The organism is Flavobacterium sp. 38, assembly GCF_057799715.1.
On record NZ_JBYNWZ010000015.1, the window covers coordinates 1 to 57151 of the forward strand.

At 41.1% G+C, this 57151-nt stretch carries 62 protein-coding genes and 2 pseudogenes (1 of these 64 cut by a window edge); 32 read left to right on the top strand and 32 right to left on the bottom strand.

All coding sequences use genetic code 11. The annotated features are described in order from the left end of the window. The coding region (locus AC3E9W_RS21740) for a hypothetical protein (RefSeq protein WP_488770009.1) at window positions 1–200 on the top strand (200 nt) is incomplete at its 5' end. 140 nt (window positions 201–340) lie between these two features. Further along, window positions 341–826, top strand: a pseudogene (locus AC3E9W_RS21745) (DUF389 domain-containing protein); the annotation flags it as partial. 142 nt (window positions 827–968) lie between these two features. On the opposite strand, the gene AC3E9W_RS21750 reads toward AC3E9W_RS21745, so the two are convergent. Next, window positions 969–2282 carry an amidohydrolase family protein gene (locus AC3E9W_RS21750; protein WP_488770010.1) on the bottom strand — a complete coding sequence of 438 codons (1314 nt, stop codon included), beginning with the start codon at window positions 2280–2282 and terminating at the stop codon, window positions 969–971. 110 nt (window positions 2283–2392) lie between these two features. On the opposite strand from AC3E9W_RS21750, the gene AC3E9W_RS21755 reads away from it, so the two are divergent. Further along, the gene (locus tag AC3E9W_RS21755) at window positions 2393–3352 is read left to right on the top strand and encodes a helix-turn-helix domain-containing protein (RefSeq protein WP_488770011.1); all 960 of its coding nucleotides are present in this window, start codon (window positions 2393–2395) and stop codon (window positions 3350–3352) included. A 3-nt stretch (window positions 3353–3355) separates the two neighbouring features. Here the strand turns inward: AC3E9W_RS21755 and AC3E9W_RS21760 are convergent, their stop codons facing one another. The 6 genes from AC3E9W_RS21760 to AC3E9W_RS21785 form a co-directional block, all read right to left on the bottom strand. Continuing rightward, window positions 3356–3793 (bottom strand): Rid family detoxifying hydrolase, encoded by a 438-nt coding sequence (locus AC3E9W_RS21760; RefSeq protein WP_488770012.1) that lies wholly within the window; start codon window positions 3791–3793, stop codon window positions 3356–3358. A 66-nt stretch (window positions 3794–3859) separates the two neighbouring features. Next, on the bottom strand, window positions 3860–4771 hold the full coding sequence (locus tag AC3E9W_RS21765; RefSeq protein ID WP_488770013.1) for an alpha/beta fold hydrolase: 912 nt from the start codon (window positions 4769–4771) through the stop codon (window positions 3860–3862). 135 nt (window positions 4772–4906) lie between these two features. Beyond that, window positions 4907–5728, bottom strand: coding sequence for an alpha/beta fold hydrolase (locus tag AC3E9W_RS21770; RefSeq protein ID WP_488770014.1), 822 nt, complete (start codon window positions 5726–5728; stop codon window positions 4907–4909). 214 nt (window positions 5729–5942) lie between these two features. Further along, window positions 5943–6332 (bottom strand): cupin domain-containing protein, encoded by a 390-nt coding sequence (locus AC3E9W_RS21775; protein WP_488770078.1) that lies wholly within the window; start codon window positions 6330–6332, stop codon window positions 5943–5945. A 40-nt stretch (window positions 6333–6372) separates the two neighbouring features. Beyond that, window positions 6373–6867 (bottom strand): Dps family protein, encoded by a 495-nt coding sequence (locus AC3E9W_RS21780; RefSeq protein WP_488770015.1) that lies wholly within the window; start codon window positions 6865–6867, stop codon window positions 6373–6375. A gap of 419 nt (window positions 6868–7286) precedes the next feature. Continuing rightward, window positions 7287–8111, bottom strand: a complete 825-nt coding sequence (locus tag AC3E9W_RS21785) for a helix-turn-helix domain-containing protein (RefSeq protein WP_488770016.1) — start codon at window positions 8109–8111, stop codon at window positions 7287–7289. Between the two features lie 330 nt (window positions 8112–8441). Between AC3E9W_RS21785 and AC3E9W_RS21790 the strand changes: the two genes are divergently transcribed. The 21 genes from AC3E9W_RS21790 (at window position 8442) to AC3E9W_RS21890 (ending at window position 25390) form a co-directional block, all read left to right on the top strand. After that, on the top strand, window positions 8442–8774 hold the full coding sequence (locus AC3E9W_RS21790) for an ArsR/SmtB family transcription factor (RefSeq protein WP_488770017.1): 333 nt from the start codon (window positions 8442–8444) through the stop codon (window positions 8772–8774). Between the two features lie 10 nt (window positions 8775–8784). Next, on the top strand, window positions 8785–9273 hold the full coding sequence (locus AC3E9W_RS21795) for a GNAT family N-acetyltransferase (RefSeq protein ID WP_488770018.1): 489 nt from the start codon (window positions 8785–8787) through the stop codon (window positions 9271–9273). 34 nt (window positions 9274–9307) lie between these two features. Beyond that, on the top strand, window positions 9308–9781 hold the full coding sequence (locus AC3E9W_RS21800; protein ID WP_488770020.1) for a DUF6428 family protein: 474 nt from the start codon (window positions 9308–9310) through the stop codon (window positions 9779–9781). Between the two features lie 41 nt (window positions 9782–9822). Next, window positions 9823–10437, top strand: a complete 615-nt coding sequence (locus AC3E9W_RS21805; RefSeq protein WP_488770021.1) for an arsenate-mycothiol transferase ArsC — start codon at window positions 9823–9825, stop codon at window positions 10435–10437. Between the two features lies 1 nt (window position 10438). Further along, complete coding sequence (arsB, locus tag AC3E9W_RS21810) at window positions 10439–11497, top strand: ACR3 family arsenite efflux transporter (protein ID WP_488770022.1); 1059 nt, start codon at window positions 10439–10441, stop codon at window positions 11495–11497. Between the two features lie 202 nt (window positions 11498–11699). Further along, window positions 11700–12005: a DoxX family protein gene (locus tag AC3E9W_RS21815; protein WP_488770023.1), complete on the top strand. Its 306-nt coding sequence runs from the start codon at window positions 11700–11702 to the stop codon at window positions 12003–12005. Between the two features lie 121 nt (window positions 12006–12126). Beyond that, window positions 12127–13257, top strand: coding sequence for a chromate efflux transporter (gene chrA / locus AC3E9W_RS21820; RefSeq protein ID WP_488770024.1), 1131 nt, complete (start codon window positions 12127–12129; stop codon window positions 13255–13257). A gap of 826 nt (window positions 13258–14083) precedes the next feature. Further along, entirely contained in the window at window positions 14084–14890 is an 807-nt protein-coding gene (locus AC3E9W_RS21825) for a DUF4382 domain-containing protein (protein WP_488770025.1), read from the top strand. A gap of 603 nt (window positions 14891–15493) precedes the next feature. Then, window positions 15494–16315 (top strand): AraC family transcriptional regulator, encoded by an 822-nt coding sequence (locus AC3E9W_RS21830; RefSeq protein WP_488770026.1) that lies wholly within the window; start codon window positions 15494–15496, stop codon window positions 16313–16315. An 80-nt stretch (window positions 16316–16395) separates the two neighbouring features. Then, the gene (locus AC3E9W_RS21835) at window positions 16396–16965 is read left to right on the top strand and encodes an NAD(P)H-dependent oxidoreductase (RefSeq protein ID WP_306157242.1); all 570 of its coding nucleotides are present in this window, start codon (window positions 16396–16398) and stop codon (window positions 16963–16965) included. Window positions 16966–17283: 318 nt separating this feature from the next. Then, on the top strand, window positions 17284–18309 hold the full coding sequence (locus tag AC3E9W_RS21840; RefSeq protein ID WP_488770027.1) for a Gfo/Idh/MocA family protein: 1026 nt from the start codon (window positions 17284–17286) through the stop codon (window positions 18307–18309). 140 nt (window positions 18310–18449) lie between these two features. Beyond that, window positions 18450–18755 (top strand): putative quinol monooxygenase, encoded by a 306-nt coding sequence (locus AC3E9W_RS21845; protein WP_306157246.1) that lies wholly within the window; start codon window positions 18450–18452, stop codon window positions 18753–18755. Between the two features lie 93 nt (window positions 18756–18848). After that, window positions 18849–19421, top strand: coding sequence for a Crp/Fnr family transcriptional regulator (locus AC3E9W_RS21850; protein ID WP_488770028.1), 573 nt, complete (start codon window positions 18849–18851; stop codon window positions 19419–19421). 98 nt (window positions 19422–19519) lie between these two features. Then, window positions 19520–20611, top strand: a complete 1092-nt coding sequence (locus AC3E9W_RS21855) for an L-dopachrome tautomerase-related protein (protein WP_488770029.1) — start codon at window positions 19520–19522, stop codon at window positions 20609–20611. Between the two features lie 451 nt (window positions 20612–21062). Continuing rightward, window positions 21063–21287, top strand: a complete 225-nt coding sequence (locus AC3E9W_RS21860; protein ID WP_306157252.1) for a hypothetical protein — start codon at window positions 21063–21065, stop codon at window positions 21285–21287. 39 nt (window positions 21288–21326) lie between these two features. After that, window positions 21327–21506, top strand: a complete 180-nt coding sequence (locus tag AC3E9W_RS21865) for a DUF3606 domain-containing protein (protein WP_488770031.1) — start codon at window positions 21327–21329, stop codon at window positions 21504–21506. 142 nt (window positions 21507–21648) lie between these two features. After that, window positions 21649–23691 (top strand): DNA ligase D, encoded by a 2043-nt coding sequence (gene ligD / locus AC3E9W_RS21870; RefSeq protein ID WP_488770032.1) that lies wholly within the window; start codon window positions 21649–21651, stop codon window positions 23689–23691. Between the two features lie 53 nt (window positions 23692–23744). After that, window positions 23745–24065: a hypothetical protein gene (locus tag AC3E9W_RS21875; protein WP_306157258.1), complete on the top strand. Its 321-nt coding sequence runs from the start codon at window positions 23745–23747 to the stop codon at window positions 24063–24065. Window positions 24066–24238: 173 nt separating this feature from the next. Further along, window positions 24239–24592, top strand: a complete 354-nt coding sequence (locus AC3E9W_RS21880; RefSeq protein ID WP_488770033.1) for a hypothetical protein — start codon at window positions 24239–24241, stop codon at window positions 24590–24592. Between the two features lie 31 nt (window positions 24593–24623). Then, on the top strand, window positions 24624–24809 hold the full coding sequence (locus tag AC3E9W_RS21885) for a DUF6965 family protein (protein WP_371878214.1): 186 nt from the start codon (window positions 24624–24626) through the stop codon (window positions 24807–24809). Window positions 24810–25003: 194 nt separating this feature from the next. Next, the gene (locus AC3E9W_RS21890; RefSeq protein ID WP_306157261.1) at window positions 25004–25390 is read left to right on the top strand and encodes a helix-turn-helix domain-containing protein; all 387 of its coding nucleotides are present in this window, start codon (window positions 25004–25006) and stop codon (window positions 25388–25390) included. 421 nt (window positions 25391–25811) lie between these two features. On the opposite strand, the gene AC3E9W_RS21895 is transcribed toward AC3E9W_RS21890, so the two are convergent. Next, window positions 25812–26015 carry a response regulator gene (locus tag AC3E9W_RS21895; RefSeq protein ID WP_306157263.1) on the bottom strand — a complete coding sequence of 68 codons (204 nt, stop codon included), beginning with the start codon at window positions 26013–26015 and terminating at the stop codon, window positions 25812–25814. Window positions 26016–26354: 339 nt separating this feature from the next. Continuing rightward, window positions 26355–26804 (bottom strand): response regulator, encoded by a 450-nt coding sequence (locus AC3E9W_RS21900; RefSeq protein ID WP_488770034.1) that lies wholly within the window; start codon window positions 26802–26804, stop codon window positions 26355–26357. Window positions 26805–27389: 585 nt separating this feature from the next. Between AC3E9W_RS21900 and AC3E9W_RS21905 the strand changes: the two genes are divergently transcribed. Both AC3E9W_RS21905 and AC3E9W_RS21910 read left to right on the top strand, forming a co-directional pair. Beyond that, the gene (locus AC3E9W_RS21905; RefSeq protein ID WP_306157267.1) at window positions 27390–27938 is read left to right on the top strand and encodes a DUF2071 domain-containing protein; all 549 of its coding nucleotides are present in this window, start codon (window positions 27390–27392) and stop codon (window positions 27936–27938) included. Then, complete coding sequence (locus AC3E9W_RS21910; RefSeq protein WP_371878215.1) at window positions 27916–28110, top strand: hypothetical protein; 195 nt, start codon at window positions 27916–27918, stop codon at window positions 28108–28110. Before AC3E9W_RS21905 ends, AC3E9W_RS21910 begins: the two co-directional genes overlap by 23 nt. A gap of 282 nt (window positions 28111–28392) precedes the next feature. Here AC3E9W_RS21910 and AC3E9W_RS21915 read toward each other — a convergent pair whose 3' ends face one another. The 19 genes from AC3E9W_RS21915 to AC3E9W_RS22005 form a co-directional block, all read right to left on the bottom strand. Beyond that, window positions 28393–28707, bottom strand: coding sequence for an alpha/beta fold hydrolase (locus AC3E9W_RS21915; RefSeq protein ID WP_488770082.1), 315 nt, complete (start codon window positions 28705–28707; stop codon window positions 28393–28395). Further along, window positions 28677–30314, bottom strand: coding sequence for a sensor histidine kinase (locus AC3E9W_RS21920; protein WP_488770035.1), 1638 nt, complete (start codon window positions 30312–30314; stop codon window positions 28677–28679). The genes AC3E9W_RS21915 and AC3E9W_RS21920 overlap by 31 nt, the downstream gene beginning before the upstream one ends. A 6-nt stretch (window positions 30315–30320) precedes the next feature. Further along, on the bottom strand, window positions 30321–31334 hold the full coding sequence (locus AC3E9W_RS21925; protein ID WP_488770036.1) for a SpoIIE family protein phosphatase: 1014 nt from the start codon (window positions 31332–31334) through the stop codon (window positions 30321–30323). Then, on the bottom strand, window positions 31327–31740 hold the full coding sequence (locus AC3E9W_RS21930; RefSeq protein WP_488770037.1) for an anti-sigma regulatory factor: 414 nt from the start codon (window positions 31738–31740) through the stop codon (window positions 31327–31329). Before AC3E9W_RS21930 ends, AC3E9W_RS21925 begins: the two co-directional genes overlap by 8 nt. Continuing rightward, the gene (locus tag AC3E9W_RS21935; RefSeq protein ID WP_488770038.1) at window positions 31721–32119 is read right to left on the bottom strand and encodes an STAS domain-containing protein; all 399 of its coding nucleotides are present in this window, start codon (window positions 32117–32119) and stop codon (window positions 31721–31723) included. The genes AC3E9W_RS21930 and AC3E9W_RS21935 overlap by 20 nt, the downstream gene beginning before the upstream one ends. A 10-nt stretch (window positions 32120–32129) precedes the next feature. Beyond that, entirely contained in the window at window positions 32130–32966 is an 837-nt protein-coding gene (locus tag AC3E9W_RS21940) for an STAS domain-containing protein (RefSeq protein ID WP_488770039.1), read from the bottom strand. A gap of 505 nt (window positions 32967–33471) precedes the next feature. Next, the gene (locus tag AC3E9W_RS21945; protein ID WP_488770040.1) at window positions 33472–33696 is read right to left on the bottom strand and encodes a hypothetical protein; all 225 of its coding nucleotides are present in this window, start codon (window positions 33694–33696) and stop codon (window positions 33472–33474) included. A 493-nt stretch (window positions 33697–34189) separates the two neighbouring features. Continuing rightward, window positions 34190–36259 (bottom strand): sensor histidine kinase, encoded by a 2070-nt coding sequence (locus tag AC3E9W_RS21950; protein WP_488770041.1) that lies wholly within the window; start codon window positions 36257–36259, stop codon window positions 34190–34192. A 119-nt stretch (window positions 36260–36378) separates the two neighbouring features. Next, window positions 36379–37515 (bottom strand): Gfo/Idh/MocA family protein, encoded by a 1137-nt coding sequence (locus AC3E9W_RS21955; protein ID WP_488770042.1) that lies wholly within the window; start codon window positions 37513–37515, stop codon window positions 36379–36381. Between the two features lie 24 nt (window positions 37516–37539). Beyond that, complete coding sequence (locus tag AC3E9W_RS21960) at window positions 37540–38649, bottom strand: catalase family protein (RefSeq protein WP_488770043.1); 1110 nt, start codon at window positions 38647–38649, stop codon at window positions 37540–37542. A gap of 26 nt (window positions 38650–38675) precedes the next feature. Beyond that, window positions 38676–39635, bottom strand: coding sequence for an SMP-30/gluconolactonase/LRE family protein (locus tag AC3E9W_RS21965; RefSeq protein ID WP_488770044.1), 960 nt, complete (start codon window positions 39633–39635; stop codon window positions 38676–38678). Window positions 39636–39638: 3 nt separating this feature from the next. After that, entirely contained in the window at window positions 39639–40802 is a 1164-nt protein-coding gene (locus AC3E9W_RS21970; RefSeq protein ID WP_488770045.1) for a PQQ-dependent sugar dehydrogenase, read from the bottom strand. Between the two features lie 341 nt (window positions 40803–41143). Next, window positions 41144–43387, bottom strand: a complete 2244-nt coding sequence (locus AC3E9W_RS21975; RefSeq protein WP_488770046.1) for a xanthine dehydrogenase family protein molybdopterin-binding subunit — start codon at window positions 43385–43387, stop codon at window positions 41144–41146. A 16-nt stretch (window positions 43388–43403) separates the two neighbouring features. Next, complete coding sequence (locus tag AC3E9W_RS21980; protein ID WP_306157293.1) at window positions 43404–44423, bottom strand: FAD binding domain-containing protein; 1020 nt, start codon at window positions 44421–44423, stop codon at window positions 43404–43406. Next, window positions 44416–44901, bottom strand: a complete 486-nt coding sequence (locus AC3E9W_RS21985) for a (2Fe-2S)-binding protein (RefSeq protein WP_306157296.1) — start codon at window positions 44899–44901, stop codon at window positions 44416–44418. Before AC3E9W_RS21985 ends, AC3E9W_RS21980 begins: the two co-directional genes overlap by 8 nt. A 193-nt stretch (window positions 44902–45094) precedes the next feature. Then, a complete protein-coding gene (locus tag AC3E9W_RS21990; protein ID WP_306157298.1) occupies window positions 45095–45460 on the bottom strand; it encodes an SPW repeat protein in 366 nt (121 codons plus the stop codon). Window positions 45461–45613: 153 nt separating this feature from the next. Next, window positions 45614–47803: a hypothetical protein gene (locus AC3E9W_RS21995; protein ID WP_488770047.1), complete on the bottom strand. Its 2190-nt coding sequence runs from the start codon at window positions 47801–47803 to the stop codon at window positions 45614–45616. Window positions 47804–47867: 64 nt separating this feature from the next. After that, window positions 47868–48524 carry a DUF6766 family protein gene (locus AC3E9W_RS22000; protein ID WP_488770048.1) on the bottom strand — a complete coding sequence of 219 codons (657 nt, stop codon included), beginning with the start codon at window positions 48522–48524 and terminating at the stop codon, window positions 47868–47870. 66 nt (window positions 48525–48590) lie between these two features. Next, window positions 48591–50099 carry a DEAD/DEAH box helicase gene (locus tag AC3E9W_RS22005; protein WP_488770049.1) on the bottom strand — a complete coding sequence of 503 codons (1509 nt, stop codon included), beginning with the start codon at window positions 50097–50099 and terminating at the stop codon, window positions 48591–48593. A gap of 564 nt (window positions 50100–50663) precedes the next feature. Between AC3E9W_RS22005 and AC3E9W_RS22010 the strand changes: the two genes are divergently transcribed. Beyond that, complete coding sequence (locus tag AC3E9W_RS22010) at window positions 50664–51461, top strand: SDR family NAD(P)-dependent oxidoreductase (RefSeq protein WP_488770050.1); 798 nt, start codon at window positions 50664–50666, stop codon at window positions 51459–51461. 144 nt (window positions 51462–51605) lie between these two features. On the opposite strand, the gene AC3E9W_RS22015 is transcribed toward AC3E9W_RS22010, so the two are convergent. The 4 genes from AC3E9W_RS22015 to AC3E9W_RS22030 form a co-directional block, all read right to left on the bottom strand. After that, window positions 51606–53018, bottom strand: coding sequence for an MFS transporter (locus AC3E9W_RS22015; protein WP_488770079.1), 1413 nt, complete (start codon window positions 53016–53018; stop codon window positions 51606–51608). Between the two features lie 215 nt (window positions 53019–53233). Further along, window positions 53234–53587: a hypothetical protein gene (locus AC3E9W_RS22020; RefSeq protein ID WP_488770051.1), complete on the bottom strand. Its 354-nt coding sequence runs from the start codon at window positions 53585–53587 to the stop codon at window positions 53234–53236. Window positions 53588–53664: 77 nt separating this feature from the next. Beyond that, on the bottom strand, window positions 53665–53931 hold the full coding sequence (locus AC3E9W_RS22025) for a hypothetical protein (RefSeq protein WP_306157308.1): 267 nt from the start codon (window positions 53929–53931) through the stop codon (window positions 53665–53667). 104 nt (window positions 53932–54035) lie between these two features. Further along, a complete protein-coding gene (locus AC3E9W_RS22030; RefSeq protein WP_488770052.1) occupies window positions 54036–54650 on the bottom strand; it encodes a YciE/YciF ferroxidase family protein in 615 nt (204 codons plus the stop codon). A gap of 205 nt (window positions 54651–54855) precedes the next feature. Here AC3E9W_RS22030 and AC3E9W_RS22035 point away from each other — a divergent pair, with 205 nt between their 5' ends. From AC3E9W_RS22035 to AC3E9W_RS22055, 5 genes and pseudogenes are all read left to right on the top strand, one after another. Then, complete coding sequence (locus AC3E9W_RS22035; RefSeq protein ID WP_488770053.1) at window positions 54856–55224, top strand: SpoIIAA family protein; 369 nt, start codon at window positions 54856–54858, stop codon at window positions 55222–55224. A gap of 24 nt (window positions 55225–55248) precedes the next feature. Beyond that, window positions 55249–55971, top strand: coding sequence for a YqjF family protein (locus AC3E9W_RS22040; protein ID WP_488770054.1), 723 nt, complete (start codon window positions 55249–55251; stop codon window positions 55969–55971). A gap of 218 nt (window positions 55972–56189) precedes the next feature. Next, complete coding sequence (locus AC3E9W_RS22045; RefSeq protein WP_488770055.1) at window positions 56190–56519, top strand: hypothetical protein; 330 nt, start codon at window positions 56190–56192, stop codon at window positions 56517–56519. A gap of 110 nt (window positions 56520–56629) precedes the next feature. Continuing rightward, window positions 56630–57127, top strand: a pseudogene (locus tag AC3E9W_RS22050) (DUF72 domain-containing protein). 16 nt (window positions 57128–57143) lie between these two features. After that, on the top strand, window positions 57144–57151 hold the 5' portion of the coding sequence (locus tag AC3E9W_RS22055) for a DUF72 domain-containing protein (protein WP_488770056.1). Its footprint extends 211 nt past the window's final position; only the first 8 of its 219 coding nucleotides appear in the window; the start codon lies at window positions 57144–57146; its stop codon lies off the right edge, out of view.

A 57151-nucleotide genomic window follows, 5' to 3' on the forward strand; every position in this document is an offset into this window, starting at 1 on the left:
AACAACAACAACAACAACAACAACAACAACAACAACAACAACAACAACAACAACAACAACAACAACAACAACAACAACAACAACAACAACAACAACAACAACAACAACAACAACAACAACAGAAAATATTATGGTTTTATAACCAAGTCAGACGTGCTGGAGTCCTACAGAAACAGATTGAAATCCATTATTTTGAATAAAATCTTATCCTGCCAATAAGCTCAATTCCAATTCCAGCCCCATATTAATTAGCAGATTCTCCTGATAGTTAGTCGAATTAATCTCAACTTAGCTACAATTGTCGCTGAAACAGGGTTTCCAGATACTAATTTTAGAGATTATGAAAAAAATCACCGATTTACTCAACCTTCGCGATGGAGAAGATGACAGGGCGAAAACATTAGAGGCCGTTAAGAAAAACATAACCTTCAAAGGGGCAAACCTTTGGATTCTGGCCTGCGCCATTATTGTGGCCTCTGTCGGCCTCAATGTAAACTCAACGGCTGTAATCATTGGCGCCATGCTGATATCCCCCCTGATGGGACCGATTGTAGGTGCCGGATTAGCACTGGGCATTTACGATTTCTCATTGCTTAAAAAATCACTCACTAACCTGCTGACTGCAACTGTGGTAAGTCTGGCAGTTTCCACCTTATATTTTTATCTGAGCCTCTTCAAGGACGTCCAGTCCGAACTGCTGGCCAGGACCCCCCCCAATATCTATGATATTCTTATCGCCTTTTTCGGAGGTGTGGTAAGGGTTATTGCCGTTACCAGATCAGAAAAAGGGAACCCCATTCCCGGGGTTGCCATCGCAACGGCGCTCAAATATGTCCTTTACGGGTCACTCAGCCAAATGGCGCCAATTGAAGACAATTGGCGCCATTTTATTTGCTTATACCATTAAACATAAGTAACTTTCAGTCACATTAACAGCTTCAAAATTAAAAATCTAAAGCCATCAAAAATCAAATAGCATTGCCTTTTAAGTTTATCTCAAATCCTTCTTTCCAAACATTTAATATAGAAAGGGTGTCAGAAATAGTTGTGGCAGGATCCCCCTTGACTAAAAGCAAATCTGCTCTCAATCCTTCTAAGATCTGCCCCCTGTCTGACAGGCTGAATCTTTTCGCAATCACTGAGGTTGCGGATCGTAAAGCTTCAATGGGACTAAGACCCGCTTCGACCAGCAACTGCATCTCATGATGAACGCTAACCCCGTGGGCAAGACCTCCCAAATGCGCCATGGGAACTGATACGTCTGTGCCCACAAGTATATCTACCCCAGCATCATGGAGGTCCTTTATATTGTGGTAACTGTCTTGCATATTGCCCGAAGGAAAAGTATTAAAACAAGAACACATTGTCATTTTCCAATCTTCATTGAGTTTGTAATTCACCCTTTCGTCATGAGCCACATGGCAGGCAGATTTGCCAATGATGGAGGAGTTTAGGACCAGACAAGGGGTTACAAATATTCCCTTAAAGGCAATGGATTCAATAAGTTCAGCAGTCCACTGCGGCCTGTCGATGAAAAGATGGGCCAATCCATCTACACCTGCTTCAACGGCGGTTTTTGCGGCTTCGGCAGTTAGTGCATGCGCTATGACGATTTTACCTAATTTATGGGCTTCATCCACTGCAGCTTTCAAAACACTGGGGTTTATTATGGGTAAACCTGGCGAATTCATTACAGTTCCTTCTTCAATCATTATTTTAAAATAATCGGCACCGTTATCCATCTGCTGGCGCACAAACTCAACAGCGCCTTCTATAGTGGTGCAATCGAGTTTTTCGCCGTTTTCGTTTGCCCTTTCTTCAACGGCTGCAATAAAATCTTTTTTTTCCTGATCTGTCATCTTCTCCATTTTTTTCAGAATAAAGCCCGGAATGCCTTCTTCCTTTGGAATCAATTCATCTGGATGTCCGCCGGGGGCTGTCAAAGCCATACCCGAAGAGCGGACATCGGCAATGTCAATGCAATCCTTTATTTGCAGTTCACGGCCTTTTTTTGTCATACCGCCCTGCATTTCCAATTCTGTGGTTACGCCAAATTGTATGGCATCTCGCAGCGAATCAACCGAAGTATGAACATGTGCATCAATCAGTCCCGGCAGAAGTGTCGCTCCTTCTCCGTTAACTATTTCATCAACTCCATCGGGCAGTTCATCGCAAATTGAAGCGATCTTTCCTTTGCTGATTATTACATTTTTTTTTCCTATTACGTTTTTGCCATCAAACACAATTGCATCAACAATAGCAGTGGTTTTTGTTGTATTCATTGTTTAATTTTAATTAATGTTACAATTAGATTTTGACAAAGTTACATGCACAATAAGAGTTAAAATATTTACATTTGACACATTAATAGCTCTAAAAGGTCTAATTTATTATGGAATTGAATATAAAAAAGGAATTCGGTTTCCTGGCAGGTTTTGCAGATTTGATTGGTTCAGAGGTCGTTAATGGAATGCTGACAATTCCAGAAGATAAAGGAAACGGCTATTTGAGAGGGTTTAGGCTGGATAATTCAATAAGCATGATTGTAAGTAATTATGAATTTAATGATGATCTGCTCACAAAACGTTTTGGAAGCGAAAACTCACTTAAGAGAATCTTGTTTTCTTTTAACTCCATTTTTCCAGACCCTAATTCTAAGATCAAAAACACAAAAAATGATCTGCCTTCCATACAGGTTTTTAAGGGAAAACTGAACATTGAAACTTTTTATCCAAACAAAACTAAATTCAAATCTATTTTTATTGGAATTGATTCCGATATGCTGGTCAATCTTTTAGGTTCAAATGGAAACAATCCTATTTTCAAAAAAATTACCGGCAGTGAGCAGCCTATTCATTTTGAAGAGTCTGTCTCACCAAAAATACAGGAAGTGGCACTAGAAATCATTGAATCTGATATTCCTGATACACTGTCTGATTTTTTCTTTAAAATAAAAGCTGAAGAACTAATATGTTCAACGTTAAAAGAACTTTTCAAAAGAGAAAAACCCACTTTGCACGTTCTGAATGAAATGGATGTCCAGAAAATTTATAAAGCCAGGGATGCGATCTTAAACGAAATTCATATACCTCCCGTCATTAAAAACCTGGCATTACAAATCGGAATGAGCGAATCAAAGTTTAAAAGGCTCTTCAAGCAAATTTTTGGAAGCAGTTTATTTAGCTATTATCAAAAGTTTAGAATGAAGGAAGCCACCCGATTATTAAAAGAAAATAAAATGTCGGTTTCCGAAGTGGGTTATGCATTGGGATTTTCAAATTTGAGCCATTTCAGCAAAGTTTTTGAGCAGCATAACGGAATGAAACCCAAAGCTTTTCAAAAAAATAGGTAAGTTTTATTTTTTCACCGCAATACATTCTATTTCAATGCTCGCGTTTTTGGGCAGTGAAACTATTTCAATTGTGCTTCGGGCAGGAAAGTGATGGTGGAAGTAGCTTCCATAAATTTTATTAACTGCTTCATAATGCTTGATGTCTGTAATGAAAATGGTGGTTTTTACAATGTGGTCCAAATCTGAACTGTTGTTTTGCAAAACGGCTTTCAGGTTTTCGAAAATCTGAATGGTTTGTTCTTCAATTCCATTTTTCAAAGTGTTTGTTTTTGGATCAACGCCAATCTGCCCCGAAACAAACACTACATCTGTAAAACTGGCGGAATGGCTGTATGGGCCAATTGGATTTGGCAGATTGGAATGGTTTACTGAAACAATGGATTTGGTATTAGTGCAGGAAGCGAAAACTAATAAGGCTAAAAATACTGCTGTTCTTTTCATCTCTAATTCTCTTTTAAGAAAAACAGAAGAGGTTAATTTTCTCCAAACTAACCTCTTTCTGAATTTTTATTTTTTTACAAATTTCAATAACTCTGAGTTGAATTTATCCAATTCTTCGATGAATAAGGCGTGGCCGCTTTTTTCTAAAGGCACCAATGTAGAATTTTTTAATAGAGAATGCATTTGTTCAGCCAATTCATACGAACATATTTTGTCCAATTTTCCGTGAAGAATAAGTGTGGGGATTGTGATGCTTTTCAAATCCTCTCTCAAGTCGCTGTCTCTTAGAGTTTTTAATCCTTCAGCCATTGCAAAAGGTGAAGCTTGTGCCTGAATAGTACCCAACCATGCGCCATAACCTGCAGCAACGCTTGTTTCGTTAGCCGGGAATATCTGACCAAAGTTTTCCAGTAATTGAGGTCTGTTGGTATTGTTCAATTTGATTAATCCGTCGACGTCTTCTTTAGTCCACAAGCCGTAATTGAAATCGGCCCTTTTTGTCCATATTGGCGCCGCTGCTCCGAATAAAGCCAATTTGGAAACGTGAGCCGCTTTATATTTGGCAACATAATGGATTACAGTTGCACCTCCCATTGAAAAACCGCCGATTGTTGCGTTTTGAATATTCAATTTGTCAAGGACTACTTTAATGTCATCTGCAAAAACATCGTAGTTGTATTTTCCTGCTGGTTTGTCTGATAATCCAAAACCTCTCAAAGTAATTCCGATAACCCTGTATCCCTGCTGTGTAAAGTATGCATATTGATACTCATACATTGCATCGCTCAATGGCCATCCGTGGATCAAAACGATTGGCTGCCCTTCGTCAAGATCCGTAACGTGAAGCTTTACATTTTTTTCAACTTCTATATATTCTTCCCTTCCATAAGATGCGGGAATTCTTTTTGTTTGTGCAAACGAAACACTGCTAAATAAGACTGCTGTAAATAAACCGATTGATAAAATTAAATTTTTCATGTTTTCTAAATTTTAAATTGTTATTTTTTTAATAATTTGGTTGTTGTTATTTGATGTTGCAAAGTTGGGATAAAGCGCAGGAAGGGACAATGGATCGTTTTCTCTTTGAACTGCACTTTTTTCCCTTTCTTGGATTTATGACTGGATAAATTCCAAAATGTCTCTATTGATCGTCTCCGCTTCAGTAGTCGGCATACCGTGTGAGAATCCAGGATAAATAATCAGTTTTCCTTTTTTCAAAAGTTCGGCCGCTTTTACAGCAGTTGTTTCATAAGGCACGATCTGGTCGTCATCACCATGCTGAACCAATACAGGAACATCAATACTTTTAAGATCTTCAGTAAAGTCAGTTTCAGAGAAAACTTCGATACAATCGTATTGCGCTTTAATGCCGCCCATCATTCCCTGTCTCCACCAGTTGTCTTGGATTCCTTTTTTTACATTGGCGTCTTCACGATTGTAGCCATAAAAAGGAACAGTCAGGTCTTGGTAAAATTGCTGTCTGTTATGTAAAGTATTGTATCGGATATCATCAAACACAGCCAATGGCACACCATTTGGGTTTCTATCGTCTGCAATCATATACGGAGTAATTGCACTGATCAGAACCACTTTTGATACACGGTCTTTTCCGTACTGGGCTGCGTAGCGCAAGGCTTCTCCGCCACCTGTTGAATGCCCAATATGAATTGTATTTTTAAGGTCTAAAAACTCAGTCAATTCAGCTACATCCTGTGCGTAAGTGTCCATGTCGTTGCCTTTATATGTTTGAGTGGATCTTCCATGGCCTCTTCTGTCGTGTGCGATAACTCTGTATCCCTGGTTTAGGAAAAACATCATTTGAGCATCCCAGTCGTCAGATGACAACGGCCATCCGTGGTGAAAGATAATTGGCTGTCCTGCTCCTAAATCTTTGAAATAAATTTCTGTTCCGTCTTTTACTGTAAACTTGTTCATGTTTTTTATATTTAAATGTTACTGTTATTTTGATAAGGCAAAGTTGAGATTAATCTGGACGTCTATCAATGGATGGCTTTCTCTTTGAACTGCACTTTTTTCCCGTACTTTAATTTTTTTTTTTTGAAGAATGCCATTTGTCTTTTAAGTCCACTGTCTGTTTCAATCTGATGTGAAGAATAACCGCAAGCAAGACTTTCAAATTCTACTGGGATTATTTATTTTTCATTACAAGAAGAGCCTTGTCTTTCTCCACAATGTAAGTAGCAAGCTCCGAAGCTTTAACATGGCCTATATTTCTTGCTGAATGATTCTTTCCGGCGGGAACAAAAAGTACGTCACCAGCTTTAAGAATAATGGGTTTTTCTCCTTCAATCTGATATTCAAATGTGCCTTCCAGCACATAAATCAGTTCCTCACCCGGATGGTTATGCATCCCAAAAGCGGAATGTGCTTCGAAGTCTATCCGAGCCTGAATAGTTCCATATCCCGAAACCGAAATATCATGTCTTTGCAGATTGGTGCGGCTAATTCCTGACTGCTGTGCAAAAGCGGTTTCTGGAGTTAAAAATGCAGTCAGGCCTGCGAAAGCAACAGCTCTAATAAAAAAATTTTGTACGTTTTGATCTGTTTATTTTTTAATGTTAATTAATTTCTTTTGTTATTATTTTTAAATGTACTCCAAATATCCAAGCTGTTTTTTCGTGTTCCTGCATCGATCCAGTGGTGAAATCGCTAGTTCCTAAATCCTCATAATCATTGTCAAAAAGATTGATGTCTGCTCTTAAATGGTTGATTATAGTTTCGTGTGCAGAAAGGAGTTCGCTTATTAAACTCTGGCTGTCATTTTCAGTCGGAACGTTTTCAGTTAGACGACCCAGTTCCAAAAACGCTTTTAAAGTTGCAGGCACCAAATGACCCAAAGTGCGGATACGTTCTGCAACAGTATCAATTGTTTCAGCTATTTGATTTGCCTGCTCATCAAATAGTTTGTGCTTGTCATAGAAATCATTTCCTTCGATGTTCCAATGTGCTTGTTTCGTTTTCGTGTGGAGTACAGATTCCTCGGCAAGTATTTTTGATAATTCCAAAGCCACATTTTGGCGGTTGTTTTCCGATATTCCAATATTGGTTTTCATAATTAATTAGTGTTTTTTATTTGATGATGCAAAGATTCTCCAAAACCCGTGACGCATCAATGGACGCATTTCTCTTTGGACTGCACTTTTTTCCTTTATTGTAAAGAATGTCCATTGCAATGTTTTTCAACCATTTTCATGATTGCTATAGCGCTTGGCAAACCTAAAAGTTTAATAAGGGGTAAACTATCTTTATAGGTAAATTAATATTTCTAAAAGGTCAGACTTCCCTATAAAGATTTTCTCAATTAAACAGCGCTTATCGTTTACTGCTGCGAAGATTATCACAAGTTCCGGAAATATAATGGACACATTTTTCTTTTGGATACGCTTTGCTTTTATTTGATAAAATCGCCAGCTGGAGCCTTTTTAATGATTTGCATAAAAAAAGCACGGCTTGAATGCCGTGCTTTGTATAGTTAAAACTGTTTTCTAAATGAAATTGGGGACAGTCCCGTGTTTTTTGTAAAAAAACGAATGAAATAAGCATCGTCTTCATAATTCAGGCTATAGGCAATTTCTTTAACCGTCATCTGTGTATGTGCCAAGAGCCTTTTGCTTTCAAGAACGATTCTTTCTTTAATAATATCGTTGGGAGTCCTCTTGCTGACAAGTCCGATTTTCTTGCTGAGATTCTTGGGAGTCACAAATAGCAGATCGGCATAATCCGCAACCGTATGCAGAGTCCTGTAATGCTGTTCGACAAGTTTGCTGAATTTCCGTAAAAACTGCACATCAGCCTGCTGGCTTTCTTCAGCTAATCGGTGCTGGTGTTTCCAGATACGGGTCGATTTCAGTATGATGAGCTTTAACAGTATACGAAGCATTTCCTCAGTGTTTGCATCCTCATTTTTCATTTCAAATTGAATTTCCCTGATTATTTTCTGAATATCCTCAGATTGATTTTCGTCCAAAGCAATGAATGGAATTTCAAATACATTATTATACAAAATTCCGTCGCAGGCTACTTCCTGATCGTGAATTTCTATGCAGTAGAAATCCCTATTGAAATGCAGTAATTGGCCATCTTTAGTTTCGCAAGGCTTTATCACCACTTTGGGATTAATAAACAGCAAGGAATCAGATTTCATCTCGATCTCCTGGAAATCAACTTGTATAATGGCATTTTTTGGCAAAAATAAAATTTTGATATGCTCTTCCACAGAATCAAATCGGCCGTCTTCAAAGGATTGTTTTGTGAATTGTAAATTGCCGAACTGTTTATACGAGAATTCTTTTAACATGTTTTAATTTTAACTATCAATTGTTTAATCTTTCTATACTTATGGATAGCGCTGCTATCCGGCATATTTTATTATTGCTTAGCAGTATAATAAATAAGTAAAAGTATTGAAATTCCTATCCAAAAAAGCAAGCCAGCCAGATAAAATTTCACATAGTGCCCACTTACTTAATATTTGATATTCAATATAAAAATACAATAGACTTTCATCGCAATTGCCGCATAACTGATTCAGAGTTTGGTCCATTCTTTTTGCAATAGCTTAAATATTAGGATAATTTTCATTCTATATAAATTTATTATCGTAATATTGCAATATAAATATAAGACAATGGGAGCAACAAAAACAGATCATTTTACCGAAAGCCAGAACGAGCTGGCTGTTTTAGCAAAAGCGTTAGGGCATCCTGCCCGTATTGCTATTATGGAATATCTATTAAAAGTGGATGCCTGCATCTGCGGGGATATTGTAAATGTACTTCCACTTTCGCAGCCTACAGTTTCTCAGCATTTGAAAGAATTGAAAAATGCAGGGCTAATCAAAGGGAGCATCGAGGGGAATTCTATTTGCTACTGTATCAATGAACCCGGGCTTGAGAAGATAAAAGTTTTTTTTGAGCATATATCAGATCATTTGGCAAACAAGCGAAACGAATGCTGTTAACTGTAAAAATATGGAAATAAGAAAACTTTCACCTCAAGACTGGGATCAGGTAAAATTAATCTATCAAAAAGGAATAGACACCGGCAATGCCACTTTCCAGAACAGCGCACCTTCATGGGAAGAATGGGACAATTTACATCTGGAATCCTGCAGAATTATAATACAGGATGATAATATTATAATCGGCTGGGCAGCTCTCTCTCCTGTTTCTTCCCGCTGTGTTTATGCAGGGGTTGCGGAAGTGAGCGTATATGTAGATTCTTCCCATTCAGGAAAAGGAATCGGGCTTACCCTTTTAAATGAGCTTGTCAGACAGAGTGAAGAAGAGGAAGGAATCTGGACACTTCAGGCAGGAATATTTCCTGAGAATAAGGCGAGTCTTCGCATTCATCAAAAAGCAGGTTTCAGGATACTTGGAATAAGGGAGAAAATCGGAAAACAAAACGGTATCTGGAGAAATACCGCGTTTCTTGAAAGAAGAAGTTCCGTTATTATTTAATAAAAAAATATAGTATAACTAAATATAAAAAATTATGAAACTTTCAGAAATTAAAGAAGTGCTTAAAACAGTGGAAGCTGTAAATTTTCAGCTGCCGGACGGCACATTTGTACCGGAATATTTTCATGTAACGGAAGTAGGCTTGGTTACCAAAAACTTCATCGACTGCGGCGGTACGGTAAGAAAGGAAACTGTTGTGAATTTCCAGCTTTGGGATGCCAATGACTATGAGCACAGGCTGAAACCTCAGAAACTGATCCACATCATTGAGCTTTCAGAAAAAGTATTGGGAATTGAAGATCATGAAATTGAAGTGGAGTACCAGAACACTACGATCGGTAAATACGATTTAGATTTTAACGGGCTGAACTTCATTTTGCTTAATAAACAGACAGCATGTCTTGCTCAGAAACAGTGCGGTATTCCATCTGATAAGCCTAAAGTGAAATTATCTCAGTTAAATACTGATAATGCCAATTCATGCACTCCGGGCGGCGGATGCTGCTAACTTTTAAATAGATAACTACTAAACCATTACATTAAAAAACTATGTTATATCCGCAAATTGAGAATACCGTTAAATCATTTGATTTTAGGCAGCTCTCTAAAGACCGCAAAGCAGTCCTGCAGCCATTAATCGACTTTATTCAGACTAAAGTGGACAGTAAGCTGGATACCAGACTAAACCTTATCTGCACACACAATTCAAGAAGAAGTCATCTGTCGCAAGTTTGGGCACAGACTGCGGCTGCCTATTACGGCATAAAAAATGTTTCCTGCTATTCAGGAGGGACTGAAGCTACTGCCCTGTTCCCTATGGCTGCCCAGACACTTCAGGATTCGGGATTTAAGATTAAGACTCTTTCAGAAGGATCAAACCCAGTTTATTCAATAAAATATTCAGCTGATGAACTTCCTGTCATCGGTTTTTCCAAAACCTATGATGATGACTTCAATCCTGAAAGCGGATTCGCTGCAATTATGACCTGCTCTCAGGCTGATGGCGGATGCCCGTTTATTGCAGGTGCCGAGAAAAGAATGCCGATTACCTTTGAAGATCCAAAAATTTCTGACGGAACGTCTCAGCAGAAAGAAACTTATCTGGAGCGTAGCCTGCAGATAGGAGCTGAAATGTTTTACGTATTCTCACAAATAAAAAAATAAAATGTCAGCAGATAACTGTACACCAGTCGTCGGACGCAAAAAATTAAGCTTCCTTGACCGATTTTTAACCCTTTGGATCTTCCTTGCTATGGCTATAGGCGTAGCAATAGGATACTTTATTCCTTCAAGCGGGGATTTTATCAATTCCTTCTCCAGCGGGACAACAAACATTCCATTGGCAATAGGACTCATCCTGATGATGTACCCGCCGCTGGCAAAGGTAAAATATGAGCAGATGGGGCAGGTTTTCAAAAATACAAAAGTCTTGGGAGCATCATTATTCCTAAATTGGATTGTAGGCCCTGTCTTAATGTTTTTATTGGCGCTGCTGTTTTTGAACGGATACCCAGAATACATGATTGGGGTAATCCTTATTGGTCTGGCACGCTGCATAGCAATGGTTGTGGTATGGAATGATCTGGCAGACGGTAATAGGGAATATGCTGCAGGACTTATTGCACTTAACAGTATATTTCAGGTGCTGTTTTACAGCGTCTATGCTTATGTCTTTATAACCATCCTGCCTCCCTATTTTGGATGTGATGGATTTGAGGTAAACATCAGCATTGCACAGATTGCCGAGAGTGTGGGCATCTATTTAGGGATTCCTTTTGCGTTGGGGATCATAAGCCGTTATACTCTGACAGCCCTGAAAGGCTCTCAATGGTTCAAAAACAAGTATATGCCTTTAATCTCGCCAATTACTCTTATTTCTTTACTCTTTACAATCATTGTAATTTTCAGTCTAAAGGGAGAACTGATTGTTCAGATTCCTACGGACGTTGTGCGCATTGCCTTGCCGCTTGTGATTTACTTTACTTTGATGTTTATCATCAGTTTTTTTACAGGAAAATATTTTGGCGCTGATTATTCACAAGCTGCATCTATGGCTTTTACCGCTACGGGCAATAATTTTGAACTGGCAATTGCCGTGGCAATCGGTGTGTTTGGTATAAACAGCGGGCAGGCATTTGCTGGAGTAATAGGACCTCTTGTAGAAGTGCCGGCTTTAATTGCATTAGTAAACCTTGCATTCTGGTTTAGGTCAAAGTATTTTTAAAAACCGCTAAGAATTCGTAATTATTCTTACGCAGCCTTCTGCAGAAAACAGACAACAAAATCCACAGATTTAGAAATAGTGTTTATACTTTTTATATTGTAACTGCTGTTTCTGAAAAAGTGTTTGTTATTTAATAAGACATTGGATAAAAACAGTATGTTTTTTTGATTATAAATTAAAATAAGCAAAAATAAAAGGCATCATGATATTCGAAAAAATAATTCAGACAGACGGGCCAAAAACTACATTGCTGATTCGTTTTATAGCTGGCATTGCCTTCCTTTCAGAAGGCATTCAAAAATATTTATTTTCTTTCCTTCTTGACGCAGAGCGCTTACAAAAAATAAGCTTGCCAGAATCTGAATTATTAGGAATCTTCGAGGGCTGGTTTGAAATATTCTGCGGCATTTCTTATTCTGATCGAATTCACTGCAAAATTAACAAGCATTCCTCTTGTAGCCACAATGATTACAGACATTTACGATGCCAAATGCAAAATATTTATTAATAAATAAAGGCTCTTGGAAAATGGTGCATGTAAGCCGTACCGATCGGGCGATGCTTGAAAATAGTTTCTGTTTATTAAACGTGCCGGGAGGTGGTCCATGGCAGAATTTGAGTAAAAAAAAATGGAGCATAATGCAAATCTAAAAGAAATTTTTCAAGTATTCATAAAGCTGGGAACTATTGGCTTTGGAGGTCCTGCTGCACATATTGCGATGATGCACGAGGAAGTGGTTATAAAACGTAAATGGATGGCCGAGCAGCATTTTCTGGATCTGATTGGAGCAACTAGCCTTATTCCCGGCCCCAACAGCACCGAGATGGCAATCCATATCGGTTATATAAAAGGAGGCTGGAAAGGACTTCTTGTCGCCGGGTTCTGTTTTATCATGCCTGCGGTTCTTATCACAGGATTTTTTGCCTATTTGTACCGCAGCTATGGACAGCTCCCACAAGTGCAGCCTTTCATTTACGGAATCAAACCGGCAGTCATAGCCATAATTATTGGGGCAGTTTATCCCCTAGCCGTAAAATCGATAAAATCTTTACTTTTGGGTCTAATCGCAATAACTGTCCTTACTGCATCCATTTTAGGAATTAACGAAATTTGTCTGCTGTTTGGATCAGGCCTGCTTGCATCTGCTGTTTTTTACATTCAAAAAATGAGAACAGACAAACTGCAAAGTTTTACTCCATTTGCCTTGATGGCTATACCTCAAACTGCCTTTTGGTCAGGGGTAGATTCTAAACTTTTTTTAATCTTTCTTAAAATAGGTGCCATTCTTTACGGAAGCGGATATGTTCTTTTTGCCTTTTTAGATACAGAACTCGCTGCAAAGGGGCTGCTCACAAAACAGCAGCTTATAGATGCCATTGCAATTGGCCAGTTTACGCCCGGGCCGCTGTTCTCATCAGTAACTTTTATCGGCTATCAGATCAATGGTCTTTCGGGAGCGGCAATCTCAACCATTGCAATTTTTCTGCCGTCTTTTATTTTTGTTGCCCTGCTTCATCAGCTGATGAAAAAATTGCGCACTTCAAAAGGACTGGTCGTGTTTATGGATGCTGTTAATGTGGCTTCTATAGCGCTTATCGCTGCCGTATGCCTAGCCATGGCAAATGAAGCCATTACCGATTGGCGTACTATTGCAATTGCCGCTATCAGCTGCATTGCCATTTTTAAGCTAAAAAAAATAAACAGCGCCCTAGTGGTTATACTGGGCGCTGTTCTAGGCTATTTTTTGGCTTATCTGTAGCTGTGGCACAAAGGCATAAAAACTAAATATTGTGTGCAATAATGTCTTAATAAATGCCTTGCTTTTCAAGTATCTAATCTGCAGTGCCAAAAATATTCCTTTTTAAACGATGAACAATTGTCCTGCTAAAAAAGTTATAAACAAGCGTCCCTGCAGAGCAGCAAATAAAAACAAAATCACCAGGCTGCAAACTTAAATCCAATCCCTAATTTTAGCCCGCTCTATTTCTTTATTGCGAGCGGCTTTATAGGGCTTTGCCGGGAATCCCAGCTTCAAAATGAAGGGCTTAGACCATAGGCTTTTTGCAATGCCTATATGCCTGCTATAAATAAGTGCGGCTTCTAATTCTTTTTCTGCTGTCCTGGAGCATAGGCTTTCGCGCTTTTATCCCCCGTCATTTTTTTTGCCTGCCCTGGAGGCACCTTGCCTGAGGAGGTATGGATATGCGCACTGCAGCCGCTAAGCAGTAAAGCAGCAAGCACAGACAGGACGCTCCCGAGTATTTTATTTTTTCGGTTTTGCATAAAAAGTTTTTTTTTGATGGTTACAAGACAAATATACCCATTTTTGGAATACTATTAAAGAGAAATACTAAAGCTCTAAAAAACTTCAACCCACACATGCAAGATTAACTTCCAGCATTAGCGAGCCTCTTTTCCATTTCCAATTGCAGCGTCCAGTTATTAAAATATTTTGACATTCAGATGCTATGTTAATATCATTTTCCTTAATATTCCATTAAGACATCCTACACATGCATAATTAACATACTAAACCAATTTTGAAATGCGTTATTAATTAACTAACTTAAAAAAAGAAGAAACTAATGAAAAAAGCAAACACCAAATGTAGAATTTTCCTTTTGGCTTCATTATTTACCCTATTGCTTACAGGGTGCAGCAGTGATGGTAATAATGGGCCGCAGACATCAAAAGTAAGCGTGCGAATGACAGATGCACCGGGTGATTACGATCAGGTAAACGTTGAAGTATTGGACGTTAGAATTAAAAGCAGCTCTGAAACTGGCGAAGATGGCTGGGTTAGTATAGGAAATATTAAACCGGGAATATATAATTTATTGGATTTAACTGGCGGTGTAAATGTGCTTTTGGCAGAGAACGAAGTTCCATCTGGATATTTAGGCCAGGTGCGATTAATTCTTGGAGATAAGAACACTGTTGTTAAAGACGGCGTGACTTATCCTTTAAAAACGCCAAGCGCGCAGGAGTCTGGCTTAAAATTAAAAGTAAACCAAACTTTGACAGCTGGCGTAACGTATGATTTTTTACTTGATTTTGATGTCGAGCATTCCGTTGTTGTAGAAGCAGGCGGTTCCGGCGGCTACAATCTGCATCCTGTAATCAGAGTGTCCACGGCTGCTGCATCTGGGATTATCAAAGGAATAATTACGCCTTTCAGCTTCCAGTCTGTAATATCGGTTCAGGTTGGGGACACAACTGTTTCGGCTTATACAGATGAATCGGGAGCGTTTCAGCTAAACGGTATCGCGGCTGGGACGTATTCTGTAACCATTACGCCAGATGCTGCTTCGCAATTGCCAGCTTTGGTTGTTCCTAATGTAGTGGTCGTGAATGGCCAGATTACTAACATGAATACCTTAACACTAAAATAATAAAAGAGAAAAACAGCTAATACTGCTTGTTATTTTTTTAAGCAAAAATGCGTTAATTGAAATCAATTGGCGCATTTTTTACATTTGCCTCATCAAATTTGACACCTTCTCTGCTACAAAAGCTAATGCAAATTTTATAGATGTTTCGATTTTTAAATTTAGATGCAAATAGCACAATTTTCATCTCAAAAAGTTTTAGATTGTCTGTTACAAATAATAAAAATGTCTAAGAACAACTTGTTAAGATATGGGGTATTTTAATAGATTTTTGATCAATCCCGACAGGACATCTAAACCAATTAAGATATAATATTTGTAGTTCGATAACTTAACAGGATATGAACACCTTGAATGAGCTAAACAAAAATTAACATCTTTCAAAATAGTGCTAAAATAATTATCAGCGGTTAATTGTAGAATATAATTTAGAATTTTGCGAATAATTTCATTAACTGTTGTCCTATATAAATGTATTACTTGTCCAACTGCTACCAACAAGTGGTTATTCCTGGCATATAAAGGCATTATATCCAATCCAAATTTGGTGCAAATTCGTCAGCCCGTAAGGTGATTTTTTGTACTTTAGTACCAATATTGAAATGTATGGAACCAATCGATCCAAAATACAATAGCTATAGAATTCCCAGCACAAAAGAGTTTGAGGATGTTTTTACCCATTTTTATTTTGCTAAAAACAATACCCAAAAGGCGGTAGCAAAAACGCTGCTTCCAAACTTTCAAACCATTTTCGTGTTTAGTTTTGGCAAACCGGTTTATTTTAAAGCAAACCAAGGGGACGAAATAGAAGTTGGACGTTATCTATTTTTAGGCCCTGTCAAGCAGGCTCTCCCATACAGATTAGAGCCAGGTTCTGAAATCTTGGTTATTAATTTTAAGGACGACGCATTTTACAGATTTTTCGGAAAAGTAATCTTAAGCGGCCATGTACCATTCAATCCGGATGACTTGGGCATTGAAAACTGCTTTTCTGCCTTATGGGAGAAATTAAGGCAAATTGATGATCAAAATGACCGGATTAATTTCATCCTTGAATTCTGCCGGCCGTATTTGGCCGCAAAAAACAGTACATCAGAACTGCTGGTTAATTTTAAGGCCAGCATCTACAACCCCATTAAGTCTGTTGCGCAGCATACCCAGCAGAGCGAAAGAAGCATTCAATCGCATCATAAAAAAATTTTTGGATACAGTGCCAAGGAAGCAAACAGATACCATCGCTTCTTAAATGCAGTCGAACTTATTCAAAATACGGTAGCAGGCAGCAGCAGCGTTGAATGGTTTCAAGTCATTGAACAGTGCGGCTATTATGACCAAAGCCAGCTTATACACGATTTTAGACATTATCTGAATCTCACTCCAAACCAGTACTTGAAGCTCCAGCAGGACATCTGCAACCCGGTATCATAATCTGTGCTTCGTTTTCATACAATTTTACCTCCAATATCCCTTCTACTTTTGTCATGTTAAATCATATAAAAGTAAAGAAAATGAAACATTTGATTATTTATGCCCATCCCAACCCGGAAAGTTTAAGCGGCCATTTCAAGAACATATTGGCTAAACATCTTCAGGAAAATTCCCATGAAGTGGTAGTAAGGGACCTATACGAATTAAATTTTAGTCCCAGCCTTTCGCTCTCCGATATGTATGGGCAGCGAAAAGGGCAGGTAACAGATGACGTAAAGGAAGAGCAGCGCCTAATAGAATGGGCAGACTGCATATCATTTATACACCCAATCTGGTGGACTGGCCTGCCAGCGATTATGAAAGGTTACATTGACAGAGTTTTCAGCTATGGATTTGCGTACCGCTACGACCAAGGCGTCCAAAAAGGGCTTCTAAAAGGCAAGCAGGCCTTGATTATCAATACCCATGGAAAATCCCATGAAGAATACAATGCCATAGGCATGGACAAAGCGCTATCTCTCACCTCAGATACTGGCATATACGGCTATTGCGGATTTGAAATAAAAAACCACTTCTTTTTTGAAAAAGCCGACAGGCCCAGTCCTGAAAATATTGAAGGGTGGACCAGACAAATCTTATCGTCGATTTAAAAATAAGACTGTGATGAAAAACAGAACCAGAAAAAGGTTGTTTAAAGGGATGGCTTGAGTCTTGATGCATCAATTGAGAACTGACTCAAGTATCTGAAGATCGAATCTGAAAGATACCCGTCCAAAAAACTTAATGCATGCGATGAGGATGAAAGACAGCAATCAGCATTTAGGCAGCGAACTCCTCCAAAGAGACAGCGACAAAATGTTCAGCCCATAAATCCAAGTGTGATGTATGTCAATTTAATTTCGTGATGTAGGTCATCTGCTGTGAAGATTCAAAATCTGAATTTTACATCAAATTAAAAACAATAAAAAATGCAATCAAAACAACTTAGAATCGGTATAGTTGGTACCGGTATGATTTCAAATATAACAGCCCAGGCAATCAATGCGGCATCGAATGCTGCGATTTCTTCAATTTCTGGAAGGGACCCTGAAACACTGAACAATTTTGCCGACCAGCATCAAATAGCTTCCAGATACGATGACTGGAAAAAAATGATTGCCTCGAGTGATGTCGACGCCGTCTATATAGGTGTTCCGACTTCTGCCAAAGAAGAGATTGCAATTCAGGCCGCCAGAGAAGGAAAGCACATACTGGTGGAAAAGCCCTTTGCGGACTTTGAGTCCCTTAAGCGCATCTCGGCCTCTGCCAGGGAAAACAAAGTAGCATTCATGGATGCCACCCACTTCACCCATCATCCGAGAACCAAAAAAATTCAGGAAAATGCAGCCGTACAGATTGGAACTATACAAGGAATCCACACCTCTTTCTTCTTTCCGTTTCTTGACCGCACAAACATCAGATACAATACGCAACTGGAGCCTTTAGGCGCTATCGGTGATATGGGGTGGTATGTTGCACGCGCTATAGTAGAATATATGCCCAACGCAAGCGAAATATTGGATATCAGGACTTTCATACAGCGTGATCCGCAAACCAATGCCATTTATCGCGGTTCTGGGATGATTAAATTCAAGGGCAATCCAATCTCAAACTGGGATATAGGCTACAATGCAGGGGTCTGCATTATGGATTTGGACCTTCTAGGTACTGAGGGCCTTATAACTATGGATGATTTTGTTCTGGACTGGTCAAAAGGATTTGCCTTTGATGATAAAAACCATATCGCGGGCTACACTCTTCGCAAAGGAATGGCAACCCCTAAAGAGTTTGAATATGTTGATTCCCCGACCGGCAAGGCCCAAACCGTTCACATGATAGAAAATTTCGCGGAGCTTATTTTTGAAGAAAACGGGCAAACCATCGAATCGGTGATAAAAAAAGCTGAAGATACCCAGTTTATATTGGATAGTATATCTAACAGCATTCAAGAGTAATAAACCATACTAAGCTTATCCCTTATATGCCCCATTTAATCTGAAATATAACTGAATGAGGATCAAGAAGTCATCCAGAATACGTATGTAGGAATCAGAATCTTATTGGCAGAGGGAAATTAGTTTAAAAAAAAGCAATAATGGAAAAAACTTCAGAGATAACAATCGTTGCAACAGCAATTGCCCTTCAGAATGAAGAACTAAATCTTCGCCGCGAACAAGAAAAGCTTGTCACTGAGACATTAAAGGAAAAAGGATGCATACGATATGAACTGCATCAGTCAAAAGATGATCCCAGAGTACTGGTTTTTGTTGAAACATGGGCCAGTGAAGAAGATTGGAGAGCCCACATGCAGGGCGAGGCAATAAAAAAATTCCAAGCCAGTGGCGCTGCCAGATGGATTGCAGATTTCACGCTGTACAGAATGACCAAAATAGCAGGGTAAAATTCAAAGATGCCTATAAATGAAAAGCTGGAGTGTACACTTCAGCTTTTTCATTATATTTGGCCAATTAATTTTTCAATCGCATCAAATACCATGGAAGAATACTATAGCCTGCTGAGAAAACACATCGAGGAGGTTAACCCCTTAACCGATCTGGAATGGGAAACAATAGCTGCATGCTTTGTATATAAAAAACTTCGAAAACATCAATTTCTCGTGCAGAAGGATGAATTGGTGCATTACAAAGCCTGGATAATTAAGGGGCTGTCAAAAACCTATGCCATTGACAGCGAAGGCAAAGAGCTTATACTGCAGTTTGCAATGGAACAATATTGGACCAGCGATTTCAAGGCCTATCAAAACAAAACGCCGGCCACTATGTTTATCGACTGCATCGAAGACTCCGAATTTTTCTGCATCCGACTTGAGGACAGGGAAAAGCTTTGCCATGAAATACCTGAAATGTCAAATTTCTTCAGAGTGAAATCACACTACGGATACATTGCCTTAGAACAGCGCATCATGTCGCTGCTGAACGAAACAGCCGAGACCCGTTATAATAATCTTGTAAAAAAATTTCCTCATCTGGTTCACCGAGTACCTAAAAAACTTCTGGCTTCTTACTTAGGGATGACAAGGGAGACACTGAGTAGGCTTAAAGGATAGCAGGTGTGATTTAGGTCACTTTAAAATATTGATATGCCTCATCTTTCAGCATTCTTAATTGTTTAAAATTTGTAAAGTTAATTTTAAACAATACAAATATGAATACAATCAAGTATTTTCTGCTATCTGCGTCAGTTTTATTATCCGCGCATGTTTTTGCACAAAGCAAATTGGAAGTTGTTGCTGAATTCCCTAGCGAAAGGCCTGGGAATATTGCCGTATCCCCTGAAGGGCGCATTTTTATCACTATGTCTGCTTTGGTCAGTTCAAAGCATATGGTCAGGGAAATACTATCGGACGGATCTACAGTTCCGTTTCCCGAGGAAGAATGGGTAATGCAGCCCAATTCCAGCAATAAGGGCGTCAGCGGCACTATAGGGATCCAGGTAAGCAGCGATAATATGCTTTGGGTATTGGATATGGGAAACCCGGGCGCAGCGCTAAAACAAAATCCAAAGCTGATCGGCTGGAATATTGCCACGAGAAAGCTGTTTAAAGTTTTCATAATTCCAGATACGGTCCTCACTGCAACTTCCTTTCTTCAGGACTTTATCATCGACATGAAAAATGGCACCGCAGTAATTGCCGATATGACCAGTTCAATCGGCGGCCAAATCAACCCGGCTCTGATTATTGTAAACCTGAATACAGGTTTTGCCAAACGCGTTTTACAGGACCACCCTTCCTTTTTGCCAATTAGCGACCCGATTATTGTCGATGGCATAAAAGTGATCCATAAAAAGGCAGACGGCACAGCCATGCAGCCACGAAACGGTCTGAATCCAATTTCAATAGACAAGGAAAATAATTTTATATATTTTGGAGCCATGGGCGCAAAGAAAATTTATAAAATCCCCTCCTCAGTGCTGGCTGACGAAAGCCTCTCCAATGAATCGCTCGCAAAATACATTTCCTTTTATGCCGACAAGCCAATTTCAGACGGATTTAAAGTCGGTGAAAATGGCAATATATATGTAACTGACGTTCAGGAAAATGCTGTAGGAGTAAGCAGTCCGCAGGGATATAAAAAATTATTAGCAGACAAAAGGCTTTCGTGGCCTGACGGTGTGGCCCTATATAAAGGATACTTGTATATCGTAGCCAATCAGCTGCACCATCTGCCATTGCTTAATAATGGAGTAGATGCAAGCAGAACGCCGTACTACGTTTTCAGAATGAAGATAGATTAAAAATGTATTTTTTGCATTCGCTTTTGGCAACCCTGCATTCCGGTCATTGAAAGCTGGACTTCATATCTTATTACACAAAAAGCTAAGGCGAATTTTACATATTCCCTTCACTTTAATGATGAGATTATATAAAATAAAGTGGCTAAAATGGACTCTTAACTTTATCTATATTTTACGTTAGCAAATCAATTAAAACTCAAACTGAAATTTATAGAGCTAAAGAAAGACAATTCTGCTTTACACAGTACAATCATTTCATATCCTCTGAAATATTTGTAGAATTGAATATTGCTTTACCACCCCATCAAGCATTTTCTTAATAATCCCAAAAACTATCATCACGCACCCCGCCCCCAAGATGATAATTACATAAACTCCGCGCTTTTTCCTGTAAGCTTAAATCGAGCTAACCTGCTAATTTTAAGCCTGCTAATTATTAAAATCAAAAACCATGGAAAACACGCATAACTTCAGCCCCGAAGAGCTCCAAAACTGCCCATACCACCAGATGCTGGCCGCTCAGGATAATAAAAATAAAGATGCCAGGCGCGAGAACACCGGAGACTGGGGCGATATCGATGAGACAGATGAGGCAGGCACTGACCCTGACCGCAATGAAAAAAGCGGCAGCGATGACCCGACAGATGCCCGCTCGGGCAGAAGTACAAACACCTAACCTTTTGCAAAAAGAATTATTAATTCAAAATCAAGTATCATGAGCGACGACTTAAAAAACAAAGGACAGCAGGACCGCTCCCGCATCAATATGAACGAGGACCACGAGGTCGCGTATTGGACAGAGAAATTCAATGTCAGCCGCGAAGAGCTCGAAAGGGCAGTAGATGAGGCAGGCAGCTCAGCCGACGCCGTAGCACGCGTGCTCCGCGCAAAATAGCACTAGCCAATAAAAAGAACCTGATCCCCCGCATGCCAAAAGATGTTTCGGGGATTTTTTGCCTGAATGATACAGTACATCTAAGAGTAAAACAGCCCGAGGCGTCAGGGCTTTATTTACCACTCATTTAAAGACAGCACACATGGGAAAGAAAAAAGATAATAAGACAGCGCAAATCAACACGCTTTTAAAAGCAGGTACGCCAGCAAGCATGCCAGAGGGGATCAAGCCCATGCTGGCAGTTTTGGTAAACGCGCCCTTTGATGACACGCAGTGGAGCTTTGAGGTCAAATGGGACGGCTACCGCTCCCTGGCCTATATAAACAAAGGCGAAGTATCTTTGGCCTCCAGAAACAACAAGCCTTTTACGGGCAAATATTACCCTATCACCCAGGCCCTGCAAAAGTGGAAAAGCAATGCAGTGCTTGACGGGGAGATACTGGTTTTAAAAGAAGACGGAAAGGCGGATTTCAGCGCGCTGCAGAACTGGCGCAGCGAAGCGGACGGGCATCTGGTCTATTATGCCTTTGACATTCTCTGGTACAATGGGATAAACCTCATGGAGCTGCCCCTTACAGAGCGCCAGGCCATTTTAAAAGAAATACTGCCTAAAGATGACGACCGCATACGCCTGAGCCAAAGCTTTGAGGGCGGCATTGATTTTTTTCAGACCGCCAGCGCAATCGGACTTGAAGGGATCATGGCCAAAAGAAAGGATTCCCTCTACATCCCAGAGAGCCGAAACAGGCAGTGGCTGAAGATAAAAGCCCAGAGGCGCCAGGAAGTGGTTATCGCGGGCTATACCCGAAACGAGGACTCCTCCAAACTCTTCAGCTCGCTGCTGCTGGGCTTCTACCAGAACGGAACCCTTCAGTATGCCGGCAAGGTCGGCACAGGCTTTACCGATAAGATGCAGAAAGAAATGATGCAGGAGTTCGCGCCCCTTGTCACCAAGACCATCCCCTTTGCCTCGGAGCCCGATATCAACAAGCCCTCACGATTCCGCCCCAACCCGCCGCATGCAAAGGCGGTCTGGCTCAGACCCGAACTGGTCTGCGAGGTCAGCTACGCCGAGATCACATCCGACGGGGTTTTCCGCCACCCATCCTTTGAAGGGATGCGAAGCGATAAAAAAGCGGCCGATGTAACCTTGGAGAAAGAAGCGGAATCGGGGGCGGTTTTAAAGGACAATGACCCAGAAACGAAGGCACCCGTTACCTCTCCCCTTACCGCCCCAAAAGCAGGCGGTCCAAAGACACTGTTAAACCCGACTGAAGAGACCCAGACCAAAAAGATCAAAGGACAGAACATGACCTTCTCGCACCTGAGCAAAGTATACTGGCCCCAAAGCGGTTACACCAAACGCGATATGTTCAACTATTACTACAAGGCGGCCGAATTCATCCTTCCGTACCTTAAAGACCGGCCATTGTCGCTTAACCGTTTCCCCGGGGGCATAAACGGCAAGAGCTTCTACCAGAAAGACGTGAAGGGAAAAGCCCCTGAGTGGGCAGAGACTTTCCCCTACACGACCAGTGACGGTGAGGGAAAAGAATTCCTTGTAGGCGGGGATGAGAAAACCCTGCTTTACATGGCATCCCTCGGCTGCATTGAGATGAACCCGTGGTTCAGCCGCGTGCAGCATCCCGACAATCCCGATTACTGCGTGATTGACCTTGACCCGGACCAGAATACTTTCGGGCAGGTCATAGAGGCCGCCTGCGAGGTTAAAAACATCCTTGACGCGCTGGACATCACAGGATACGTGAAAACCTCAGGCTCCACCGGCATCCATATCTACATTCCCCTTGGCGCCAAATACAGCTATGACCAGTCCCAGATGTTCGCAAAAATGATCGTTTCGATCGTGCACGGACAGCTATCGGAATTCACAAGCCTGGAGCGCCAGATCAAAAACCGCGGCGGGAAGATGTATCTGGACTTCCTTCAGAACCGTCCCGGCGCCACAATCGCCTGCCCTTATTCGCTGCGGCCAAAACCGGGCGCCACGGTCTCCATGCCCCTGCACTGGGAGGAGGTCAGAAAAGGGCTGGAGATTAAGGATTTCACCATTGAGAACTCCATAGCGCGCATGAGGGCTCAAGGGGATATTTTTAAAGGGGCGCTGCAAAAGGGAATTGACATGAGAAAAGCAGTCGCCAAAGCACAGAGCCTCTTTTTTTAAAGAACTGTCCCTGCAGCTATAAGTTAGAACATTTATAAACCAAAACACCCGTTATGACCACAAGCTATTTCCTTACCGGCTCTTTTAATGATCAGGACAACGATTTTGAAATTGCCATCACCATCCCAGACCAGCATTCCCAAGCTTCATCGGAAATGTACACTCTAGTGCTGAAGGATATTTCCGGCGAACGAAGAACGCTCTGGCAGACATCGCAGCCGGATTTAATGGAGTGCCTGGATGCGCTGGACGTGTTCCTGTCTGAAAATTTTATTGTTCTTTACAGTAAGATACTTACCTCTGCCCAGCGGGATGCCGCTGCTGACAAGGAGCTGGAAGGGTTTATTTTAAACAGGCTTGGATGGTTGGAATAAACTCTCATGGCCGCAGATAATGTGTTTTGGGCATCGGATATGGGAAATCCGGGCGCAGCGCCAAAACAAAACCCAAAGCTGATCGGCTGGAATATAGCCGCGGGAAAGCTGTTTAACATTTTCATAATTCAAGATACAGTGCTCACTGCAATCTTCAGGACTTTATCATCGACATGAAAAATAGCAATGCGGTAATTGCCGATATGACCAGTTCGATGGGCGGCCAAATTAATCCCGCTATGGTTATTGTGAACCTGCAGACAGGTTTTGCCAGACGCGTTTTGCAGGACAACCCGTCTTTTTTGCCAATAAGCTGCCCTATTATTGTCGATGGCGTAAAAGTGATCATAAAAGTCAGACGGCACAAAGCGGGCTCCCTAGCCCCGATAGAAGCGGAAATCCTTCTGCGCCGGAATCCGGCGCAGAATATTACTTCGTCAGTTCGTTATCGCTCATGTGCGGCGGATAGCTTGGACAGCTCAAAAAAATATAAAAAAACAAAACAACTGCCCCATCCAAAGCCTTGACCGGTTTTTGTTTTTTTCCTAATTTTATCCTATGGCCCCAAGAGAGATAAAACGTTATTTTGAAGCCTTCCCGTCTCCAAAGGAGGCGCTGTGGAAGCCGTGGGCCAGAATAACCGATTCGGAGCTTTTTCTCAAGAGCTGCTACTCGGCCATAAACAATTACAAAGGCCCAATTGATAGTTGCCCGGCATTCTGGAACCAGAAGGATTTTATATGAATATAAGGGAAAAACTACAGGGAGCGCAAAATCAAAACCAGAATCCGCGACCGGAGACAGTAAGGCAGGAACCCTAAAACGGAAAAAGCCGGCGGCTTTGTGAGATCCAGCCGAAGACGCAGATCATTAAACGCCTGAACCTGATTTGGAATAACGGGGCTTCACGCTAGTGGCTAGAAAAATAAAAAATTGAGATGCATAGAGAAAAAAGCCAGACAGCCCTTGATATGGGCCGCACCATGAAGAATCTTATCGAAGAATATTACAGCTGCGAAAAAACTGCGCCTCAGGGCATCCCCTCGGCAAGCTATTTTGCAGAAAAGCTTGGCATGGATTATGAATATTTTGAAGACCTGATCTTTAAGCAGAACGGCTTATCCGCAGAAGGCTTCATATCTTTAGAGCTTGCCCGCAGGGCCAGATTAAAACTTTTTGACACTTCAAGATCCATTGCTTTTACCGCCTCCGAACTGGGCTTTAAAAGCACAAGCGGGTTTGAGCGTTTCTTCAAGAGACAGACCGGATTCACGCCCTTTAAGTACAGGGAAATAATAAAAAAGAATTTTACAGGAAGGCGCTGAAAAATCAGCCCTGCATTTCAGTCAATAAATCCCAGTCCTGCTCTTTAATTTCACTATAATCATGGCTGCCGGCTTTAAATAGCATACCCTGACCGGGAAAACAGGGCTAAAGAGCTGCGGGCAAAGGCTTCTTCCTGCTGCTGCAGAAAGCATTAATTCAGTAAAAAAGATCCATCTAATTGCGTAAATTTGCACATCTTGTAAAAAAACCAGACGGATTGTTTTTTTCCACAGACCCGATGCCAGACCCGTATAATGGAGACCATGCTGCTGCTTTGTTATCTGGATCTTGTCTCTTTAAATGAGCTTACAGACTAGAGCAGCCTTAATAAACCAGACAGAAATTATTCCTAGGCATCGGGCAGGTTTCTATATATTCTGGGGCGCTTTTATAAATTAACTTTCAAATAAGGAAAGATTTTTACAGGTCTTTTTTATTCCACTCCCGGGTCAGGACATCATAAAGCAGTTCTTTTAGCCTCTGGAACGAGCTGGGCTTCACAGCATAAATATCAGCTCCCAAAGCATAGCAGATCTTGATGTTTTCTGGCGTGCTGCTGGTGGAGAGCATGACCACTCTCCATCCTTGGAGAACCCCACCTGCATTTCTTAACTGGAATTCCATGCTAAGTTAGCACATGCGGCTGCCGGAAAGAACAAAATGAAGAAGTCTGAATAAAAAAAGCAGCAGACAGCAACTGGCTGGCATCCCACAGCGGGCACCCGAAACGCGCCTGCCTTTTCGAGGATAAAAAATTTTACCGGAAAAGGACGATCACAGGGCTGTAAAAACCCCCTCGGGACCTTCATGAGATTCTTCTTGTGCAGAAAATGGAAAAATGGCCCGCGCAGCACCGCAGGGATAAAATAAACGGACAGCGTCCCGAACCCGGCACCATTTACATACAATTAAACAGCCCGCATCTGAACTGCGGTGCTGTCTTCTGTAAGGATCCCAGCCTTTTCAGGTAAGAATGAACCCTTTCTTATCTCTTGCAAATGCGCTCCAGTCGATCATAAAAACAGCCCACAGCAGCTTTTTAAGCTCCTGAAACGTGGCGGGCTTCACGGCATAGAGATCCGCCCCCAGCGCGTAGGAAAGCTCAATGTTTTCAGGATTCCTGCTTGTGGAGAGCATAATTACCTTAAGGCAGCCAAAAGGCCCCTCTGCGCCTTTTATCTGCCTTAGGCATTCAAACCCGTTTTTTCCGGGCATGTTGATATCTAAAAACAGCAGCTCGGGCATCTGCGCCCCGCTCCCCGAAAGGCACTGCAGAAGCTGCCCTCCGTCGGCGGCCTGTCCAACGGTAATATTCAGATCAAGCTCATCCACTGCATCGAGAAAGAGCAGCCTGTCATCCTCGTCGTCATCGGCATGGAAAATAAACTTATGGTAATTCTGGGGCTCAGACATCGTTTTCAAATTTAGGGCAGTTCAATTAAGGGCAAATGAATCTGCAAAAGTTATACTAAAAAATTAATACAATCCTTGTAATGGGTAAACGATAGAAATATGTCCGCATGCGGCTGGTGAACTGCAAATATAGGGCTAATTTTTCAGAAAATCGCTGCAAATGATGCAAATCTGCAGAGCCTGCCAAAATCCAGCGTATGGCGCCTTTGAATGCAGGAACAGTTAACCTGCGGGTCCAGCGGCAGTAAAAATTACATTTTTCCCCTGCCATAGTATGCCGCTATTGCCGCAAAACTTTCTTCCAAAATTTTAGCCCCGATTGCTTCGCCAGTTCGCTTCGCTCGTGTGCAGTGGAAATACTATGCGCCGGGCGTTCCGGCGCATAGATTGCAACGGATAGCGGGAAAAAGCTCCTAAAAACACACAGTCAAATCCCAAACCCCGGCCTAGTCCCCTTGAAGAGAGACCGCATCTTCAATATGCTCCGCACTAATAAAGGCGGCAATATGCTGCCGGGCATCATTTCTCTTTTCTGCACCAGTCTCAAATGCATTGATGTCAAACTTGGACCATTAAAAGTTTGCCATGGCCATATCAGAAATAGTAGAACAAGCCTCTCACAGGTATTTGCCCCTTCCTGAAAGAAAATGGAAATATTTCCAGCAGTGGGACGATACCTTTTTTTTGCATTGGAGCGTTAAGCCAGAACTCATATCGGAACTGCTTCCGACAGGTTTGGTGCTGGACACTTTTCAAGACAAAGCTTGGATATCACTGGTGGCTTTTGATGTTCATAAAATGAGAATGCATTATATCCCTCGTATTCCCTACATATCCAATTTTAAGGAAATAAATGTTCGGACCTATGTGCTGAATAATGGAATCAAAGGTATTTACATGCTTTCCATAGAAACTAACAAAATTATTGAAGTTTTACTCACCCGAACATTTTTAGAATTGCCCTATAGGAAGTCCTACATCAAAAAATCCATAAATACTTTATTTTCTTCGAATGGCGTGAAGAATTACAAGCTTTTATTCAGCTATAAAAAAATAGGAATTCCAATTATAAAAACGCCGCTGGATTACTGGTTAAACAGAACGACATTGCTTGTACAATGCCACCGGAAATAAACTTTTCCGCCATGACATACATCATAAAGAATGGAATCTAGAAGAAATTGACATTCCTATTACTGAAATAAATTATAATTTCAACAGCATTTCTTTAAATAAACATCCAGAAAAGCTTCATTATTGCCAATCTATCGATGTTCTTTTATGGAGCAGGAAAAGAATTTTATAAATTAGAAATTACGGATTGTAGAGAGCTCTTCCTTGTTTCGTCTATCTGATTGCATTTTAAGGAATCTGAATTCTGTAATGAATAGCGGGCAATGTATAAAGACGGAATTTAATGAACTGCAATACTGTTATGTAAAATACTCTGCCAAAAGAAAATTCCCCGTAAATACGGCTTTGCGTAAAGGCTACTGCAGATCATGGGTAATAATTTTGAATATTTCCTGCTGCTGCCCTTCCATTGATTTTAGCTTGTTGGAGCTCCAGCTCTCTCCGATGTTCGGGATCAATAAGTCGTCTGGTTTAGGAATTTTTGAATCAATTCAATTGCCCCTTGCGGATGGCTCATATGCGGGCAGTGTTCAGTAGCATTCATTTTCTCAAATGTGCTTCCCTTTATTTTTCCGTGGATGTAATGCCCGACTTCTTCCGGGGCAATGCGCGGGCACTGCAGCCGCGACATTGTTAAATTGGAAAGGTCTTCCCTGCTGCCAATAAAAAACGCATTTTTACAGTCTTCTCTCTGCCTGTTATTTTCGCCGGCAGATCCTGCGCATAACCATAGCGCTTTCAGGCCGCAAGAATTGGCAGATAGATCCAAAAAATCGTTCCTTTTCCTGGCATGCTTGTAAAATTGATAGTCCCGTTATGATTCTCGACAATGCGCTTGCATAAGGCCAGCCCTATGCCATTGCCGCTGTACTGGCCCTTTTGGTGCAGACGCTGGAACATATCAAAGATTCGGGCAGAATACTCGCTGTCCATTCCAATTCCATTATCTTCAATTGAAATTAGATAAAAATCACCGCAAGGGGCTGCAGGATCAAAGGCAGTGTCGCTTTTATCTGAAATTATACGGCTGGAAATGTTCACTTCGGGCTTGAGCGCATTAAATTTCAGCGCATTATTTATCAGATTGTAAAACAGCTGGCGCAGCTGGGTTTCAATCCCGGTAACAACCGGAAGCCCATTTAAGTTTACAACGGCTTTTTTTTCTTCAATAATCAGACTCAAATCCTCTAGAGCTTGAGCTGCAACATCATTAAGATCGGCCTCTTTAATAAATTTATCATGATTGTTTACACGGGAATAATTAAGAACATCTGAAATCAAATTTGATAGCCTGCCGGCCGCCAGCGTAATTTTATCAAAATAATAAAGCGTTTTCTGCCCTTCGGTTAAATGTTCTGCCGCCCTTGAGATCATGATCATGATTTTTCGAAGCGGCTCCTGCAGATCGTGGCTTGTTATAAAAGCGAACTGTTCCAGCTCCTTATTTTTAAATTTAAGTTTTGAGTTTGCGCTTTGCAGTTCAAGCTGCATCTTTCGAAGCTCCGAATTATCCTTTAAAGCTTCAACAATCATTTTCTGGGCATTGTTATTTATAAAATAGATAAGCCAGCTCTTAAAAGAGCCGTCTTCCGACTTATTGGGCATAATGGAAACATTATGCCAGATATAAATGCCATCTTTTTTAATTCGGATTTCAGCAGAAAAATCTCTTCTGCTTTTTTTTACATTATTCCATCCTTCCAATATCGGATGCACATCATCATGATGTATAAATGCCCCAAGGCTTTTTTTGTCAAAAATGGCTAGGGGGTTTTTCAGATAAGCTTTGAATGCATGGTTTGATAACAGAACAGTGCTTCTGTCGTTGGCAATGCAGATCAAAACGGGAATTGTATCCACGAGATTTCTGTATTGGTTTTCACTTTCGCCCAGCTTTTCTGAAAGTGCTGCAAGCTCGATATTTTTTTTTCTGATTTCATCATAAGCTGAAATCGGCGGTTCATATTTAAAGTAATCTGCCAGAGCATTTATTTTTGCATCTGAAAGAAGCCCCGGCGAAGAAACCTGATGGCTTAATATGGTTTTTGACTGGCCGCCGGCATAACTGTATCCTATGCTGCCTGATAATTTATCAGCATATTTGTAAGCTTCTGGATTGCATCCCTTTAGATCAACCTGATCGGTAAGCACCGCCTGTATTTCTTTGCGGCCTGCTTTGATGGTATTGATTCCCAAAACAAGCACAGAATTTTTTCCGCTGGCAATTGAGCACCTTGCCACTTCTGAAACTGCAGTGGAAAACCGTGTCTGCGACGCTATGGGCAGGCCGCACATTTCAGCAATTTTCATTGAACGCTTATGAGCCAGTATGAGGTCCATTTCATTGTCAAGACTAATTTTTACAATTTCCTCCATAAAGCTTTAAATTATTTTTCCAACCAATATTGCGGCATCATCGGTTCCTCTCACATTATCCTTATACAGGGCCGAAGCTATAATTCCCGGACTCTGTTTAATTATGGAAGCCAGATCATTAAGATGCAGTCTCGTACGCAGTCCGTCACTGTGCATTATAATAATCTGATGTTTTTGATAAGGGTCGATGGTGCCCTTTATAGTCCGTGGAATATTATGGCCTATAATGCCATTATATGGAGTATAGGTTTTGCTGTCGGGTCCGTCATAGATCCGCGTATTGATATTGCCTATGCCGCAGATATTCCAAGTTTGCGCCTCATAATCGGCAATGGCAACAGTAGCGACAAGCCCCCTGCTTTTTTTAACGTGCTGATGAATATGGCGGAGCACTGCCGCAGGATCAGTTTCTGCGCATTGCTTAAAAGCTTTGACTGCCTGTTCAACTGCTTCGCGGGCCTTTACGCCATGGCCTAATCCGTCTCCAAAAAAAATCTGAAAGCCTTTTCTGGAATATTTGATATGATATCCGTCTCCGCATACCCGTTCGCCCGGATAGTTTACACTGACCCCTGCTATATCCAATCCTGCATTTGAGTTTGGGAATGCGGCATCGGCTTTATCGCAGATCTGAATGTATTGGACAGTTCCCCAGCCGCGTATGGAATAGATCTGAAAATCATTGCTTAATCTTTTAATTGCGCCCATGCCCTGTCCCAATGTGCTGGAGGCGGAATAGCCGTCTTTCATTATCGTGGCAAGATTATCAATGCCACTTCCTTTATCAAGACAGTATATTTCTATCACATTGCAGCTTCCATTGTGATGCGCCCTGTAAAGCAGATCGCCCCCGCCTGCATATTTGATAAGATTGGAAGCGAGTTCTGCGATAATAATGTCAGTTTCCGCTGCCCTGTGCGGCTTGAAGCCTAACTGAAGCGCTAAGTTGTGTATCTCCCTTTTAATGAAAGCGATAAGACTCCTATCGTCAATTTTATAAACGCAAAAGGCACTATCCATTTTTCCATTTTATTATGGTTACGGTTGTGCCGTTTCCCAATTCTGTCTGAATATCGAATTCATTCACCAGCCTTTTTGTGCCAGGAAGGCCAAGCCCCAAACTTTTTCCGGTGCTGTAGCCGTCCTGCATGGCCAGATTTACATCTTTTATCCCTGGCCCTTTATCAATAAAAACCACACGGACACCGAAATCCCGTCCGTTGGTTACAGATTCAATGATAACCCTTCCTCCTCCCCCATATTGAAGAAGATTGCGGACAAGCTCGCTTGTGGCAGTGATCAGCTTGGTCTGGTTTAATATACCCATTCCAATTTTTACGCCGTATTCCTTCACGAGGTTGCGCAACGGAACTACATCCTGCTTTTTTGCTATAAACAGTTCTTCTTTATCGGTTGCTGTCGTCATATGCCTGCTCCTCCTTATCGCCATTGTATATTTTCGCGCGAAGCAAATCCATGCCTTTTTCAACATCTAGGGCGCTTATAACACCATTTAAAGACAGTCCAAGTTCAACAAGCGTAATAGCGACAGCGGGCTGCATGCCGACCACAACAGTCTTTGCGTCCATAATTTTTGACATTACGGCAATGTTTCCTAAAATTCTTCCCATAAAGGAATCGATAATGGAAACCGCCGATATATCAATCAAAACGCCTTTTGAATTATTCTTTTTGATAGCATTTATTAAATCAGATTCAAGATTTTCAGCCAATTGGTCATACAGATCGACCTGTATGGTAACCAGCAGAAAATCTCCCATCTTGAGTATTGGAATTCTTTCCATTTCAGTGATCTTAATTCGTAATTTTTCTTTTCACAACTGTGAGCTGAAGCATATCAAAGGCTGTTTGAAGCGCGCTTGCCAATGAAGCCTTAGTAATAATGCCCGTAAGATCAATTCCTAGATGAACCACCGTCTGCGCAATTTCAGGGCGTATGCCGCTTATAATGCATTCTGCACCCATTAGCCGTGTTGCACTTACAGTTTTTATAAGATGCTGCGCTACCAGGGAATCTACTGCCGGCACGCCTGAAATGTCAAGTATGGCGATCGAACTTCCCGTATCCACAATCTGCTGCAATAAATTTTCCATTACCACCTGGGTTCTGGAACTGTCCAGCGTGCCAATGATAGGAAGCGCTACAATACCATCCCAGACGCGGATTACAGGAGTCGAAATCTCGCTGATCTCATCAATCTGCCTTGAAATGACTTCTTCCCGCCCTTTCATATAGGATTCAAAAGTCAGTATTGCCATATTATCAAGGAGTTTGCTCAACTCTAAATTAGCGCTGTACAATTTTGAAGGATCAGACTCCATTTCTGAAAGAATTTTAGAAGCCGCTTCCTTAAAAGCAATCAGGTATTGGGCATTTTCACGAGGCGAAAAACCGCGTCTGCCCCTCGAACTTGAAATTCCGACCAGCAGATCGTAAACATTTTCGAATTCGTCTGAATCCGCATTTCCATTTGAATGCTTTAAAGCATCCAGCAGAAGGGCAGCGAACTCCTTTGATTCATCTTCTTCCGTTGATCCGTCAGTAGAACCGCTAGCTTGTAAAAGCTGGGACCATTCGTCCAATAATTTGTTTTGGTGCTCTTTCAAGCTTGCCAGGAGACTGTTCTGCATTTGCTGTGATATTTGGATTCCCGTAAATGTAGACAATTAAATCCATCAAATTACCGAATTCAGAAAATACGTGCAAAATTATCCAACTTTAATCAATTTGCATGTGATAAATGGCAGCCCGCAAAAGGAGAAAAATGCCCCAAACGCGAGAATGCCCAAAGATTCGCTGCGGAACACCCCCTTTAAATAGAACGGCAGTAAAAAATTAATTTTTAAGGATAATAAGGTCAATGCAGATACACCTGAAAACTACCCTTGGGATGAGGAGAATTTCCAGAACGAAAACTCGGTCAATAAAGGACAGCAGAAAGGTTCTTCCCGTATGATTCCCGATGAGGCGGCCTGCTTTAGATTATTAATTCTGACAGAAATTATAAGGATAGCAGATCAATATCTGAGGGCTGCTTCAAAATTTACCCGGAACTATCGGACATCAGAGGCCGCTGCAGACAGATATCCGGATGCCAACTGTACGCGCAGCTTGTGGCTTTCACCAATATCTGCTTTAAATTGCATTTTGTTTCAATTCTCTATAATATAATTTAAACTGCCCGTTGGAAGAATAAGCTTGAACCATTGCGTCATCAAAATCTCTGGTGAGATAATCCTTAAAGTATCTGTCGAAATCTTCGAGCACCTGCGGCACTATGAAAATTCTCATGGTGCCACCCCTCAAAGTTGTAAAGTCTGGATAGTTAGCTTTATTCTTTTTCGCAATTTCATACGTCATGCTTCATAAATTATGTGCAGACAATATGCTGGAATACTCCCGCAATGTTTTCTATAGAATTAATATTGTGCTGCAGTGCTTAATAAATTATTGCAGGTGCAAATATGCCGCTTACCGATTTAGCGGCAATAAATTTAAAAATTAGTTTTATATCAGCCTAAATTTATCCGTAATTTTTTGCAGCTTCCGGTGCACTGCACGACATCTTCTAAAATGCTTTCAAACGCACTGGCTTTCAATATCATACTTATTGGCTTGCAAATAGGGGGCCGGACCACCGAGTGGCTAATATGGATCTGGCCGCCGCCCTTTTTATGCTGATGCTTGACTCTTGCTTTTTCATGCTGACTTTATTTTTACAGAAAGGATTACAGCTGCCGCCTCTGCAGACCGGATATTTTGCAGCAGCCCAGGGACTGGGTTTTGGGAGCTAAAGGTTCAATTAACATTTTTTTTAGGCTGGTTTGCCTTACAAATAACCCAGCCCCCACTTTTAAAAAAGATATCTTTCTGCTGTTGGAGGCAGTGAGGAATTAATTTCCAAGGGCAGGTAAATGCTGAAAACAGCGCCCTTTAGCGAACTGCCCTGCGCGCTTATAGCCCCATGGTGGTTATCGGCAATTTTTTTGCATATGGAAAGGCCGATACCCGTGCCTTCAAACTGTGATTTGGAATGAAGCCTTTGAAAAACCCCGAAAATCTTATCCGCTTCTTCAGGAAGAAAACCGATCCCGTTATCGGAGACCGTAATTTTGACATAATCAGCTTCAGCGATAAGGTGATTGCTTAGTTTTTCCGCTTTATCGGCCTTGGCAGCGGTAATTTTAATGACCGGAGTGCATCCTTCCCGCTGGAATTTTAGTGCGTTGCCGATAAGATTGCCCAGCAGCTGGCTTAACTGCAGCGGCTGTCCGGGAATTTCCGGAATATCTGAAATCTCCAAAACGGCCCCCTTTTCTTCTATCAGCAGTTCGAAGTCTGCCAGGATTTCCACGATGATCTGATTGAGATCCACCATTGAAAAGGAACCCGCAGCTTTATTAAGCTGAGAGAATGCAAGGACATCCTGCACCAGCGACTGCATCCGGGCAGCGGATTGCCCGATCTTTCTCAGGTGTTCCTGGGACCTGCTGTCCAGCATAGGGCCTGCCTTGTCCTGGAGCATCTGCGAGAAAATACTGATTTTCCGAAGCGGCTCCTGCAGGTCATGAGAGGCTATGTAGGCGAACTGCGCCAGATCCGCGTTGGAGCGTGCCAGGTTTTCATTTGCCTCTACCAGCATTTCAGTTCTGACTTTTATCAGTTCTTCAACCCTCTGGCGTGCCAAGACCTGTTCGGTAACATTATTGGAAATGGCAATAACGCCCAGCACCTCGCCGCTGCCGTCCCTGTAAGGTTCATAAATAAAGTTCTGGTACACAACCTCTGGAGTTCCGAAACGTATAAGATGCACAGGCATTTCACTGGCCGTGAAGGTTTCGCCGGTTTTAAACACCTGGTCCAGAAGGCCCTCGAGCCCCTGCTCCCTTGCATCGGGCAGTCCTTCAAAGATTGGCCTCTGCATTACCTCTTGCCTGTCTTTTCCCCAGAGATTGACCATATGCTCGTTGGCTATCTCCACTGTATGGGAAGGCCCAAGCATCAGGCACATGGAGACAGGCGCCTGCATGATCAGGCTGCGGAAATTCTCCTGGCTCTGTGCCATCTTAAGCTTGGCGATATTAAGGTCAGTAACATCTGCAGCGGTATTCATCACCCCGTATACCCTGCCCTTATCGTCAAAAAGCGGCGTAAAGCTGTAATTGAAATAAAAGGTCTGCAGTTTTCCGTCCCTCTGCAGGTCAACCCGCTGGTTTTTGGCATGATAAGGCTCCCCGGAATTATAAACCTGCTGCAGAAGCGGGTAGATTTCCTGGCTTTCCAGTTCGGGAAGCACCTCAAAATAGGTTTTTCCAACCAGGTCCCCCCCTTTTCCCCAGGCATCTATAATAGACTGGTTGAGCATCCTGATGCGCATCTGCGGCCCTTCATAGACTCCGATTGGGAAGGGAGCGGCATCAATGAGCGAACGGAGTTCGTCGGCATGGTCTTCATGCTCGGAGCATATAGCGGCAACACCTTCGATCACAGGGCCGTTGCCAAACACCGGAGTGTAATTAAATACGCATAATCTGCCGTTAAGGAAAATCTTTTCCTGCATCGGAAACAGGCCTTCTTGGATAGACTGCAGCGCATCGGTATGCATTATCTTTATAACGGCAGGCCCAAAAAGGCTCCACAGACCGGCGCTCTGAGGCCCTGGCTGCCCTTGACTGGGACGGTCGCTGGGAAAATTCTCAAGGCCGGAGTCATTGCAGAACTGCAGGTGATCCTTTCCCCACCATACAAACATAGGCAGTTTAGAGCACAGCAGCATACACAGGATGCTGCGCAGAGCGGCAGGCCACTGCCCCGGAGGCCCTAATCTGCTCTGGCTCCAGTCGGCCTTTCTCAGGGCGTCCCCCATCGCAGTTTTGGGCACAAAATAGAATTCGTCGTTTAATGGGGATTGGTCTTGAATCATAAAGATCATTTAATTAAATGTAATACAGCAGGCCGGCATCTCAAAGATAGGAACTTTTTTAATTCCCGGCACCTTTTCAGCGCCGCTGAAAGCGCCAATTTATTTGAAGCTAAAAGCGTTTATTTGGAAGCAAGCAGTGCGGTCCTAAGCGCTTCATAAGCATCTTCGAGGGTAATTGTAAGGGTATGGTCCCGGTTTTCAATTTTTGCAATGACATCAGAGAGGATCTGCTGCACGCAGCTTCCATATACTTCTCCTTTGGTCTGCGGGATTTCAAAAGACCCCGACACAATGTGGTCCACGTCGTATAGGATACCCGATATAAGAGTTGCTTCTTTCTCATCCAAAATGCCGGATTCTGACGCGCCCCAGCCTTCCGGGCGTGATACGTCTCCTGCTTTTGCAAACTCCTGCGCCTGAGTTTCAGACCACCTTGGGAGTCTGGACAGCTCTTCGCGGCTCTGCGCATTTACAAGCGCTTTCAGGTTTCCTTTCATCGGCATCCAGCCCTCTATGGTAATCCTGGCAAGATCATAGACCAGATTGATTGTGGTCTGCTCAAAAAAGCCGGGCCCCGAGAAGGCATGGTAATAATTTGCTATAAGGCCCTCATCGTATAAAACCATGGCAGCCACACGGTCGCGCTGATGCTCATTTCTTTTATGGGACACGCCGTAAACCTGAGAATATTTCTGTCCCCCCACAGCATTGATGATATCAAAAAAATGCACCCCGTGTTCCACCATAATCCCGCCTGACACATCCTCATTCCAGAACCAGTGGCTTTCGGGCAGGGATTCATCCTGCGCGTAGTTGTTTACCACAGCGTGGCGCAGCCTCCCCAGTGCGCCGTCCTGTCCTAGCTGGATGACCGCGTTTATAATGGGGTTATAACGGATCATATGGTTAACGGTAATAATCCTGCCGGTCTTCTGCTGCACTCTGAAAATCTCCTCTGCCTGCCGCTCTGTTATGGACAGCGGCTTTTCCAGCAGCACGTGCTTTCCTGCCTGCATTGCGGCGCAGGCCATTTCGCTGTGCAGCCCCGGAGGCGTTACAATGCTTACAATTTCAATTTCCGGGTCATTTACCAGCTCTTTCCAATCACTGTACACCCTGCAGTTTTCAGCTTCCTGAATGTGGGATCCATGGTCTGCAACTGCGGCCACCTGCACATTTTCAAGCTTTGACCACCAGTGGTGCAGGAATTTTCCAAATCCTCCGTATCCTATTATTCCAACTTTATATTTTTTCATCGTAATTCTATATTTATTTACCAATTAATCGGGCAGCTCCGCAATGCTTTTGGGTTCTATTCTTGCCTGCGCATTCATATGATGCCTGTAGTTGCTGGAAGTTTCATAAGCCAGCTTTCTCACGCGCATGATATTTCCAAGCGGGCGGTGCTGGGGCAGGCAGTGGAATGGATTAAAGCTCAGCACATCATCGGCATAAACCCTCCGCTGGGGGCTGAAGGTTTCCTGCGGAGGAAAAGCCAGCTTTGCCACCGGCTGATAAGGGCTTTCATCTTCCGGCCACTGCACAGAACCGTCCTCTACCGGCATTTTTTCCAGATCTGTGCAAAGCTGTGCGCTTAATTCATATTCTGCCATATTGGATCTGAAAAAGTCACCTATAATTTTGGTCAGAAAGGCATTTTCATCCCTATCAATTATTTCATCTTCTATTTTCTTTCCTGCCAGTGACTTTACATTTTCAGACAATGGTTTTACGCTGATTTTTGCCACATAATCCCCGTAACGGAGCGCTGCCATGCTAAAATAGGCATCGCCTAAAATGTGCGGTCCCGGTGCGCTTAATTCGTTTGTCTTATCTGCAAGGCCCACTGCGGCCAGTACATTCTGCATCCCTACAGCGGCTTTCTGCGCAATCTGCTGGAACAGTTCGCCGCTCTCTGCCTGGCTCTCCAGACCTTCCTGCATTTTTAAATATTCATTTATTGTTCCTGTTGGAATTATGGGATAATTCACCAGCAGAAAATCCTGCGTCAGGGCATCTGACAGCTCAGGTAAAAATTTCTCTCCTTCTACTCCTATTATTTTGATTGCCATTCCTCTGAAGGCTGACAATTTATCTGGTACTATAGAACCTTGAGCCGTAGAAAAACGCACAATAACGGGATAGGTTTTAGGCTCTGCAAATAGTCCCTGTGCCAAATGCTCGGGCAGATTTTCATAGATCGTCAGTTCGCCTTTTAAAACGGCATGGCTTTTTGCGTGGGCATCTCTTATCGCATGACGGTATTTCTCGTACATCAGACGGTTTACTCTTGCCATGGAATCTACAATTTTCCGGCTGATTTCCTGTTCATCCGGCTGCTGCACTTCTACCGAATCGCTGTAACGGATATATTGGGTGGATAAAGTCATAAAGCTTTTTGTTTTTTAGTCTGATTTTATTTTTTTGCCGGACTGAAAACCGCCTTTTGCAGGGAGAATTTTTTTGAGGGAACATTATTGCCTTCGGTCAGTTCGCTGAAATTGGCATTCATAATCCATGTTTCTGAACCCGCTGCTGCCGCAGTTGACGGAAAAGCAAACCGGTCCTCGACAGAGGTCGATTCCGTAACCTGTGCGGTTGTCCAGTCATCGGCCGTTTTTAATTTGAAAATTTTATTTGCCCCGCCGTTCTGCACCAGCGTCAGGGTATTATTATCGTCTAGAAGAAGTCCGTCTGCACTTGGAAAAAACTGATCTATTTTAACTTTAGCGCCTTTTTCGGGATTATTAAGTTCGATTTTTACCAGTGCCCCGGTGCCGTTATTGGCAACAATTAAAAATCCCTGCGGATGAAAAACAATTCCGTTTGGTCCTACTCCGGCCGATTTTAACAGTTCGCTTCTGCTGAAAACAGCTGCCTTCCCATTGGTGTCCACTTTATAAATTACATCGGCATAACTGTCCGTAACATACACGCTGCCCTGCTTGTCAAAAGCAAGGTCGTTAGGAAAATGCTCTCCCGCAGCAAGGCCTGACAAATCAGTATCAGACAATTTTTTTCCGGATTTTAAATCAATCGAAATCAGTCTTGCCATCTTCTTTTTAGTTTCGGGTGTGCTGAATTTGCTGTAATTGGCATCTGCTGCACAGAAAAAAAGCCGTTTTCCGTCCGGATGCACTTTTATCCCATAAGTCGACTTTAAAGATTTATCTGCATACAATTCGGTATATTTTCCCTCCCTGGTTACTTTTCCAACGGTTCCCAATCGCGCGGAAGTAACATAAAATGCATTCGAAGCTTTATCAAAAGCGACCCCTTCCGGATATGATTCCGGCGCTTCAAATTCAATTCGTTTTGTAGGCTGCTGTGCCCAGATTGCCTGAACAGACAGCATGAGTATGATAAACTTTTTCATAATTTATTTTTGTTTAAGGGCATAAATAATTCCATTTGCATCATCAGAAACATACACTACATCATTGCCAATGGCAAGACCGGCAGGTCTTCCAAAACGCTCATTTCCAATTAAAAATCCACTTAAAAAATCATCAGAGCTTACTGGATTTCCTTTTTTGTCAAATTTGATTCTTTCTACTTTGTATCCGCTCGGGTTTTGTCTGTTCCACGATCCGTGCCAGCATACCAGTGCATCGCCTTTGTTATTTCCCTGCTGAAAAAAGGCAAACGCAATCGGTGCGCTGTGAGCGGGAAATTCCATTACAGAAGGCTGTGTGGCTTTTACCCATCCTTCCTTTGTATTTCCCACAGGATCTTCCCTGCTCTGGTCAACGACACGTTTTCCATAAGCAAAAGGAAATCCGTAATTGCCACCCAGTACAATATGATTTAATTCTTCCGGCGGCCAGTCGTCGCCCTTTGTATCTCCGCCATTGTCCGCGCCCCACATTTCTTTTGTCTGGGGATGCCAGTCAAAACCTATCATATTGCGAAGTCCCGATGCATATAAAGTCCTTTTCCAGGTCTGCGGATCCACCTGAAGCAGTGAAGCGGTTTCTTTGTCGCTTTCTTTGCAGTCATTGCAGACGCTTCCCACAGAAATATACAATTTGCCGTCTGGCCCAAAATCCATAGTCCGGTTAGCGTGCTGACCGCCGCTTGGCAGATCGTTAATTAACGTATCAGCAACTTTTCCCAAAGTACCATCTGCGTTTAAAGTATATCGAAGCACTTTGCTGTTATTGCACAAATACATAAAATTGTCTTTAGAAGTGATTCCGTGAACACCCGGAAAATCAGCAACACGCATAAGTTCGTCAAACCTGCCGTCTTTATCAGTGTCTTTGAGCATCAGCACATCGCCGGCATCTCGGCGGGTTACATACAATTGTCCGCTTTTGCCAACATACAGCATTCGAGGTTTTCCTAAACCTTTAGCCACCGGAGTTACCTGCCAGCCCTGGGCAGTTTTTAGTCCAGAGGCCAATTCGGTGCTGTATTCCAAATGTGTTGGGAAATTGGTGATTGTCGTTTTTTTTGTGTCTTCCTTGGGCGGAATCCCTTTTTGGGCATAAGACATGCAGCTTAAACCCAAAAGCAGTATAAAAGTGATTTTTGTTTTCATAAGGATTGTTAAGTGTTGATATTGCGGTTCAATTACTTTGAAAGATATTCATTTTGTGAAGCTTGTCAAATTTATTAAACACTGAAAGTCAAAACCTTACATTATGTTAAAAATAATATTATATGATTTACAGTCTTTTATCCTTAAACAGCCGATGGAGACTCTAAAAGGAAGTCACAGAACCGGCAAGCAGCTTCACATCCTTTGTTAAAAAAGTGACAAATCTTTTTTACGTCTTCAAATAATTTAATTTCAGCATAATCGGGCCTAAAAACAAGCAATAAAAATAGTAGAACCAGTTTGCCTTATGCTGTGGCCTGTGCAATCGTAAAATATAAATATTATTCTTTTATAAGATCTTCAAAATGAATCGGCAGGTTATTGATCCGTTTACCCGTGGCATGGAAAATTGCGTTAGCGATCGCCGCAGGAATTGCAGTCATGCCAATTTCACCGACACCTTTGATTCCCAATTCGTTAATCAGCGTATCGTTTTCTTCAGCAAAAATAACTTCCATTTCTGGAATGTCTGCATGGACAGGAATATGGTATTCGCCCAGATTGGCATTCATATATTTTCCAAGATTTGGATCAATCAGCGTTTCCTCGTGCAGTGCCTTGCTGATTCCCCAGATCATGGAGCCCAATATTTGGCTTTTTGCCGTCTTCGGATTGATTATTTTTCCTGCTGCAACCGCCGTAACAGCTCTAGTAACGGTTATAGTTCCTAAATCTTTATCTATTTCAACCTCAACAAATGAAGCGCTATGAGTCGCTTTGCTATATTTTCTGAGTTTCAGCATATCTGGACCTCCCAATTTGGCAACTTTAAACTCTTTGCCATTATTGGCTTTAATAAGCTGCTGAAATGAAATGAAAATATCCGGCTGATTTACTACACTAACGGCACCGTTTCGAAAAACAATCTGACTTTCAGGAATTTCTTCAAAACGAGAATCAGGCATATCTTTTATTTTCTTTATGATTTTCTTCTTTAATTCCCTGATGGCAGCGACAATTGCCGTACCAGTAGAAGACGTAATTGCAGAACCGCCCTGAAACATAGAAAAAGGCTTTTTACTGTCGCCATAAAAAAATGAAACTTCATCTGCGGAAATCCCAAACTCATCTGAAGCGATCTGAGTCATCACGGTCAGGGTTCCTGTACCTATATCGGTGGTGGCATTATGAACCTCAAGCCGGCCTTCTTTAGTTAATACTGCTCCTGCCCTTGCCGGAAATTGGTAGGCATCCCAAATACCGGTTGCCATACCCCAGCCTACCAGCCTATTTCCTTTTTTTGTGCTTGCGGGTTTCGGGTTTCGCAGATGCCAGCCAAATTTTTCAGCTCCTTTTTCATAGCATTGCTTTAATTCTTTGCTGGTAAAAGGCTTTTGCGTGGAAGGATCAATTTGTGAATAATTGTTAAGACGAAAATCCAAAGGATCCATATCCAGTTTATAAGCCAGTTCGTCCATAATGCATTCAATTGCATGCATACCGCTCACCCCTCCCGGCGCCCTCATATCGATTGGTGTGGCAAGATCCAGCGGAGCCAGCTTATATTCAAATAAGGTATTCGCAGCCGGATACAGTTTATGGCTCCAGGGAACCAGAATTTCATTATAATCTTCATAAGCAGAAGTCTCGCCAACCGCGCTGTGATTCATGGCTGTTACTTTTCCGCTATTGTCGGCTCCGAACCGTAGTGACTGGACTACCTGAGGTCTGTGCCCAAACGAGAACATTTGTTTTCTTTCGAGTGTAACACGAACATTTCTTTTAAGTTCCAACGATGCCAGCACGCACAAAAACAATTGATACTGCGGACGAAGGCCTGACCCAAAAGCGCCTCCGACATACGGCGCCAGCACTCTGACATTTTTATATTTCAAGCCAAAAACATTGGCTACATAAAGCTGATTGTTTATTGTTCCCTGCGTTTTATCATAAATGGTCAATTTTCCATCTCCTTCATAAAGCGTGGTTGTTGCAAAAAGCTCCATCGGATTGTGATGTTCGGTTCCGTGACGGTACTGGGCTGCAGCTGTAACTTCGGCACTTGCATAGGCCTCTTCAAAGTTGCCCGTTGGCTTTGGCGGAGGCGGCTTCAGCGGTGTCGACATGCCTTTTTTGGGTTCGCGCGCCCTATCCAGATTTTGAGATAATACCGTATTAAACGTTTCTTCCTCATAAACAAACTTAATCAAAGTTGAGGCGTAACGTGCAGTCTCAAAATCTTCTGCCACAATGAGTGCAATCGGCTGGCCATTATATCTGATACTATTATCGCTTAATGGTTTGAAAACCGTTCCTGGAGGCGCATCCATATCCGCATACTGAATATCGAACCAGGCAAGCCTTGGACGGTTTTCGTGCGTAAATATCTTTACGACTCCCTGAAGTGCGAGTACATCCGAGACATCAATACTTAAGATTTTTCCTTTTGTAATTGTACTGTTGACTACATAACCGTATAGGAGATCCGGAACAGTATACTCTGCTGCATATTGGGCACTTCCGGTAACTTTTTCAAAACCTTCCAGCCGGCTGAGGGGCTGTCCAACTAAGGGTCTATTTTCCATTCTTTTTATTTTTAGATTAAAGTGAAGGACCAGCCCCCGGAATTTGCGATTCTGGATCTAAAGCCATTTCGCAGGCCCTGATAATTGCCCGCTTGGCAAGAGGTATCTTAAAATCATTATCTCCCCTTCCAACTGCTCCCGCTAAGATACGCTCAGCCGCCAAGGCAAAATTTTCTGCCGCTGCTTTTTTTCCTTTCAGCAGTTCTTCTGCTTCGGGTACGCGCCATGGTTTATGGGCAACTCCGCCTAAAGCGATCCTGGCTTTAGATATCGCATTTCCATCCATTTCAAAAGCGGCTGCAACAGACACCAATGCAAAAGCATACGAATGGCGATCCCGCAATTTTAAATAAGCATAATGCTTTGAAAACTGATTTGGCGGAAGATCAATTGAGGTAATCATTTCGCCTTGCTGTAAATTATTATCAAGATGCGGGGTGTCGCCGGGTAGTCTATGGAAATCAGCAAAAGGAATATGTCGCTCTCCATTGGGTCCCATTACATTTACCACCGCTTCCAGTGCGGCAAGGGCCACGCACATATCAGAGGGAAAAACCGCTATGCAATGCTCGCTTGTCCCTAAAATTGCATGCATACGGTTACAGCCCCCAATAGCGGGACAGCCTGATCCAGGCATGCGTTTGTTGCAGGGAACATCCGGATCGTAAAAATAATAACAGCGGGTGCGCTGCAAAAGATTGCCGCCGTTTGTTGCCATATTTCGTATTTGTGCCGAAGCGCCCGCAAGAATCGCTTTAGATAATAAAGGATAGCGTTTTTCTATAAACGGATGATATGCCGTCGCCGCATTTTTGACCAACGCCCCTAATCGGACACCATTATTGTCAAGTTCTTCAATAGTATTGAGTGCTGCTATATCATTTACATCAATAAGTTTTTCGGGATTTGTCAGATTGTATTTCCAAAGGTCAATAATATTGGTTCCTCCGGCTAAAAACGTCGCTTTATTATCAGTGGATACAGCTTTAATGGCTCCATTGACTGTAATTTCTTTTTTATAATCAAAACTATTCATGACCGCTCCCTTCTTTTACCTGCATGATCGCATCTATTATTCCTTTATTAGCCCCACAGCGGCAAAGATTACCGCTCATGAGCTCTTTTACCTGCTCACGGGACTGGGCTTTTCCCTCCTGCAGCATGCCAATAGCACTGCAGATCTGTCCAGGCGTACAATAGCCGCATTGAAAAGCATCGTGCTTGATAAAAGCTTTCTGAAGCGGATGAAGTTCCAAACCGTCTGCTATGCCTTCTATTGTTATAATTTCACTGCCGTTTTTTGCCACCGCCAGCGTCAGGCAGCTTAAAATTCTCTGGCCGTTGCACAAAACGGTGCACGCACCGCATTGTCCGTGGTCACATCCTTTTTTTGTACCGGTTAAATTAAGCCGTTCGCGAAGCGCATCTAATAATGAAACCCAGGGAAGAAGCTCCAGCTTATAATCTTTATTATTGATCGTGAGAGAAGTGAGAATCGAAAAATTATTTTTCATAATGAATTGTTTACAAAAGTGTAAAATACATCGATTAACAAAGCTCGTTAAGTAATTTCAGATTTGCTTATACTTTAGACTTTCATCGTTACATAATTCTTACAACAATATTGGCGAGACATTTAATCTTGCGCAAAAAAAGGCAGAGCTTATGACTCTGCCTTTGCTATATAAATATTCTGAAAGTTTAAAATCAGAATAATCTCTGAAAAATGCTGTTTTGCGTTTTTGTAGCTAATGCTAAAAAAACAGCAATGCTGCCAAATAGTAAATGAGGCAGAAATACCTTCCCTGCAAAACCGAATATCCATGGCGAAAGCGCAAAAAATAAACCGGATAGTATTTCAATAACAATGTGAGCTTCCATTGGAAGCAGCTTATATATCCCAGCTTCGTAATCTGTCTGCAGGCTTAGAAAGATGGTGAAGATCCCGAATATATAAAAAATGAGACTCTGTGCGGTATGTGCTTCCAAACGAAATAAAGATGGCATAAATAGAAGCAGCAGCCCTATTGAGTAGTCCAGATAACCGTGGAGTTTTGTTTCTAAAAATTTCATAACTTTAATAATTTATTAAGCAAAGTTACCCCCGCAGGCCTTTTGAAAATTTACATTTTTTACTTTGCTGTTTATATAATTTAAGGAGCTTAGAAGGTTTTAAAATTACTGTGAGATGATATTATTGTTTTAAAATTTCACAAATCCAATAGGTTAATTCCAAGATACTTTAATGGCGCTTCCTCCGGCAACGGTATATTCCAGCAGCATTTTCGATTTTACTTTCGGTTCAATTATTTGATTTTGCTCAAAAACCTGCATTTTTATATTGTTATTATCATTAAGAACAATCTTAAAATTGCACTGAAATTCTGCAGATCCCAGAACGGTAAAGCGCAAAGTCTGTTTTGATTTCCTGTAGTTTATAAGCGGATAATCCAGAAATAGTAAAAAGTCTTCATTTTTAACCTGATGATATTGTCGTACCATGGCGCCAAAACCAACACCTGCACCATAAACTTCCTGTCCCACCTGCCCGCTTTTTTCCCAGCCGCTGTAAAGGTCTTCGAGGGGAATCCAAAGCTCCTTTTGTATTTCTCCGGTTTTTACTTCTTCGGAAATCATTTCCGCAGGCAATTTTGTTGGATAGTAGAACGGCAGTCTTCCTACCGCATATTTTATAAATTCCGCAATAAGGATTTTTAGAGAAGGCAGCAGATCAATTTCCGCCGCCTGTATGAGATATTCTGAAAGCGCCGCATATACTTCCATTTCCTCATAAGCGGCGGTGTAAGGCGCATTGTTGAGAGGAAAAACAGAAAAGTAATTGGGGTAATTTTTACCGTATCCGTACTGGCAGTCCCATATTTGCATGTTCTTAAACAGGCATGCCAAACAGGCATAACTCAAATCCAGATACTCTTTTTTGCCTGTGATTTTAAACAATTCCAATAGTGCCCCTGCCGAAAAGGCTGTATTGTTGGCCTGATAAAAAATATCAAATCCACGGCCCTCAAGCTTTTTAACCGATTTTTCTGCTTCGTTCAGATAGCGTTTATCGTTCGTCAGTCGGTACACCAGTAGCATTAAATGTGCATACGAGCCCGGTACATCTTTTTCGCCTCCTTTCCCGGGTTCGGTTTCCCTGCGTATCACTTCCAAAGTATCCATTTTATAGAACACGGGCCATTCATAATTAAAATGATGCGCGACCTTTATGGCATATTCAATTGATTTCAAAACGAGTTCTTCCGCTTTTTTTTCTCCTTTCAGTGCAAGCCTGGTGAGGTTCATCAGCGGATGATACAGATACCAGGAATCCATGACCATTTCTTTTTTCTGTATCTCGGAATTATCAAGCTGGCCATTAAGTGCAGGAAGCCATCGGTTAATCGTTTTTACCTTTTGGTCATAGAAGGCCTCCAGACCGTTAAATAGTTCACTATAAACAGGATGCGTTTCTCCATACCAATGTTTCAGTTCATTTAAAGGCATCAATACGGCAAGCTGCACCATGACTTCTGCAGGCGTATCATAATCGCAGAGGTACGCATTGAGATAAGGGGAACCATTGGTCTGGGTCCAGCAGCCTTTGTTATTATAAATATCGTTAAGGCAGTTTTGCGTGATTTCCGGCCAGTTATGGTAAATAATTTCCGGATGCGGCAGCAAACGGTAGACTCCTGCGAGATAATTCAAAAATTGGTGTGTTACTGCGATATCATCTTCAAGAATTTCCTCAGAAAATAAAACATAAGCATCGGAAATAATATAAGGTTTGCCGGCGGGCAGCGGTTTATCGTCTGCAGACGGAAGTTTGAATCCAATTTCTGGCCAGCTCCCGCAGACAGTGTCCTCGACGGAAGTTTCCGTGGCTTCGCAGTAATCGCTTAAGGAACCCAGATCCTGAAAGTAAAAAAAAGATCCCGTCTTTGGCTTGGTCATGCTGGCGAACAAAATGCCAGAGCGCGACCCCATCTGGTTCATGTGCATTTTTCCATTGGTATTTTCCACACTTCCTTTTTGTGTTAAAGGAATAATATCTCTGGGCCAAAATGGAATCAGTAAGGGCTGGTTTGCTTTAAAAGTAGTTGTATAATGGAGCACTGCCGAGTTTTCGGACGGAAATGCTATAATAATTTCATACTGGCCTAATCTTGTTTCCAAGTTGACAACAAGAGTCTGGCCGTCATCAAACATATTGGTTATTTCAAAACAGCTGTTCATTCCAAAAGCAGGACGAAAAGCCATTTTTCCGTTCTCAGGCCAGGTAACCGCAATCCATAAGGAATCTCCCGTATTATAAGCTTGGAAATTGTATTTATGGCACTCTTTTTCCCAAATTACAGCACTGTTTTCTAAATCGGCATGCACTGTGGCAGCCCAGGGTGAAATGGTATTCATATTATTTATGTTTAAAAAGAATTAATTTTCGAGTAATAAAGCTTATAGCAGTAAAAGTTAAAAACTACTCACCTGTTTCCATATGCGGTGCATCTACGGGTTTTGACTGGGAGGAACCAATCTGGCGTAAAAATATAGAAAGCACAATTATTGCAAAGACAGAAAGGAATTCACTCTGCCAGTTCTGAAAGGATTCGAACCAGAACCTTGAATCGGAAATATAGTTTGAAGCTGTTTCCAGAGGCATTCCTTTTAAAGAAAGCTGCCGGTTCTCATCCTTTAAGCTTCCATAGAAATGAGCCCCGAAGGAAAGCAGGAAAAGTAAAAATAAAACAATTGAAAGAGAATGTTTGTAGATTTCTAAAATCAAGCCACCTTTCTTAACTGGCCATGGAGCACCTTTTCTTTTAGAAGAAGGCTCTCTGTCAACCTCCTCTTCTTTATCAAAATCTTTAGATTCTGAAGACCCCTTTTGCTGCAGAAAAATAGTTAGCACTACAAGAAGCGCCATTTGCAGAAATTCACTTTCCCAATTCTCAAAAGTGGACTCTATAAAATGCCCTGTTGAAAAATAGGCCAGCAGCGAAACTGTAGAAGCGCCATTTTCAAGAAGTTCTTTATTATATTCTTTAAGACCGAAAATAATTTGTCCTGCAAAAGAAAAAACAAATAATAATAGAATGCAGATCGACAGGCCGTTGTTGCGTATAAAAGTTTTCATAAGCCAATTACAGTAAAACATTAAAAATTTAAAATTCATTCATTTACTTCTCAAATTGCATTGATACTAAGCAGCATTCACTTTCGGATATAATTTTATAATCAGTCCTTTTAAACGGTTCTGGTAATCTTCCATGAGCCACTGCTTATAATTTTTGCTGGCATTTTCAAGGCATTTTACATACTGTTTCACACGCCATTCAATTTCAGGCTGTAAAGCCTCCGCTAATGCAATAGCCTTAGAAAGCGTTTCTGCATTATCGAGGCACATTCTGGCGTGCTGCCTGATAGATTCCTGAATAACCGTTTTAGGTTTCTTATCCATATCAACAGCTTCCTGGTAATGTTCTTCAATATCAAAAGTCATTTCAAGGGTGTTGGGAAACTGCGCCCTGAGTTCTGCTGAAAATCGATGCGGCTGAACTGACGGACTGCCACTGGACTGATATTGCAGCTGTCTGGCAAAAGTATCGGGATGTTCAAAAACAAATTTCCAGTCAACAGGTTCTTCCCATGCGCCAAAACGCTGAATATTATTGCCAAGATCGGTAATAGAGAAAGTTTTTTTATTTGGCAGTCTTCGGGATCCCCTGCCTATCATCTGGTGGTAGAGTGTTATCGACGTAGTGGCGCGGTTCAGTATTATACTCTGCACTGCAGGCTCATCAAATCCTGTAGTTAGAATTGAAACCGAAGTAAGAACGGCATCTTTTGTTTTCTTAAACCATTTCAGGATTTCTTTTCTTTCCTCACCGGAAGTTTTGCTGTCGAGATGTCTTATGGAAATTCCGGCATTCTTAAAAGTTTCATACACTTTTTGAGAGGCTGCAATTCCATTATTAAAAATCAGCGTTTTTTTTCCTTTGGAATGTTCGGTATAAGCCTTTAATAATAACTGCTGCATTACCTCGGAACCATAAAGTTCATTAGAGGAACTTACTGTATAATCGCCGTGCAGTCCTGTTTTCAGCGAATTTAATTCTACTTCATAAACGTACGATTCCGGCTTGGCAAGATACTCCTGAGCAATAAGTTCTGCAATATTTTCGCCTGTGACCAATGAGTTGTACTGTTTGTTCATAGGCTTTGAAATATCTGAACTGAAAGGTGTCGCAGTAACGCCAATAACAAATGCTTTTTTAAAGCTGCCCATTAATTTTCGGAACGAATTATGATGGGCTTCATCAATTATAACAAGCCCTACATCTTCTGTTTTAATTTTTTTTGATTTGATTCTGTTGCGCAGCGTCTCTACCATGGCAACATAACAGTCAAAACCCTTTTTAAAATTACCGCTTCCACTGTTTATAATGTGGTTTTTGACACCAATTTTTTTTAGTGTATTGGATGTCTGCGTGCATAGCTCTTTTCGGTGCGTCAGGATAATTGCTTTTTTACCAAACTGAGCCGTATATTTCCTCGCAATTTCACAGAAAACCACCGTTTTTCCCCCTCCTGTCGGCAATTGATACAAAAGCTTCTTTTTTGCACTGCTTTCCATCTCATCAAAAATAATCTGGATATCCTTTTCCTGATATGCGTAGAATATATTTTTAGGGTGCGTATCTGTTTTCATTGCTTTGATTTTTTTAATAATTCATTCTTCCACAGGAAAGCTGGCATTCTATAAATTTTCCAGTTGCAATTGTTCTTTTTTCATCTTCCCGTTGGTTATCAGCTTTTGAATCACCTCAGGCTCAAAACCTATTACTTCCATAACCTGAGCTACGGATTCCTTCTGCCACATTCTGTCCTTTTCTAAACATAGCGGAAAGATTAAATAATTAAGTTCAGGTTCTCCTCCAATTAACAAATCAAGTTTTGCAATAAGGAATTTGAGTAAATTTAAATTAGACGTTTCAATCTTACTTACATGATTTTGAGGGTTTATTATAATATTATCCCTTTAATTGATTTTGAATATTACAATTATAAATACTGATTTTTATACGATCACTCTATTCTATTTGCCGATGGAGCAGCGTATTCTGCTGCCAAAGCTTTTTAAACAACAGAACTGAAATTTATAGGACCTCAATAAAGAAAATCTAATGCTCATATTACAACTGCAAACTGTAATTATATAATTGTCAACGAAATGATTTTTTTTAAATTGAATTCTTAATTTAAATTTAAAGTCATGGAAAATAATCATCAATATGCACTTATCACAGGTGCCACGCAGGGAATCGGCTATGAACTTGCAAAGCTTTTTGCCAAGGACGGCTATAATCTTGTTATTGTTGCCAGAAGCCAGAATGAACTAGATACAGTCGCTCAAGAACTAAGACTGTATGGAATTAAGGCCATTACTTCTGCGAGGGATCTTTTTATAACCGAAGAGGTTTTTGGTTTATGCGACGAATTGGAACAAAGCAATATTGAAGTCAATATTCTGGTCAACAATGCCGGGCAGGGTGTTTACGGCCTTTTTAAGGACACTGATCTTAATCGGGAATTGGATATAGTGCATCTCAATATTAATGCACCAATAATACTCGCCAAACATTTCCTTTCTAAAATGCTGCTCCGAAATGAAGGCAGAATTCTTAACGTGGCTTCGATAGCCAGTAAAGCTCCCGGTCCTTGGCAGTCGGTATACCATGGTACCAAGGCTTTTATTCTTTCCTTTTCCGAAGCGCTTCGATCTGAGCTGGAAGGCACCAACATTACAGTTACTGCTTTACTTCCAGGCCCTACAGATACAGACTTTTTCAACAAAGCTGGCATGAATGAAAGTAAAGCTGTCCAGGATAAGGACTCGTTAGCCGATCCTGCAGATGTGGCTAAAGACGGCTACAATGCTTTAATGAACAATAAGGATAGAATAATATCAGGATTTAGCAATAAATTAAAGGTGGCAATGAGCAACGTACTTTCGGACAGCTTAAGCGCAGAAGTGATGAAAGAACAGCAAAAACCAGTTAATGGAGAATAGCTAAATGAATTCTTTTCGGCATATAAAAAGCCTGCTGCTAACTGCAGCAGGCTTATTCATTATATGGCCATACAATAAAAATTTATCCTGAATACAAATAACAGTCCTGCTGCCAATAAAGCTTCTGATTCTATATTAAATACCTTACATGTAACCACGTCCGTCAGAATCACTAAGTCTTCTGAAAGTAACACTTGAAAGAATAGTTATAATTGCCAACACAATAAATGTATAATGAAAAGATTGTGCAATACTGAATCCCAAATGTTCTGATCCGAAGAAAGAAAGCACAAGACTTGCTGCAGAAACACCAAAACTAATAGAAAGCTGCTGCATGATAACGAGCATGGTATTACCGCCGCTTTTGGTATTCTCATCCAAATCCACAAGCGTGATGGTATTCATTGCCGACATTTGGATGGAAGTAAAAAAGCCATAAAAAACCATTAAAATGATATAATAACCTAATGGCGTGTCTCTTTCGACAAAACCTAAGACAATCAAAACAATTCCAAGAAGCACTGTATTGCTGACCAGTACATTTCGGTACCCTAAAACTTTTATAATACGAACCATAAAAGGCTTAATAGCCACATTAGCAAGAGCCGACGGCAGCAACAATAACCCTGAAACTGAAGCCGAATATCCAAATCCTGTCTGCAGCATAAGAGGCAGCAGTAAAGGCAGCCCTCCGATCCCCAGTCGGGTTATAAGGCTTCCAGCAAGTCCTACCCTAAGTGTTTTAATATTTAACAGTCTGAGATCAATAATGGGTTTTTCTGTTCTTTTATAATGGTAATAATACAATGCTGCAAGAGCATTAAAAAGAAACAGCCCTCCCAAAATAATAAACCAATTCGTCAGACCGCTGCTTAGGAGTTCTAAAATCATTGTAATCACGATTAATGCAAAGCTGAAATACATCAGACCACGGAAATCAAACTTACCGACGGCTTTTTTAAAATTGGGCATAATCCTTTTGGCCATCGAGATCCCAATAAGTCCAATTGGAACATTCACTAAAAAAATCCAATGCCAGGATAGATTATCGGAAAGAAAACCGCCCAGACTTGGTCCGACCACCATTCCCAAAAGACCAAAAATGGTTATAAAATTCATGGTTTTTAAAAGTTTGCTTTTGGGATATTGATATAATATGGCCAATCGCGCAATCGGCACCATCATTGAAGCGCCAATAGCTTGAAGCACGCGGGATAAATTGAACGTTAATAAGCTTCCGGAAAGTGCGCAGCATAACGAACCTGCGACAAATAAAGCAACAGCAACCATAAACATGGTCCTTGTGCCAAACTTATCTGCCAGCCAGCCCGAAAGCGGAATAAATAAAGCAAGAGTCAATGCATAAGTTACAATTACAGAATGCATTTGAGTAGGCGAATATTGCATATCCTTGGCAATGGAGGGTAGCGAAGTATTGAGAATCGTCCCGTCCAGCGATTGTATAAACATAGCCACAGCAGTAACCCATGGAAGTAAATGTACTGCCGTTCTTTTCTTCTTTTCTTTAGCGATGTTCTTTTCTTCTTTTGTAATCATGCGGAGCAATTAAAGAAACAACAGCATTATTGTCCTTTTATAAAATTCCAAAAATACAATCCCTTAAAATTACAGCTTTTTAATAAATCCCTTATATAATTAGCATCGCTAAGTTTTCATCATTGTAACTGCAAAGCTTTGGACGCTTAAAGATTTTACAAATAAATAAGCTGCATTTATACGGCAGCTTTATTTATTTATAACAGTTTTAATTTTTAGAAATCATTATTAGCATTGTCTTGAGAATCATGACCTCCCTGCTTTACAGGCTTATTATAAATCCCTAAAAGTAAAAATGGCGCTGCCCATTGTCCTACAGATAGTACGCTGTGATTTTTACCAAACATTTTAAGGCAAGCGATGTTCCCATCGATGCTAGGGACCCATACAAATAGATATCTGAATGTATTTTTTGACCTCTGTTCCTCGATTGCTTTGGCAGTTTTTCCTTCGGTTTTTTCGTTTTCTAATATTATGACAGGAAAATTTATGGGTTCTGTTTTAATACGTGCCTGATCTAAAAATGAATGTTGCTTATAAATTAAAATGCGAATTTCACGAACTAGCACAGATTTTTGCAAATAATTACAAGTAATAGTGTCTATTCGTGAAATTCGTGTTTTAATTTTTTAAGTCTCTATTTTTATTAACTGTTGGTAGATGCGCTTCCTGAACTTCCTGCCCCGCCGCTATTGTCGTTACCTCGGTTTTCGTCTCTTTCAGTTTCTTCAAACTCATCCTCATTTTCCCAGTCTCCAGTATTTGGTTTTTGAGCGGGATCTCTTTGGTTTTCTCCTTTTTCGTTTTCTTCCTTGTCAGAAAAAAACAATTCTTCTCCCGGAATTGGATTCCATTTGGGCATTTGATTTTCCCTATCAGATTGTGATTCTTTATTATTGTTGAAAATTTCCATAATGCATCTTTTAAATGATATCAAATTAAATCACTCGTTATTGTCAAAAAACCTGTAAATAGGATGGCACTTATTTAAAGGTTTTTATCTAAATCTACAGTCCATTATTCTTCACTTTCCTGATCTTCCTCAGTAGCATCAAAATTGATTGTATTGTAAGCCGCTTCTGTCAGGATAGTGTCGGCTTCTTTCTCTTCTTCTAAAGTCTGCTGCAATAAAGCCGCGGCATCTTCTTCGTTTAAAGTCAAAGCAAAAGCTGCAAGTGTTCCGTATGAAGCAATTTCGTAATGCTCAATTTTTTGAGAAGCACTGATAATTCCCGCATCACGTACAGGCCCTTGCTGAGTTTCCTCCATAATGCTTTCTCCTTCTTTGATTAAGCCTTCCATAGCATCGCATTTTTTTGCAGCCGCTTTTTCTCCCAGAATTTTAAAAACTTGTTCCAGTCTTTCCACTTGTCCTTGTGTAACCGTTAAATGTTCGTTGATCGCAGTAATTAGATTTTCTGAGGTGGCATTTTTAGCCATTTTTGGAAGCGCTTTTGTCAAAGCTTTTTCTGCCCAGTAAATATCTTTTAAAGAATCTACAAATAATTCTCTCAAACCTTCAGCAGCATCCGACTTTGCTTTTACTGTTCTTCCCTTAGATGTTGTTTTTGCGCCGCTTTGTTTTGCAGGAGCTTTTTTAGTGCTCGCTTTTTTAGTTTCTGTAGTTTTCATAATAATACTTTTTTTTAATAATTAACTTTTTCAAAATTAGGATTTAAAAAAGGTTCATTTTTATGGAATTCATTTTATGTCTTATAAAATAACAACCATAAAGCATTGTTTATGAAATAGATATTCTATAAATCCGAAAAATTATTCTATAAATATCGTATTGAAACTGTTGCTACATTTAGCTGAACTTTAAAATCTACTTATTATGATACAGATTATCGATGGGCCTGAAAATACAGCCGCCTTCAGAGCAGTAGGCGTAATAACAGCAGAAGATTATAAAAACGTGCTCGTCCCTGAAGTAACCAGATTGGCAAAAAAAATAAATGAAATCAACTTTCTACTTCTAATAGATACTGAAATCAAAAATTTCACAGCCTCTGCTTGGATGGAAGATGCTTTGTTTGGCCTCAAAAATTTAGGAAAATGGAATAGAGCTGCTATTGTAACCGATTATGAAAAAGCAATTACCTTTACAAAAGGTTTCGGCTATTTGGTACCGGGCGAATTTAAAGGTTTTAAAAAAGATGCCTTCAGCCAAGCTTTAAAATGGGTAGAAACGGGAGAAAAATAAAAACTTCTTTACAATTCATCAGCAATGGCTTCAATAAAAGAAATACTAGACAGCACTGGAAACAGGCAGCATCCTTTACCGGAACAAAAATGGAAATACTATCAGGAATGGCACCATACGGTATTTTTCCATTGGGAACTTCCCGTTTACTTTTTGGAACAATACATTCCGAAAGGACTAAAACTGGATACTTACATTAATATGGCGTGGGTTTCGCTGGCTTCATTTCAGGTAAAAAATATGAGACATCGCAACTTACCCTCACTTCCCTACCTTTCTAATTTCGAAGAAATCAATATTAGAACGTATGTGACGCGAAATGGAATTCCAGGCATTTATTTATTTTCCATTGAAACCAATAAATTAATAGAAGTTTTACTTACCAGACTTTTTATAGGTCTTCCTTATGAACATGCAACAATCAAGCGACATCACAATCAACTTTATTCAGAAAACAAAAAGCAAAATCATCTTCTTGATATAAAAATTGTAAAAAGTAAGATGCTTAAAAATAAAACAGAGCTGGATTTATGGCTGACGGAAAGGCACTCTTTATATGAAATTTGTGCCGATAAAATCTGCAGGTTTGACATCCATCATCAGGAATGGAAATTAAGAAATTTGGAAGTAAAAATACACGATATAAGATATGAGGCTGGAAAATATGCCATTAATATCTATCCGGATAAAATTCATTACGCCGTTAAAACCCAAGTCTTGCTGTGGGCTAAAAGAGAAAGCTCATAATCCATAAAATTGCACAATTGCTGATTATAAATTTTTAATAGGCCCACTCTACTTTTACTTTCGTAACAATTTTAAAATTATACATTCTGAAAAGTTCAAACACTAAAACCACAAAGAAAACTGCTGGTTCAGAGAAAAAAAACAGATAAAAAGCAAACCGCGGACAAAAGCGGGCAAACTTCAGAATCTAACAAAAAATAACTTTAAAAATTGTAATTATGAATCTAGACGAAAGAAAAAATTGCCGTCAGGATGACGCGTATTTTCAAGATGATGAAACGGGATATGAGAATGACCGCCAATATGATGATATTGATGCGCCAGACGCAGTCCATTCGATAAGTGATAACGCAGAACAAGATTATGGAAATGATTTTGCAGCCGAAGAAATAAACGGACAAAGTTTAAATCCTGACGGAGATAAATTTGATCAGAAAGATGACGATGATGATTTGGAAGACGACGATGATGGCGAATTGGATGAAGAAGATGATGTCGAATTGGATGAAGAAGATGAAACCGACACTAATCCTAACCGAAATTTATAAAAGACAAACCCGTATGAAATTTCAAACGGGTTTTAATTGCTATTTTGACTTTTACGCTTTGTAATTTTTAATCTAAAATCCAACTTCAGTAACTATTACACACTATACATATCGGTGCTTCTGGATGGTCTTACAAACATTGGCGTGGCACATTTTATGCTGAAAATTTAAAAGTGAAAGATCAGTTTTTGTATTATCAAAAAATCTTTAATACAGTGCAAATTAACAGCACATTTTATAAAATGCCTGCCGATGCCACCTTACAGGATTGGGAAAATCAAGTTTCTGAAGATTTTGTTTACGCCATAAAAGCCAACCGATTTATTACACATGAAAAAGCTGCATGATCCAGAAGACAGTCTGCTGATTTTTATGGAAAAGCTTAAATATCTAGAAAAAAACTTGGTGCTGTTTTATTTCAGCTTCCTCCCCATCTCGAATTGGATTTACAGCTGCTCGAAGATTTCTTGATGGCACTTTCTAATAAAAACCGCTATGTAGTTGAGTTTCGCATGCAAGCTGGTATGTACCCGAACTTTATCAGTTATTGGAAAAATACAGTTGTGCTTTTTGCATTTATGAGCTTGCAGGTCACATTTCGTCCATAAAGATTGCCACCGATTTTTGTATAT

Bases quoted from the DNA above. Each gene is read 5' to 3' on its own strand.
- ligD (WP_488770032.1), top strand. From the start codon at position 21,649: ATGGGAAAGAAAAAAGATAATAAGACAGCGCAAATCAACACGCTTTTA.
- AC3E9W_RS21985 (WP_306157296.1), bottom strand. From the start codon at position 44,901: ATGAAAAATAATTTTTCGATTCTCACTTCTCTCACGATCAATAATAAA.
- AC3E9W_RS22010 (WP_488770050.1), top strand. From the start codon at position 50,664: ATGGAAAATAATCATCAATATGCACTTATCACAGGTGCCACGCAGGGA.
- AC3E9W_RS21830 (WP_488770026.1), top strand. From the start codon at position 15,494: ATGGAACCAATCGATCCAAAATACAATAGCTATAGAATTCCCAGCACA.
- AC3E9W_RS21875 (WP_306157258.1), top strand. From the start codon at position 23,745: ATGACCACAAGCTATTTCCTTACCGGCTCTTTTAATGATCAGGACAAC.
- AC3E9W_RS21795 (WP_488770018.1), top strand. From the start codon at position 8,785: ATGGAAATAAGAAAACTTTCACCTCAAGACTGGGATCAGGTAAAATTA.
- AC3E9W_RS21975 (WP_488770046.1), bottom strand. From the start codon at position 43,387: ATGGAAAATAGACCCTTAGTTGGACAGCCCCTCAGCCGGCTGGAAGGT.
- AC3E9W_RS21895 (WP_306157263.1), bottom strand. From the start codon at position 26,015: ATGGAATTCCAGTTAAGAAATGCAGGTGGGGTTCTCCAAGGATGGAGA.
- AC3E9W_RS21990 (WP_306157298.1), bottom strand. From the start codon at position 45,460: ATGAAATTTTTAGAAACAAAACTCCACGGTTATCTGGACTACTCAATA.
- AC3E9W_RS21955 (WP_488770042.1), bottom strand. From the start codon at position 37,515: ATGAAAAAATATAAAGTTGGAATAATAGGATACGGAGGATTTGGAAAA.
- AC3E9W_RS21850 (WP_488770028.1), top strand. From the start codon at position 18,849: ATGGAAGAATACTATAGCCTGCTGAGAAAACACATCGAGGAGGTTAAC.
- AC3E9W_RS21855 (WP_488770029.1), top strand. From the start codon at position 19,520: ATGAATACAATCAAGTATTTTCTGCTATCTGCGTCAGTTTTATTATCC.
- AC3E9W_RS21755 (WP_488770011.1), top strand. From the start codon at position 2,393: ATGGAATTGAATATAAAAAAGGAATTCGGTTTCCTGGCAGGTTTTGCA.
- AC3E9W_RS21935 (WP_488770038.1), bottom strand. From the start codon at position 32,119: ATGGAAAGAATTCCAATACTCAAGATGGGAGATTTTCTGCTGGTTACC.
- AC3E9W_RS21825 (WP_488770025.1), top strand. From the start codon at position 14,084: ATGAAAAAAGCAAACACCAAATGTAGAATTTTCCTTTTGGCTTCATTA.
- AC3E9W_RS22045 (WP_488770055.1), top strand. From the start codon at position 56,190: ATGAATCTAGACGAAAGAAAAAATTGCCGTCAGGATGACGCGTATTTT.
- AC3E9W_RS21865 (WP_488770031.1), top strand. From the start codon at position 21,327: ATGAGCGACGACTTAAAAAACAAAGGACAGCAGGACCGCTCCCGCATC.
- AC3E9W_RS21945 (WP_488770040.1), bottom strand. From the start codon at position 33,696: ATGACGTATGAAATTGCGAAAAAGAATAAAGCTAACTATCCAGACTTT.
- AC3E9W_RS22030 (WP_488770052.1), bottom strand. From the start codon at position 54,650: ATGAAAACTACAGAAACTAAAAAAGCGAGCACTAAAAAAGCTCCTGCA.
- AC3E9W_RS21845 (WP_306157246.1), top strand. From the start codon at position 18,450: ATGGAAAAAACTTCAGAGATAACAATCGTTGCAACAGCAATTGCCCTT.
- AC3E9W_RS22005 (WP_488770049.1), bottom strand. From the start codon at position 50,099: ATGAAAACAGATACGCACCCTAAAAATATATTCTACGCATATCAGGAA.
- AC3E9W_RS22040 (WP_488770054.1), top strand. From the start codon at position 55,249: ATGGCTTCAATAAAAGAAATACTAGACAGCACTGGAAACAGGCAGCAT.
- AC3E9W_RS21960 (WP_488770043.1), bottom strand. From the start codon at position 38,649: ATGACTTTATCCACCCAATATATCCGTTACAGCGATTCGGTAGAAGTG.
- AC3E9W_RS22000 (WP_488770048.1), bottom strand. From the start codon at position 48,524: ATGAAAACTTTTATACGCAACAACGGCCTGTCGATCTGCATTCTATTA.
- AC3E9W_RS21920 (WP_488770035.1), bottom strand. From the start codon at position 30,314: ATGGAGGAAATTGTAAAAATTAGTCTTGACAATGAAATGGACCTCATA.
- AC3E9W_RS21885 (WP_371878214.1), top strand. From the start codon at position 24,624: ATGGCCCCAAGAGAGATAAAACGTTATTTTGAAGCCTTCCCGTCTCCA.
- AC3E9W_RS21760 (WP_488770012.1), bottom strand. From the start codon at position 3,793: ATGAAAAGAACAGCAGTATTTTTAGCCTTATTAGTTTTCGCTTCCTGC.
- chrA (WP_488770024.1), top strand. From the start codon at position 12,127: ATGGAGCATAATGCAAATCTAAAAGAAATTTTTCAAGTATTCATAAAG.
- AC3E9W_RS21860 (WP_306157252.1), top strand. From the start codon at position 21,063: ATGGAAAACACGCATAACTTCAGCCCCGAAGAGCTCCAAAACTGCCCA.
- AC3E9W_RS21905 (WP_306157267.1), top strand. From the start codon at position 27,390: ATGGCCATATCAGAAATAGTAGAACAAGCCTCTCACAGGTATTTGCCC.
- AC3E9W_RS21805 (WP_488770021.1), top strand. From the start codon at position 9,823: ATGTTATATCCGCAAATTGAGAATACCGTTAAATCATTTGATTTTAGG.
- AC3E9W_RS21835 (WP_306157242.1), top strand. From the start codon at position 16,396: ATGAAACATTTGATTATTTATGCCCATCCCAACCCGGAAAGTTTAAGC.
- AC3E9W_RS21750 (WP_488770010.1), bottom strand. From the start codon at position 2,282: ATGAATACAACAAAAACCACTGCTATTGTTGATGCAATTGTGTTTGAT.
- AC3E9W_RS21765 (WP_488770013.1), bottom strand. From the start codon at position 4,771: ATGAAAAATTTAATTTTATCAATCGGTTTATTTACAGCAGTCTTATTT.
- AC3E9W_RS21780 (WP_488770015.1), bottom strand. From the start codon at position 6,867: ATGAAAACCAATATTGGAATATCGGAAAACAACCGCCAAAATGTGGCT.
- AC3E9W_RS21785 (WP_488770016.1), bottom strand. From the start codon at position 8,111: ATGTTAAAAGAATTCTCGTATAAACAGTTCGGCAATTTACAATTCACA.
- AC3E9W_RS21940 (WP_488770039.1), bottom strand. From the start codon at position 32,966: ATGCAGAACAGTCTCCTGGCAAGCTTGAAAGAGCACCAAAACAAATTA.
- AC3E9W_RS22035 (WP_488770053.1), top strand. From the start codon at position 54,856: ATGATACAGATTATCGATGGGCCTGAAAATACAGCCGCCTTCAGAGCA.
- AC3E9W_RS21900 (WP_488770034.1), bottom strand. From the start codon at position 26,804: ATGTCTGAGCCCCAGAATTACCATAAGTTTATTTTCCATGCCGATGAC.
- AC3E9W_RS21965 (WP_488770044.1), bottom strand. From the start codon at position 39,635: ATGAAAAAGTTTATCATACTCATGCTGTCTGTTCAGGCAATCTGGGCA.
- AC3E9W_RS21930 (WP_488770037.1), bottom strand. From the start codon at position 31,740: ATGACGACAGCAACCGATAAAGAAGAACTGTTTATAGCAAAAAAGCAG.
- AC3E9W_RS21840 (WP_488770027.1), top strand. From the start codon at position 17,284: ATGCAATCAAAACAACTTAGAATCGGTATAGTTGGTACCGGTATGATT.
- AC3E9W_RS21995 (WP_488770047.1), bottom strand. From the start codon at position 47,803: ATGAATACCATTTCACCCTGGGCTGCCACAGTGCATGCCGATTTAGAA.
- AC3E9W_RS21950 (WP_488770041.1), bottom strand. From the start codon at position 36,259: ATGATTCAAGACCAATCCCCATTAAACGACGAATTCTATTTTGTGCCC.
- AC3E9W_RS22015 (WP_488770079.1), bottom strand. From the start codon at position 53,018: ATGATTACAAAAGAAGAAAAGAACATCGCTAAAGAAAAGAAGAAAAGA.
- AC3E9W_RS21815 (WP_488770023.1), top strand. From the start codon at position 11,700: ATGATATTCGAAAAAATAATTCAGACAGACGGGCCAAAAACTACATTG.
- AC3E9W_RS21925 (WP_488770036.1), bottom strand. From the start codon at position 31,334: ATGGATAGTGCCTTTTGCGTTTATAAAATTGACGATAGGAGTCTTATC.
- AC3E9W_RS21970 (WP_488770045.1), bottom strand. From the start codon at position 40,802: ATGAAAACAAAAATCACTTTTATACTGCTTTTGGGTTTAAGCTGCATG.
- AC3E9W_RS21980 (WP_306157293.1), bottom strand. From the start codon at position 44,423: ATGAATAGTTTTGATTATAAAAAAGAAATTACAGTCAATGGAGCCATT.
- AC3E9W_RS21800 (WP_488770020.1), top strand. From the start codon at position 9,308: ATGAAACTTTCAGAAATTAAAGAAGTGCTTAAAACAGTGGAAGCTGTA.
- AC3E9W_RS22025 (WP_306157308.1), bottom strand. From the start codon at position 53,931: ATGGAAATTTTCAACAATAATAAAGAATCACAATCTGATAGGGAAAAT.
- AC3E9W_RS21770 (WP_488770014.1), bottom strand. From the start codon at position 5,728: ATGAACAAGTTTACAGTAAAAGACGGAACAGAAATTTATTTCAAAGAT.
- AC3E9W_RS21880 (WP_488770033.1), top strand. From the start codon at position 24,239: ATGAAAAATAGCAATGCGGTAATTGCCGATATGACCAGTTCGATGGGC.
- AC3E9W_RS21790 (WP_488770017.1), top strand. From the start codon at position 8,442: ATGGGAGCAACAAAAACAGATCATTTTACCGAAAGCCAGAACGAGCTG.
- arsB (WP_488770022.1), top strand. From the start codon at position 10,439: ATGTCAGCAGATAACTGTACACCAGTCGTCGGACGCAAAAAATTAAGC.
- AC3E9W_RS21890 (WP_306157261.1), top strand. From the start codon at position 25,004: ATGCATAGAGAAAAAAGCCAGACAGCCCTTGATATGGGCCGCACCATG.